We start from the raw sequence: 56,768 nt of genomic DNA, 5'->3' as shown, positions 1-56,768 counted from the left end.
TATCAGGCGATGTCTGCAGCAGTTCAAGCGCCTGATCAACGGTAAGGGTATGCCATACAGTTTCGGGTTCTCTGTTCATAGCTGACAGTATACCACCAATGCTTCACTTTTCAGCCGGATGATAGTACACTGCCGACCATGAGCAAATCAGCCGCTGTCCTGTTAATCTGTTTTATTATTGCCATCCTGGGGTTTTCCACCTGGCAACTGTTTCTTGGCAGGTTTGAGGCAGCCTTTTCCGCCCTGCCCTTTCTGGTAATCCTCTACCTGTTTGTCGCCCCCTGGAAAAAACAGACACCGCGCAGCCAACAACCCTGACCCGGAGTATCCGATGTCCGCATCCCGTCTCTTTGGCGCTATCACCCGCCATCCTCGCCTAGTGCTGGCCGTTGCCCTGCTGCTGGCCGCCTTGTCAATTGTGTACACCTCCCTGAAGCTGGAGTTCCTGACCGGGCGTGATGATCTGATGCCCCGCCATGCGGCGTTTCAAAAAGATTATCAGGCCTACCGCGCTGCCTTTGGTGATCAGGAAGAAATCGCCGTGGTGATCGAAGGTACTGATCCAGCCCTGGTCAGCCGCTTCAGCGACGCCCTCTACGCACGACTGTCCCAGGAAAAACGCCTGTTTCTGGAGGTACTGTACCCCGGCGGCATGCCCTACTTCCGCCAGAACGGCCTGCTGTTCATGTCACTTGATGAACTGAAGGCGATGGCTGGCACCCTTGAAATGGCCGGACCGGTGCTGAAGGATCTGGCAGCAGCCCCTTCGATCCAGACCCTGTTCAGCTCTCTGACAAGTCAGATTGACGACTACCTGAAAGCACCATCTCCCGATAAACTGCAACGCCTGACCTTCATGCTGGGCACCCTGGACAAAGGTTTTGCCGGGTTTGACGGTAAAAAGAGCGCCCTGTCCATGGATTCCTTCCTGTCCGGCGGCGCTGATGGCAAACCATCCGCCTTGGAAAACGCAGGCAGACAGCAGGTACTGGCCATCCGTCCCCTGAAGGAAACCGATAGCTTTGTACCGGCTGAAAAGGCGATCAAGAAGGTGCGGGAAGAGCTGAACATCCTGCGTCAGAAACCTGAATTCAAGGGTATTACCGCCGGGATCACCGGTGTGCCGGTGCTGGAGTACGAAGAGATGGCCACCAGCATGGATGATATGACCATCGCCTCGGTGCTGTCGTTGCTGCTGACTGTTATTCTGCTGCTGTTTGCCTTCCGGGGCGTGAAAAACACGGTTGCCGCCATGGTTGCGCTCTTAATCGCCATCAGCATCGCCTTTGGCCTGGCTACCCTCTTTGTCGGCCACTTGAACATCCTTTCCATGGCCTTTGCCGTGATGCTGCTGGGGCTGGGGGTGGAATACAGCATTCAGGTAGTGCTGCGTCACCAGGAACTGCTGCTGCATGACAGCTTTGAAACAGCACTGCAGGAGAGCCTCAGCTCCAACCTGCGCCCGGTCCTGCTGGCCTTTGCCACCACCGCCCTGGCCTTCCTGACCTTCCTGCTGACCGACTTCCGCGGCATTGCCGAGCTGGGCCTGATTGCAGCCATGGGGGTCTTTGTCTGCTTTGCAGCCACCTTTACCGTACTGCCTGCCGTACTGGTCCTGCTACACAAGAAGTCAGCCACTGAACGGCCCAAGCCGATCCCGCACAATACAACGCCGCCCCTGCAACGCCTGTTTGCCCGACCCGGCCTGATTGTGGCGGCAACCGCCCTGCTGGCCCTGACCGGCACAGCAGCCCTGACCCGCGTGCCGTTTGATTTTAATATGCTGAACCTGCAGGCCAAGGGGCTGGAATCGGTCACCTACGCCTACAAGCTGATGAAGAGCAAGGAAAACTCCGGCTACTTTGGGGTCTCCATGGCTAAAGACCGTGACGAGGCGATCAGACTGACCAAGCGCTTTGAGGCGCTGCCCAGTGTGGACCATGTGGTATCCCTGCCTGCCCTGGTGCCGGATCAGCAACCGGAAAAACTGGCTGAGCTGGAACGGATCAAGCAGATTATGGCAAAGGTGCAGCCGGTGGCCTATGAAGAAAATCTGCGGGTAATGGAACTGCCGGCCATTTTTGAGGGCTTTCGTGAGCGGGTTGAAAAACTGAAGAACAGCCTTGAGGCACAGAAGCTGCCTGAGGCACAACCGATAGCCGCCTTCCTGAAGACACTGGATAAATTCTTTGCCGGACTGGAAAAGGAAAAGGACGGCAATGCCCTGACCATGCTGCGGGAGATGCAGGAAGCCATGTTTGCGCCGCTGCCGGAGAAGCTGAAGCTGCTGAAGGAAAGCCTGCAGGCCCGTGCCGTGACCGAGGCCGATGTTCCCCAGGCGCTGAAGCAACGTTTTGTAGGCAAGGATGGCCGTCTATTGCTGCAGATCGCCCCGAAAAAAGAGATCTTCAACGAACAGCCGCTGGCGGAGTTTGTTACCCAGATCAAGACCGTTGATCCCCACGCCACCGGCGAACCGGTCAGCGTCTATGAATCATTCAAGATCCTCAAGCTCTCCTACCTGGAGGCATTCCTGTATGCCCTGGGGGGGGTGGTGCTGATCCTGCTAATCGCCTTCCGCAGCCTGCGTTCCACCCTGCTGGGGGTAACGCCGCTGGCAGCCGGACTACTGCTGATGGTGGGGGGGATGTGGTTGTTCGGCCTGAAGTTCAATGTGGCCAACATCATTGTCATGCCGCTCTTGCTGGGGGTGGGGATCGACTCGGCCATCTACATCATCAGCCGCCACCTGAAGGGGGAGGAATCCCCAGTGGAGGTGGCCACCAGCAGCGCCGGCAAGGGGGTCTTCCTGAACGCCCTGACCATCCTGTTCAGCTTCGGTGCCTTAATGGTGGCCCGTCACCAGGGAGTCTTCAGCATCGGCGCGGTCATGTCGCTGGGGATGACCGCCATTGTGCTGGCGTTTCTGGTGTTTTTACCAGCGCTGTTACTGTTGCTTGACCGTCATGGAAAGCCAGATGCCGGTTAGGACAAAGATCAGATTGGCCCCCCAGGCAGCAACAAAGGGGGGCAATACCCCGCTACGGCCATAGGACTGGACAGCGGCGTTGATGATGAAGTAGGCAAAACCAATTGCAACACCGGTCCCGACCCCCATGGCAACCCCGCTGGTACGACCGGTCTTGAGGGCAAAGGGAATCCCCAGCACCACCATCACAAAGGCGCCGAACGGCAGGGCCAGTTTGGCATGCATCATGGTGCGATAGCGCCCGGCAGGGTAACCGCCCCGCTCAAGGCTGATCGCATATTCCCGCAGTTTACGGAAGCTGAAGTTATCAGCATTATTATCCAGAATCCGCAGATCATCCACTTTCAGGGTTAACGGCACCGCCAACCGAGGCGCTGCCACCACCCCACCCCGCCCGGCAAAGCTGCGTGTTCGTACTTTGAGTAGCTCCCACCCGGCAGCACCATGTACCGCCTGTTCAGCATCCATACGTCTGATCGGCTGCATGTCGGGAGAAAGGTCCCAGACCGTTACCCCTTGCAAGGTCTGTGTTTTTGGATCAAACACCTTGGCCTGCAGGATCAGGTTATTGGAGCGGAACCAGATATTATTGAGCCGGAAGAAGGTGTTGACACTCTGTTTCCTGATCACCACTTTTTCAATATGCTCCATCTGCTGGTAACTTTTGGGCACTATAAATTCTGAGTTGACCAACAGAATCAGGCTGCAGAGCAGGCCAAGAGCCAGAATCGGTAGAACGATACGGGGAATACTGAGGCCACAGCTGCGTAAGGCGGTCAGTTCGCTGCTGCGAGAGAGCATGCCCAGTGCCAGCAGGGTTGCCATCAAGACCGCAAACGGCATGGTCTGTCCCAGCATCTCAGGGATCTTGAACAAAAAGAACTGCAGGATGGCACTTAGCGAGGCCCCGGCTTTGCTGAAGCGACCCAGTTTCTCCATAAAATCAAGGATCAGATAGACCGCAAGAAATCCTCCCTGACAAAGCAGGAACAGACGCAGCCAGGTTGCTGCCAGATAGCGTCCCACAATACCAAACATCAGGCGGTCCTCCCGAATCGGAAGAGTCGCCCCAGGGCTGATCTGATCGTCATTTCCTGAGAGGCCAGACGCAGCAGGAACAATCCGATGGACAGGAAGATCAGGTTGGGCAGCCAGACCGCAAGAACCGGTGAAATCCCCCCTTTTTCAGCCAGGGTACGCAGAAATGAGAGCAGGACATAGTAGACCAACAGAATCAGGATGCTGATGGTAAAACCGGAGCCTTTACCTGTGCGACGATTGGAAAGCCCCAGCGGCAGCGCCAGAATGGCAAATACAAAGGTAGCAAAGGGAAAAGCAAAGCGGCTGTGCAGTTCAGTGGCCATCTTCAGGCGAGCCTGGGGGGACACTTTTAAAGAGCCGATGCCATTACGCAATTCACCTATCCCCAGATCCATTTCTGTCCTGACCAGCGGCGTGCTTCGCCCTGATTCAGCGGTCAGCAGGTACTCGCCAAAGGAGATCAGACGGTAATCCTCTTTTTGTTGGGTATGAATAGTGCCGTTTTTAAGCAGTATCCGCAGTACGCCAGTGCCATCATCAGAGGAGATCAGGCCGCTTTTGGCAAAGATGGTCAAGGGGCGCTCTTGATCACGGCTATCCTGGATCATGACCCGCTGCATGGTACGCTGGGCCTCATCGTACTGATCCACGTACAAGACTATACCGGGCAGATCATCCCTGAAGATCCGCTCACGGATGGCAGAGGCTGCATATTTACGGGCCACATCCATGGTCATCTGCTTGAAACCGGTATTACCCCAGGGTACGCCCCATGCACTGATAAAAAGGGTCAAGAGCGCAGCAGCAGTGGCGGTCAGCAGCACCGGCGGCAGCAAGGCACCAAGACTTAAGCCGCTGGCCTTCAAGACCGTAATTTCGTTATCACTGGAAAGACGGCCGAAGGCCAGCAGTACTGCCAGCAGGAAGGCCATGGGGATGGTCAAAACAAGGAATGATGGCAGCAGCAGGATAATCAGGCGCAGGACTTCTGCAAGGGGGACACCATTGGCCACCACCATCTCCATCAGCTTGACCATCCGCCCCATCAGCAGTACCAGCGTAAAGATAGTCAGACCAAGGAAGAAGATGCCGGTGATTTCGCGCATCAGGTAGCGGTTTATAATGCCGTGTTTCATGGGGTGGGATGATACATGATGTAACGGTGGGTGTAAAGAAAACGGGGACCCAAAGGCCCCCGTTTCGTTACATCAGCTAAAAAAGAACGACTGTTTATGCAGCCCAGTGGCCGTGCAAGGTACAGTATTCACGAGCGGTGACATTTTCTGCAGTTACGCAGAAAGTAGCCTCGGGTGCCTGACCCGGCTCTAGGAACTGACGATAGACTTTGCCGTCAGCAATCAGCTCAATCCATTCAATGTAGTGCTTTTCATCCATCGGGTGAGCAACAGCGCCAACCTTGACGGTAATGGTGCCATCCCCTTTTTCAATCACTGGCACATGCTTTTCTTTGGCAGCATCCACCGTATTTTCAGTCTGCAGCTGCATATTTTCACCACAGCAGACAATGTTGGCACCGCCACCGTGCATAACTTCAATAATGTTCCCACAATGTTGACACTTGTAAACTTCAAGACGCTTAGGCATTGGAATTTCCTCCTCATGGGTAGTCAGGCTGTGAGCCTTGTTTGTTGATGCAATACTACCGCATTTTTTTTTGATTGCAAGACAAAAAGATAATTTTAGTCCTTTATCTGGATATGAAAAAAGGGGAGCGTCGTCCTCCCCCTTTGCAGTCAAAACGAAAAACGTAATGAGGAAGGCAAGATCCAAGGCGCACGGAACGCAACAACCGAGACATACCAGAAGAGGTAGGCGAGGAAGTGAGTACCGCGCAACGCAGGAGATTGCCTCCGCAGCAGTTTTTACACGTTGAAGCGGAAGTGCATGACGTCTCCGTCCTTAACGACATACTCCTTGCCTTCCAACCGCATCAAGCCCTTTTCCTTTGCACCTGATTCGCCGTTGCAGGCGATATAATCGTCATAGCCGATTACCTCTGCCCGGATAAAGCCCTTCTCAAAATCGGTATGGATCACCCCGGCCGCCTGGGGAGCTTTCGTGCCTTTCGTAATGGTCCAGGCCCGTACCTCTTTTACCCCGGCGGTAAAATAGGTGATCAGTCCCAGCAGGTCATAACCGGCACGGATCAGACGATCCAGGCCGGATTCCTGCAGCCCCATCTCCTCAAGAAATGCCTGCTTTTCATCACCATCCAGCTCAGAGATTTCAGCCTCAATCTTGCCGCAGATCACCACCACGCCGGCACCTTCTGCAGCAGCTATCTCACGCACCTGAGCCACAAAGGGATGCTTCCCCTCCAGATCGTCTTCAGCCACGTTAGCCACATACAGTACCGGCTTGGCAGTCAGCAGGTGCAGATCCCGCAACCAGATCCGCTCATCCTCGTTTTCAGCACAGTCCTTGATTTTCTTGCACTGTTCCAGCAGCCCTCTGATCCGCTCATACAGGGCAACCTCTTCCTTGGCCTTTTTATCACCACTGCGGGCCAGCTTTTCAGAACGCAGGAGCTTCTTTTCAAGGGTATCCAGGTCTGAAAGCGCCAGTTCAGTGTTAATGATCTCAATATCGTCAGCAGGCGAGACCTTGCCGGCCACATGCACCACATTGTCATCATCAAAACAGCGCACCACATGGACAACCGCATCAACGGAACGGATATGTCCCAGAAACTGGTTGCCCAATCCTTCGCCAGCACTTGCCCCTTTAACCAGTCCTGCAATATCGACAAATTCAATGGTGGTGAACTGACATTTCTGTGGTTTGACAATCACAGAAAGCTGGTCAATCCGGGGATCAGGAACCTGGACAATGCCGACATTGGGATCAATGGTGCAGAAGGGATAGTTAGCCGATTCAGCACCGGCTGAAGTGATGGCGTTGAAGATAGTGGACTTACCCACGTTAGGCAGACCGACAATACCACAATTGAAACCCATAACCGTTATCCTTCCAGGTATGACTTATTATTAAAAAGACTCATCGCCTTGGGAACCCCTTCATCAAGGGCTGTTTCCAGCATATCCAGAGCGCCGTCCAGCACTCGTGCGAAAACATCCATCTCAGTGGGGGTGAAAATACCCAGGACATGGTTGGTCACCTCGCCATGCAGTGGTCGCCCGATGCCGAGGCGTAGACGGGTAAAATCACCCTTACCCAGCTGTTGCATAATGGAGCGCAGACCGTTTTGGCCACCGTGGCCGCCCCCATGTTTCAAACGGGCAGTCCCCAACGGCAGATCAATTTCATCATGCACAACGATTAACTGTTCGGCTTTAAGTTTATAGAACTGCAGGGCAGGCATAACCGACTGACCGGAAAGGTTCATAAAGGTTTGCGGCTTGAGTAACACCAGCCGTTTTCCTTTGCGTTCCCATTCAGCAGTCAGTCCACCAAACTGTTTACGGACTATCGACAGCCCTTCAAGCTGGGCAATCCTGTCCAGAAACAGAAAACCCGCATTGTGGCGGGTCCATTGATACTTTGAGCCGGGATTCCCCAGCCCTGCAATAACGATCGTATCCATAGTATGAGACAGAAACAGGCCGTAGAGAGGAACATCTCCACGGCCTGTTCACAGGTCGTATCAGGCCTCTGCTGCAGCCTCTTCCTTAACCTTGCCCAGCACACCAACAACCGGTGTCTTAGGATTGTCAACGCACTTTACGCCGGCAGGAAAGCTGATCTCACTGACGTGGATGGCATGGCCGATCTTGAGGTCAGCGATGTTGATCTCAATATGCTCAGGAATTTGAGCAGGCAGACACTCAATATGCAGGGTATGGTGGGCAAAATCCAGCATACCGCCTTCTTTGACACCAGTTGCAGTGCCAACCAGGCTAACCGGCACGATGATCCGTACTTTCTCATTCATGTTAACCCGGTGCAGGTCTACATGCTCAGGAGTCCGCTTGAGAACATCACGCTGAATCTCAGCCACAATGACGACAACCTTATCCAGATCACCGCCACCTTCAAGGGTGATCAGGTTGTTAAGGCCACCTTCACCAGCAATGGCAGCGTTCAGAGCCTTGGGCTCAAGGCTGACAGCCACCGGCTCTACACCACGGCCATACACAATACCGGGAATACGTCCGGCAGCACGCAGCCTGCGGCTGATACCTTTGCCGGTACTTGTACGGGTTTCAATCTTCATTTGGGTCTGTTGCATGGTCTTCCTCCGAACCTAAAAGCGGCCTGTCTGACCGCAAATTTTTTCCTGCTTATGTAAATAGTGAACTTACTGACTCATCTTCGTGAATACGACGGATCGCTTCAGCTAACAGCGGGGCAACTGACAGCACCTTGATCTTGGAGGTACGATCTGCCCTTTCTCCCAATGGGATAGTATCAGTCAACAACACCTCTTCAATCACCGAACCGTTGATACGGTCAATGGCCGGACCGGACAGGACGCCGTGGCTCGCTGCAGCATAAATCATGGCAGCACCATTCTGCTTCAAAGCACCGGCAGCCTGGGTCAGGGTACCGGCAGTGTCGATCATGTCATCCAGAATAATGGCGATCTTGCCCTTGACATCACCGATCAGGTGCATCACCTCGGCCACGTTGGGTCCGGTACGACGCTTGTCAATCAGTGCCATCGGACATTCAAGGCGCTTTGCAAAGCCGCGCGCACGCTCAGTACCACCCGCATCAGGGGTTACCATAACAATATCCTGACCGGCAAAACGTTCCTTCAGGTGATTCAGAATAACCGGCGCAGCGTACAGGTTATCCACCGGGATATTGAAGAAGCCCTGAATCTGGGCGGCATGCAGATCAATGGTGACCACGCGGTCAACCCCTGCGGTGGTCACCAGATCAGCCACCAGCTTGGCAGAGATAGGGGTGCGGGGGGCAGCCTTACGGTCCTGACGGGCATAACCGTAGTAGGGAATTACTGCTGTAATGGTAGCAGCTGAGGCCCGCTTCAGGGCATCGGTCATTACCAGCAGCTCCATCAGATTATTGTTGGTAGGCGCACAGGTTGACTGTACCACATAGACGTCACGACCACGGACGTTCTCACCGATCTCAACCATGACCTCGCCATCAGAAAAGGTCTTAACCCCGGCATTCCCCAACGGGACACCAAGCGCATCACAGATTTTCTGAGCCAGATGAAGATTGGAATTGCCTGAGAACACTCTGATCTTGTCGTACATGGAACGCGCTCTACCTTTCAGACAGAAGAATACAGCCTAAACCGTTTCAACCACGGCAACAAACCAGTCACGATTGGTACGCAATGCGTCACCAGCCTTGCGGGCTGTCGCCTCACTATCAAACAAACCAAACACGGTCGGGCCGCTACCGGACATTAACGAGCAGCATGCCCCCTGGGCTATCAGCTCACGTTTTATCTCGGAAATAACCGGAAATGCTGGGATAGTTACCGCTTCAAGATCATTTGCCAGGACACCACAGATTGCTGCAACGTCCTCAAACGAGTCGGGAATTGTAGCCAGACGCTCCCGTTGTGTCAACTGCAAATTTTTATAGACCCATGCGGTTGAGACCGGCAGGTTGGGATTAACCAGCACCACCCAGGCAGGAGGAAGCCCGTTCAGCGGGCTTAGCTTCTCACCAATCCCCTCAGCAAGGGATGTCTGTTGAAAAACAAAAAAAGGCACATCAGCCCCCAGCTTGACACCAATCTCCATTAATTGCTCACGGGAAAGCCCCAGCCCCAGCAGTTCATTCAGCCCCAACAGTACCGCCGCACAATCACTGCTGCCCCCCCCCAGACCGGCAGCCACCGGAATATTTTTCTGAATGGCGATCTCTACACCGGACGGTTGGCCTGCCAGATCCAGCAAGGCCTTGGCTGCCTTCCAGGCGATATTGCCCTCGCCATCCGGCACTCCTTCCCGCCCGCACCTGACCCTGATACCCGGCTCACTGCTCAACGAGATCGTCACCTCATCACACAGATTGATCCGCTGCATGATCATACGCAGTTCATGGTACCCGTCAGGGCGCCGTACGATTACATCTAGACGATAGTTAACCTTGGCTGGCGCCTGCAGGACAATACTCTGAAGCATAAAAAACTCCATCCGGGTAAAATAATAGGTGAGAAGATAATTTTTCTAAACCAAACCGGACAGCAAGGCAAGGGCAAAGAAACTTGCAGGCCACGCTGTTCACCGTTATACTCGCCGTTCATCTGCCAGGACATAATTGGCAACATATGAAAGAACGAAAGGAAGCTGCTGCTCCATGAAGATTCGATTACCTGCTGAATGGGAACCACAGGACGGCGTCCTGCTGGCATGGCCCCACCCTGACACTGATTGGGCAGACCGGTTACCAGAGGTCTGCAACACCTATACCGAGCTGATCCGCCAGATTGTCCGTTTTGAGAAGGTCCTGCTGGTTGCACCGGACCCTGAAGCGGTACTCAAGCATCTTTCCGAAGCCGGGGTTGATCTGACCCGCATTACTATCTGCCCGATTGCCACCAACGACACCTGGACCAGAGATTTTGGTCCGATTACGGTGGAGGTGAATGACCAGCCGACCCTGCTTGATTTTGGCTTCAACGGCTGGGGGCTGAAGTTTGCCGCCAACCTTGATAATCAGGTCACCCAACAACTGAAGCAGCAGGGAACACTGCTGCCCCGGGCCAATATCATCGGCCTGGTGTTTGAAGGTGGCAGTATTGAGAGCAACGGCTGTGGCACGGTCATGACCACCAGCCAATGCCTGCTCTCCCCCAACCGCAACCCGCAACTGACCCGCCAGGAGCTGGAAGGAGCGATGCAATCCCTGTTCGGTGCACAGCAGGTGCTCTGGCTTGAGCATGGCCATCTGGAAGGGGATGACACTGACGCCCATATTGATACCCTGGCCCGGCTCTGCCCCAATGATACCATCGTCTATGTGGCCTGTGATAATCCAGCTGACAGTCACTATGATGCCTTGCAGAAAATGGAGCAGGAACTGAAGCAGCTGACCACCCCGGCTGGTTCCCCCTATCGGTTACTGGCCCTACCCTGGCCAGAAGCCAAGTATGATACTGACGGCAACCGGTTACCAGCCAGCTATGCCAACTATCTGGTGATTAACGATGCTGTGCTGGTCCCCACCTACCGCGATCCGGTGGATAACGGTGCCCTGGCCATGATCGCCCTGGCCTTCCCCGGCCGTGAGATCATCGGTATTGACTGCCTTCCACTGATTGAACAGCATGGTTCCCTGCACTGCGTCACCATGCAACTGCCACAAGGGGTATTGACATGAAACAGTTGAAGGTGGCCCTGATTCAGCAAAGCTGTTCTGACAACCAGACCGAGACCTTTGCAAAAAACGGAGACATGGTCCGCCAAGCAGCTGCAGGCGGCGCAAAGCTGGTGGTACTGCAGGAGCTTCACAACGGCAGCTACTTTTGTCAGACCGAGGCAACTGAACAGTTTGACCGGGCTGAGCCGATTCCCGGCCCAGCCACAGAACGGCTTGGCGCACTGGCAAAAGAGCTGGAGATCGTGCTGGTCACCTCGCTATTTGAACGTCGTGCCCCTGGACTGTATCACAATACTGCGGTGGTATTTGAGCAGGATGGCTCCATTGCCGGTACCTATCGCAAGATGCATATCCCAGATGACCCCGGTTTTTATGAAAAATTTTACTTTACCCCTGGAGATCTGGGGTTTACCCCAATTTGCACCTCGGTTGGCACCCTGGGGGTCTTGGTCTGCTGGGATCAATGGTACCCAGAGGCTGCCCGCCTGATGGCCCTGGCTGGTGCTGATCTGTTGATCTACCCCACTGCCATTGGCTGGGACCCGACTGACACCCCGGAAGAGCAGGGACGCCAGCAGGATGCCTGGGTAACAATCCAGCGCGGCCATGCGGTTGCCAACGGTCTGCCGGTTCTCTCGGTTAATCGGGTCGGCTTTGAAACATCACCTGATCCCCAGGCAGCAGGCATCAGATTCTGGGGCACCAGCTTTATTGCCGGACCGCAAGGGGAGCTGCTTGCCAAAGCTAGCACTGATACAGAAGAGATCATTACGCTGGAACTGGATCTTGAACGTAGTGAAACAGTACGCCGCATCTGGCCTTTCCTACGGGACCGCCGCATTGATGCCTACGGAGACCTGACCCGGCGTTTCCGGGACTAGGAGCAGCGGATGGAAACGGTTGCACTTCTTGATCACCACTATCTGAGAGAGAACTACCATCAGGCCGGGTTCAGCTATCTGCTGCCTGAAATTCTGGAACTGTTCCGTGATCAGGCGACCCTCCATCTTGAAACGATTGAACAGCACCTTATGCAGGGCAACCTGCATGAGGTGGCTCAGGAGGCCCATACCCTGAAAGGGGCAGCCGGTTCAGTCGGTGCTGCGGCCCTGGCACAGCTAGCCCATCACCTTGAAGAGTCTGCACCTGTTAGCCAGATTGCCGAGGTTTCACAGCAGGTACGTGCGCTACGCGAGCTAATAGCCCAGACAGATACCGCCATTACTACGGAACTTGTACGTCTGGGCACTGGCGCAGATGATGATCTGGACCAATTCTGACTCTGCTTGTTACCTGCTAACGCAAAAGGGCCACCTGATACACAGGCGGCCCTTTTGCGTTAGCAGATTCTGGTGCTATTTCTTCAACCCTACCTCGGCAGCAAGCCGCTCCCAGGCTGGCAGACTGCGTTCAATCATTCCTGCATCAACACAATAGGCGATCCTGAAATAACCGGGCGCACCAAAACCAGATCCAGGCACCAGCAGAATATGATGTTTCTGAGCCAGCTTGACGAACTCCACGTCATCAGCAAGGGGTGATTTGGGGAACAGATAAAAGGCGCCATCAGGCTTGACCATGCTGAAACCCAGACCGGTCAGGCTGGTGTAGAATAGATCACGCTTTGCCTGATAGGCCCCGCTATCCACCGACGCATCCTGTAACCCGGCCACCAGACGCTGCATCAAGGCCGGTGCATTCACAAATCCCAGAGTACGGTTACAGAAAACCGCTCCTTCCATAAACTGCAGAGCCGTTGCCATACGGGGATTGACCGCCAGATACCCGATCCGCTCACCCGGCAAGGCCAGGTCTTTACTGTGGGAGGTCACCATCACGCTGGATTCGATCAGCGGAAAGATGTTGGGAACCTTCACACCGTCATAGGACAGACGGGCATAGGGTTCGTCGGAGATCACGTAGACCTGATGACCGGTGCGGCTCTGGGCATTTTTTACCAGCGCACCCAGTGCTGCAAGCTCTTCAGCCGTGTAGATCACCCCGGTAGGGTTGTTGGGAGAGTTAACAATAATGGCACGAGTCTTGGTGGTGATCGCGGCCTCAATGGCGGCCAGATCAAGCCGGAAGGTATCCCGGTTGGTCCAGACCTCCACCGGCACCCCGCCGTGGTTATCGATGTAGAATTTATACTCCACAAAGTAGGGAGCCAGGATGATGACCTCTTCGCCGGGATTCAGAATGGTCTTCAGCACCACGTTCAAGGCACCACCGGCACCACAGGTCATGATGACATGCTCTGCAGTCACCGCCAGACCGGAGTCTGTAGCCAGCTTGGCTGCCACAGCGGCACGGGTCTCAGGATAACCGGCATTATTCATATAGCGGTGCATGCCAGGCAACGGATTGTCTGCCAGCTGCTTCAGGGCTGCGTGAAATGCCTCTGGTGGTTCAACATCCGGGTTGCCCAGGGTAAAGTCATAGACATGCTCTGCTCCGAACTCCTGACGCAAACGCTCACCTTCTTCAAACATCTTACGGATCCAGGATGAACGGGAAATATATCCGGCAATCTTGTTTGCTATGGCCATATCAGTTATTTCTCCAACACTCAGATTATTTTTTCAGTTGTTCTACGATTGCAGGCAAGGCCCGCTTAAAGGCCGAGGCAAAGGCCTTCTGCAGGACATCCTGATGTAGTTTTTCTCGATCCTTGACTGCAAAATCTGAGAAACGGGATTCAAAGCTCAGGGTATTTGTCTTGGCCCCCTTGACCCAGATTTCAACGGAAAAACTGACCCGACAATCAGCTTCAACCTTGATCAGCGAGCGGGTTTCATCAAGCTGCAGCGCACTGGCTGCCAGGACCAGACCATATTCAGCATCTTTCGGCACTGTCTTAGCGACCTGCACCGTATAGCCTGCCCGCAACAGCTCCTGCTGGAGCGCATCGCGAAGCAGTGCCGTTGGAGCGGTGGGGCTGGTGACGTTCCCCTTTACCTTGCCGTCAGTATCCTTGACCTCACCCAGAATCCACTGAATCCGCTCACCCACACCGGGAACGGTTCCTTCCAATGACGAAGCAAGCACCAGCGAGCCACCAGGGCCTTTGGCGGCACCAACCGGCTGATAGCTGGGCTTCAGTTGCAGATCTGATGTGGCACAACCGGCAAGCAGTGCCACCAGCAGCAACATGACGGTCAGGTAGCTTGACCTAAAGAGAGGTACGAGAGGCATGGCAACTCCTCCTTGGATGTTGAGTTTAGATACAGGTGGGACAGTATACCGGGAATGGGGGCAAACGCAAGGGGCAGCTAACTACGGGGCAGGTTCAGCAATCGGTTTGTCGCGACCGGAGACCGCCAATGCAGCCTGTTTCACCAATGCCTCCGCAACCTTACGCCGGGCCTCGGAAAGCAGACGCTGCACGGTGCCACGGGAAACCCCCATGCAATCACCAGCCTCGGCCTGGGTCATCCCCTGGCCATCACAGAGATGCAACGTCTCCAGTTCATCATGGAACAGGGTAATGCATTCAAGCTGCCCCAGCGGGGTTCCGGCAGGTTTGTAGACCGCCTTGAGGGCAAGGCGGTCCGGGCAGCTACAGGTGTAGGGTTTACGTGGTCTAGGCATAGAGTGTAACCTTAAGAGTACTAATTTATTCTGGTTCGCAGATTTCGCCTTTAGCTATTGCCTGAATGGTTTTAACAATCAGAAGCACCACAAGAGATGTCAAAAAGACCAACAGGAATGTAACCAGGGTGGCAAAAAAGACACCGCCAATTTTTTCAAGCATGATGGTTGAAGCGATAGTAATTGCAGCAGTTGGAAATGAATAGGCCCACCAGGGAAGCGCAAATTTAACCTTTACAAACTGCTTCCACTGAAAAAACAACAACAGCGTCGTAAAAAGAGCAGCATAGTACAAAATTCTGCCCGGATCATCCAGGACGCCTTTATGAAGCCGCATCCATGCAACGAAACCGACAGCAGGGGGAGCTATTAAAATAAATAAGGTAGGCAACAACTTTGTTGGCACAGGGTTATGAAAGAAGAAGCGGTTCATAAGGATGCTCAGCAGGACAATCCAAAACAGGATTCCTATGCTGAAAAAGAACCAGGATATTTCCATGTAGCCAAGCGGGACACCTGCGACAGGCACCAGAATGTTACCAACAATCGGAATGAACCAGGCCGGATTGCTATGATGTATCTGAAATTTTTCATGGTGGATCCATGCTGACAAAACAATCAGGGTAAATATAAGCTGCACAGAGCTACCCAAAAACCATAAAGATTGCAGCATAACATGCGGCACAAGACCTTCGGCAGCTATGACGAGCAATAGCAAACCAATAGAAATGGTTGGAAAGAAGCTAAGCCGGATTGGATGCCTAAACTCATCAACCACATGGTGCGAATGACGCGTCAACTTGGTTAGATACGTAAAAGCAATAACCAGGTAAACTGCTGCCGCAAAGGCACACAGCACCGGACTTACCAATGTTTGCCAGTGCCAGACCTGTTCAACTTTTTTATAGGCAATAGTGAGACCAGCCAGACCCATGACTACTGAAAAAAATGAGATCGGAAAATATTCAAGACGCCCATGAGCGGCTGGTGTTGTGGTTTCCATTATATAAACTCCCTGACCTTACGGTGTTAATGTTACAGCGAAGCCTGAATCGCCTGCTCAATCTCATCATAGGTACTGCCAACCGAGCTTGCAAACTCGGCATCCTGCACCAACGCCTCAATCATCTGCTGGTTAAAGCGCAGAAACCGTACCTGAGTACGGCCTTCAGAGCTGAATACCGTGACAAATTTGGGCATCAAGGCAGCCCGTTCCGGGTTCTTCTGTAGACTGCCGGCAGCCTTTTCCGGCTTGCAGATCTGGATCATATGCAGATCAAACCCCTCACCAACCTGCACCCCGTGGGAACCAAAGGTGTGGGACATCTCCATCTTATCTTCATTGTGGATCAAAAAACCTGACCGCAAACCAGCCTCTTTAAGATCTGCAACAAATTGCCAGACCGGCTTGATTGACTCACCTCGATACAACTGCGCCCAATTACTCATAGTTGTTCTCCTTCAGCAGGTTTCGGGTCTCTGCCTGTCATATCCACTTCAAAATCAATCGGCGGTGCCTCACCGGTAATGGTGCTGGTATACTGGGCAATGGCAGCATGCACTGCCGAGGCGATCAGGTTGGAGCAATGTTCCTTATCATCGGGCAGCCCCCCCAGAGCGGCTGTCACAGTGGCATCAGTTACCAGCAACGCCTCATTCAGGCTTTTGCCCTTAACCAGCTCACTTCCCATTGAGGCTGTGGCAATCGCTGCACCGCAACCCTTGATCAGAAAACTGACCTTGGCCACACAGCCATCATCAATCCGCATAAATAAGAGTAGTGTATCGCCACAATCCGGGTCCCCCACCTGCACCACGACGTTGGCATCATCCATGCCTCCAACATTACGGGGATTCCGGGCATGGTCCAGAACCGTCTCGGTATATTGGTTATAGCCGTCGCTCAATGGCAGCACCCTCCTCCATCAGTGGCGTGGCTATGGCCGCCACAGACACTGCCTGGCGCAAACTCCTGAAGCCCGGCACCAGCAAGAGCGGCAATATTTTCGCGGATTGAAGCCCCCTGCGCCTGAAAGACCCTGTAGCCGGCTCGGTTCAGAGAGATCAGCGCACCACGCCCGATCCCGCCCACGACAATACCGTCAATATCCAGACCTGCGACAGCCTTGGCGGGATTGCAGGCGCCATGCTCATGCACCTTGTCACTGTTGTCCACCAGACTGGTCTGGCCGGTTGCAGCATCAACAACGATAAAGCGGGGGGCAGAACCAAAATGTCCGTAAACCTCACTATCCAGGCCCTGATCCTGTACTACCGGAAAACAAAGTTTCATAAGGTACTCCTTCACAGCGTTATTTGCATATGCACACATTAAAAGCATCCAATCTTTTTATTGTCAAGTTTTTCGTTCATATACACAAAATATATTTCTGCTTGCCTTTAGGACATAACTATAGTAAAGGCATACTCCTTTAAGGCGGACACATGTTCGCTACTCCTTGCTCCGGCCAGACCGGGGCTACCTAATCCATGAGGAGGATTACACATGAGGAAGTACGAAACCATCTTCATCCTCCAGCCGGACCTTTCAGAGGACGACATCAAGTCAGTTACTGACAAGGTTCAAGACGTGGTTGCATCCCTAAAGGGTGATTTCCACCGGCTGGACGACTGGGGAACACGCAAACTGGCCTATGCAATCCGGAAGTTCCCCCGCGGGCGTTACTACTACCTGCGTTTTGACGGCGGAGCACAACTGGTGGCTGAACTGGAGCGTCGTCTCCGGCTTGACGAGAAAGTGTTGCGCTACTTAAGCGTTAACATCACTGACGAGCCCGAGAAGAAGGTAGCTGAGCGCAAGCCGGTTACCGAAGCTGCTGAAGCCCCTGAAGCTGCTGAAGCTGCGGCTGAATAACGTTCCGGAGGACAACACCAATGAGCGAAGCAACAACATCGACACCTAGCACCTACACCCCACGCCCCGGCGGTCGCCCAAGTGGTCCCGGTGGACGTCCCAGTGGCCCCGGTGGCCCACGCAAGAAGCGTCCTTTTCAGCGCCGCAAGGTATGCCGTTTCTGTGCTGAAAAAGACACCACCATTGATTACAAAGATCCACGCACCCTGCGCTACTTCATCACTGAGCGTGGCAAGATCGTACCCCGTCGTATCTCCGGCAACTGCTCCAAGCATCAGCGCGAGATTACCGAGGCGATCAAGCGGGCACGCAACCTGGCACTTCTGCCACTTGCAGCCGGCCACGCACTTCCGTAGTCCGGCAATTTGTGGAGCAGCTTGAATCTCAATCAAACGGCGGCCAAAAGCTGGCCGCCGTCTTGATCGGCACCCTGGGCTCAGGCCTGCTCTTCAGCGCCAGCCTTGCGGTACCCGTCATAGGTTTTGTTTCGGCTTTTCTTGCCCCGGCTCCGCTGGGGCTTGCCCGTATCAAGGGTGGCAGTGCAGTTGCCGGTTTTAGTGCGCTACTGGCCACTTTGTTGCTGGCAATACTGTTTTCCCCACCGATTGGTGCATGGTATGTGGTCCAATGTGGCTTGATCGGACTACTGGTCCCGGAATTGGCACTAAAAGGTTTCAGGCCATCACGCACCATCATCTGGACAACAGCTGCCGGTCTAACCCTGACAGCGCTGATTGTTGCAGCGTTTGTCATCAGCAACGGCATAAATCTTCAGCTCTTTATACAAAAAGAAATTTCCGATGGTATCAATCAGGCAACCAAGCTCTACGAGCAGCACTCAGGCTTGCCTGCTCAGGATCTTGAGGTTCTCAAACAGGGTATGCAAACCGTAGGACAGATCATGTCCCGGACCTACCCTGCCCTGACCACCATCAACCTGGGATTGATCAGTGCAATCACTCTGCTGCTGTTTATGCGTACGGCGACCAAACGTGCCGTAGCAGTTAACGGCTCTCCCTTCAAGGAGTTCAAAACTCCTGAGCCACTGATCTGGCTACTGATTGTGGCAGGCTTTGCCATGCTGGCACCATCGCCACTGCTTACCACACCAGCCTTGAACATTCTGAGCGTGCTGGGGATACTGTACTTTATGCAGGGACTGGCCGTGCTGATTACCATCAGCGAGCGGTCCAGTTTTGCAAACACCTTGAAAGTGCTGCTTGGCATTATCCTCTTGACCCAGCCGTACCTGGTTGTTGTGGTAACCGTACTTGGTATCTTTGATTATTGGGGTGACTTCCGCACCCCGCGTATAACCCAGGAAGAAAACCTGTAAAACAGGCTCGAAAGGAGAAGGAAACATGAAACTAATTCTGCAAGAAAACATTGAGCATCTGGGCCAGATCGGCGACATCGTCAAGGTTGCCCCCGGCTATGGCCGCAACTACCTGCTGCCTAAAGGTCTTGCCATTGAGGCCACCGAAAAGAATGCCAAGGCACTTGACCACGCCAAGCGTCAGCTGGCTTATAAGAAGAATAAGGCTCTTGAGGCTGCCAAGAATCTGGTGGCCAAGATTGAGGCTCTGACCATCGAACTGACCCACCAGGCTGGCGAAGAAGGCAAGCTGTTTGGTTCCGTTACCAACATGGAAATCGCTGCTTTCCTGAAAGAGAACGGGTTTGATATCGACCGCAAGAAGATCGTACTGGCTGAGCCGATCAAGCAGCTGGGCGAATACACCGTACCGGTCAAGATCCACCCTGAAATCGCTGCAACCCTGAAGGTAAAGGTTTCTGCTGTCGCTTAATAGCGTTTTACCGTAGAAATGCCCCCCAAAGCCCGCCCATTGGCGGGCTTTTTTTGTTACAAGCCGACAAACAGCCCCTCAGTCGGTTGACATTCACGCTATTCCAGAGGAGAATAGCTGCGCTATGGATACTGTAACCCTTGAACTAATTGTCATCCTCTTATTGATTGGCCTGAACGGTTTTTTCTCCATGGCGGAATTTGCCATTATCTCAATCCGCAAAGGCAGGATTGCTCAGTTGGTTGCTGATGGCGACGAACGGGCAGAAATCGTCGAGCAGTTTCAAAAAGACCCACACCCCTTGCTGGCAGTTATCCAGATCGGCGTTACCGTTGCCGGATCAGCCGCGTCAACCGTTGGCGGTATTGTTGCCATTGAACACCTACGCCCAGCCCTGTTGCTGCAACCATGGCCGGTACTGCAAAAAGTTGCCGAACCTTTGGCTGCATTAACTGTCGTCATCATCGTTTCATACGTCTCCTTGATTATTGGAGAGCTGGTGCCAAAAGCGATCGGCCTGCAGTACGCCGACAAAGTTGCCCTGAGCCTTGCACGACCGATGCAGATCATTGCCAGATTAACCGCCCCAGTCGTCCTGATACTCACCTCATCGAGCAAGGCAGTACAGCATCTGATCGGACTGAAGGGTGAACAGGACGCATTCATTACCCGCGAAGAGGTACAGCATATGGTTTCAGAAGGACATGAAACCGGCGTCTTCAGCGAAACAGAGCATGAGTATATTCGCAATGTCTTTGAATTTACCCATACCTACGTTCGTGAAGTAATGGTCCCCCGCACCCGGATGGTGGCCCTTGAGCTGCAAATGAGCAGGGAGGAGCTGGTCAAGATCATTCTCGAAGCCCAATACTCACGCTATCCGGTTTATCATAATGACATTGAAGAGATTGTTGGTGTACTGCACGATAAAGACATCATGGGGGCACTGGTCAAAGGCGAAGACCTCCACCTTGAACAGGTTATGCGCCAACCGGTCTTTGTGCCGGAAGGTAAAAAGGTAAACGAACTTCTGAAAGAGATGCAGCGTACCCGCAACCATATGGCGCTGGTGGTCGATGAATATGGCGGTATCTCAGGCCTGGTTACCACAGAAGACCTGCTGGAAGAACTGGTGGGGGAAATAGAGGATGAACACGACGCCGGTGAGCCTGCCAAACTGGTACAACAGGCTGACGGCAGCTGGCTGGCAGATGGACTGGCCTCCATCTTTGACCTGCAGGAACCTTTGGGCATTAAGCTGGAAGAAGCGCCGCTGTATGAAACCGTTGCCGGTCTGGTCCTGAACGAACTGGGACACCTGCCAATCCAGGGGGAAAGCCTGGAATGGAACGGCTTCAGGCTGATCTGCGAACAGGTAACCCGCACCGCTGTCCTGCAGGTGCGGATTATTGTGCCCCAGCCTGATAGCTCTCTCCCGCAAGCGGGAACAGACGAAGCGTAAGCCGTACGCATCTCTATGCAGATCATGCCCCGACCAAAATTCATCAAACTGCTGATCCTGTTGCTGATACTCGCCGGCACCTTTTCACTGGGGCTGTCGATCCTGCTGCCCCGCCTGCTTGATCTGAACAACTATCAAACCCAGCTGATATCCCTGTTACAAAAGCAGTTAAACCGTCAGGTCCGCCTGGGAGACAGCCAGTTTTCCTGGATGTTTGGACCTGAATTTGCTTTCAAAGACCTCTATGTTCAAGAGCGGAACAGCACTCAAGAGTTCCTCTCTGCCAACCGGATTACCTTCCGTCTGGCCCTGCTGCCACTGCTCCAAAAGAAAATTGAACTACGTGAGATTGTCATAGATGGCGCCCGACTGACCCTTAGCCGCGACGAACAGGGCACCCTGAATATTGATGACCTGCTCAAACCATCAGCAGACAGCTACGACCTAAGGGCCCGAGGTGTACGGGTGCGTAACGGCACCCTGTTCTGGCATGATCAGGCAACGGATGAAACCTGTACCAACCTGACGATCTCCGGCATCAACCTGAGCCTGGATAAACTGATCCGTGGCAGAAAATGCAGTTTCAAGCTGGGGGCCACCCTTGAAGGCAGCAGCCCCGGCACCATACAGACCTCTGGCTCTGTCAAGCTGCCCAAGACAGGAGAGCTGCTCCATCAGTCAGATGTTAATGCCAAAATCGAGCTGAACCAGCTTGAATACGGACGTTTCTGGCCGTATGTCGGGGAGTATGTACCGTTTCCTTCCCCCGGTGGCACACTTAGCCTGAACCTTACGTTAAAAGGGCGTTGGCAAAACCTGCAGGCCAAAGGGTTGCTGAAGGCCCGTAATCCTGTCGTGAACTGGCCCAAGATATTTCATGGCAACGTCGCTCCCAAACAGCTGCAACTTTCGGTTGATATGAAGTGGACACCAACCCTGCTTGATATGTCAGCGGTTCAGCTCAGCGTGGATGGTTTTGATATCAAGGGCGTGGTAAAACTTAGCGATTTGAACGGCAATGATCCTCTCATCACCGTGAAGGCAGCTTCAGAATCCTTTGACTATACCCGTGTCAAAAGTTACATCCCGTTTGGGATCATTGCCGATGACACAGCCGACTTTATTGAACACAAGATCAGAGGTGGTATCTTTAAACTGACCACCGGGACCCTGAACGGACGGATCTCGCAACTGGCCCGGTTTGGTATTGGTGATAATGCCAATACACTCTATATCAGTGGCACTGCAGATAAAGCCTCTATTCAGTATGGCGAAAAGACACCAACCTTTAAACAGATCAAGGGCACCCTTGAGATGAAGGGGCGCAACTTCAACCTGATCGGTATGAGTGGCAGTTTTGGTGGTTCCCCTTTTACGCTGGATGGCACGATCACGGAATATGCAACCGAAGGAGTCCCCTCCTTTTACCCCTTTACCATGGCGATCACCCCTAAGCCTGCGGAAGTTGCCTGGCTGGCAGCACATGCCGGTGCCGAGCTCTTGCATTTTGAGGGGAATAACACCACCATGAAGTTACAGGGGGACGGCCCCAGCACGGCCTATCGCCTGGCTGGCGAATGGCTTCTGTCCAGTGCTGCATACCAGTACCCGGCACTGGTCAAAAAACCGGCCGGCATGGCAAACTCACTTACCTTCAGTGCTGTACTGGGCAAAGACGCAACCAGATTCACCTCTTTTTCCTACCTGCTATCGCCGCTAAAACTATCCGGCAACGGTCTGTTACGTTACAGCGGCACTGTTCCGAACCTTTCTTTTGCCATTGAAACCAACCAATTCCAACTGGATCAGCATCTGCCGATACTGACTGACTGGCCGCAGTATCAGCTAAAAGGGGGTGTCCAGGCACATCTGGGCGGTGCAGGAGACCCACGCAGTATCAGCTCCATGCTGTTTTCAGGCACGGTTAAACTGACTGCTTTTTCACTCAAGCCTCACCCCAAATACGCCCCGGTTAGTGACGTCTCCACCCAGATCACCTTCAAGGGCAACTCCCTTGAGACCTCGCATATGGCCATCCGCTACGGCAGCACGCCTCTTCATATCAAAGGCAGGATTGTCAGTCTGAAAAATCCCGAGGCAGAACTGTTTGCCTCATCACCAGAACTGAACCCGGTTGATTTTGGACTACCAGCCTCTGAAAAGCCGCAAAAAATCAGACAGTTCAGCACCCACCTGGCGCTCCGTGACGGACTACTGACAATCCGCAATATCACCGGAAAACTTCCCAAAACCATCTTCAGTGCATCAGGTACTATTCGGACAACAGGTGTACCTGATGCAAACCTTCGGATTGCTGCCACCTATCTGGATCTGGAAGAGGTGATTCCACTGATAGCACCGGCTCGTACTGCTCAGCCGGGGGCACAACAGAAAACAGCAACACCGTTCAAACTACAGGCGCACCTGACCGCCGAGGCTGGCAACTACCGTTCCAGCAGTTTCAGCAAACTATCTGCTTTCCTTAAAAATGAAGATGGACTGTTAAAACTACAGGGATTAAGCGCCGGTATTTTCGGAGGCAAAATCTCACTAAACGGACAACTGGCACGGACAGAAGGGCAGGCCCCCAAATGGGATCTCTCGTTCCTGCTTGAACAGGCCAAGGCCGGAGAACTGCTGCAAATCCTTGGTATCGGCAAGGAAGTACGGGGGTTGACAACCGTAAAAGGGCGACTGAGTGCCAACGGCGACCAGCTTGATGAGATCAAAAAAACTGCCAGTGGAGCTATCACCCTGAAGGTGGAACGTGGCACCTTGAAACGCTTCAACTCCCTTTCCAAGGTAATCTCAATCCTGAATGTCTCGCAACTGCTCAGTTTCAGCCTGCCTGACATGGCCCGCGATGGCATGCCGTTTAACCAGATCACCGCCAGCATCGGCATCAAAAATGGCATCCTGACCACCCAGGACTTTTTCATCGACAGCAACGTCATGCATGTCACCACCGTTGGCACCATCGACATTGTCAAAGAGACACTGGATATGCTGATCGGGGTACAGCCGCTGCAGACCGTTGACCGGATTGTCAGCCGGATTCCGGTGGTGGGCTGGATATTAAGCGGTGGCGACGGCAGCCTGATCACCACTTACTTTGAAGCCAAAGGGAGCTGGGAAAACCCGGAGGTTACGGCCATCCCGGTCAAGACCATGGCAAAAGGCACACTGGATATCTTCAGACGGGTCTTTGAACTGCCGGTACGACTCTTCACCGACAGTGGCGAGGTTATTTTAGGTAATCAGAAAGAACGGCCCAAGGCCGGAGAAGTGCAAAATCAGTAAATCTGATAGTTGGCAGGATCAGAGAAGAGTTGTTTCAAAAGCAGGTTATTCAGGTGATGGCCGGTCTTGTGGGCCTCCACCTTACCCAGAATCCGGTAACCACTGGTATAGAGATCACCGATCAGATCCAGAATCTTGTGGTTGACCAGCTCTTTACGATACCGCAGCCCTTGCGGATTCAGCACCTCATCCTCACCCACCACCACCGCATTATCCAGTGAACCACCCTTGGCCAGCCCCATTTTCTTGATCGCCTCAATCTCTTCCAACATGGTAAAGGTGCGGGAGTTGAGAATCGAAAAGGCGTTTTCCACATCTGAAACCCGGCGGCGCTGCAGGCCCACCGGTTGGCGGAATTCAATCGTCATGGTGATATCCAGGGTATTCAGCGGCTTGATCCGCACCCAGGCATCGCCGTGACTTGCTTCCACATTTTTAAGCACCTTCAGATAGATCTGCTCTTCAGGAAATTCATAGACCCCGGCCTTCCACATCCCCTGATAGAACTCCCAGGCAGAACCATCCAGAATCGGCACTTCCGGCCCATCAATATAGACCAGACAATTGGTAACACCGGCGTAGTAAAAGGCTGCCATCAGGTGCTCAATGGTGGAAACAGCAGCACCATCCCTGGCGATCAGGGTTGAAAGGCGGGTATCGGCAACCTGATCAAAGCGGGCCGGAATCTGCACGCCGTTCAACACAAAGACAATCCCCTGTTCGCGGCGGGGCAGGAATTCCAGATTGACCGGATGGCCAGAATGCAGGCCGATGCCGGAAAGCTTGAAGATACGGTTGATGGTGGTCTGTCGTTTGATCATGGCTGGGTTATCTCATGATTTAGGGGTTGCGTCAACCAGCTGTTTTCTCAGCGCTTCATGTTCTTTCTGCAGACTGTCGTACTTCTGTTCCAGCCCCTTTAGCTGATCAAACAGACAGGCGATGGCCGTGGCTGATGGGTCAGGCATCTTGCCATGCTCAAGATCAGGTCGTCCTTCCTTTGCCGCTTCAGGCGCCAGGACGATTTTGCCGGGAATCCCCACCACCGTTGCGTTGGGGGGCACCTCTTTTACCACCACCGAATTAGAACCGATCCTGGCACCCCGCCCCACCGTAAACGGCCCCAGCACCTTGGCCCCGGAACCGATCACTACCTTATCTTCCAGGGTCGGGTGGCGCTTGACCTTATCCCAGGTAACGCCACCCAGCGTCACCCCATGATAGATCGTGACATCATCACCGATCTCGGCTGTCTCGCCGATTACCACCCCCATGCCGTGGTCAATGAAAAACCGTTTGCCGATCTTTGCGCCGGGGTGAATCTCAATCCCGGTCACAAAGCGGGAAAACTGGGAGACAAAACGTCCCAGAAAAAACAGTTCCTGCCTCCAGAACCAGTGGGCAATCCGGTGCAGCCAGACCGCATGCAGACCAGGATAGCAGACCAGCACCTCAAGGGTACTACGGGCTGCCGGATCGCGGTCAAAGACCGAGTTGATGTCATCACGCATCTGATTGAACATAAAACCCCCTTATTCGGCACAGGTACAGTTTTCAGGCTACCATACAGGACTATTTGAGTCAACTTTGATACTGACAACTTAGCACTCGACAAAAACCGCTGTTTTGCATACTATGCCGAAGATTTTGTATACACTATCGGACATTGTTCCGAACCTTCTATCGAAAGGAGTTTTACGCATGTCAACCAAACCGTTCGTGTATCAGGAGCCGTTCCCACTTGGCAAGGATGAGACCAACTACTACAAGATTGAGGGTTCGGAGAAGTATGTCTCCGTTGCAGAATTTGACGGCAAGCCGGTGGTCAAGGTTGATCCTGAGGCACTGACCGTGCTGGCTAACCAGGCCATGAAGGACCTCTCCTTCCTGCTACGCCCCAGCCACAATGAGCAGGTTGCCAAGATTCTGGCTGATCCTGAGGCATCCCAGAACGATAAAGGGGTTGCGCTGGCCTTCCTGCGTAACGCCATGGTTTCTGCCAAGTTTGAACTGCCCCTCTGCCAGGATACCGGCACCGCAACCGTGGTTGCCAAGAAAGGCCAGCAGATCTGGACCGGTGGCAATGACGAAGAGTTTATCTCCAAAGGGGTCTACAAGACCTATACCGAAGAGAACCTACGCTACTCCCAGACCGTTGCCCTGAATATGTATGACGAAGTCAACACCGGCACCAACCTGCCAGCCCAGATCGATATCATGGCCACCAGCGGTGATTATTACAAGTTCCTGTTCATGGCCAAAGGTGGCGGTTCTGCCAACAAGACCATGCTGTATCAGGAGACCAAGGCGCTCTTGACCCCTGACAAGCTGGAGAAGTACCTGATTGAGAAGATGAAATACCTGGGCACCGCTGCCTGCCCTCCCTACCATATCGCCTTTGTGATCGGCGGCACCTCTGCTGATGCCTGCATGAAGACCGTCAAGCTGGCCACTGCCCGTGATATTGATGGACTGCCCACCGAAGGCAATGCCCACGGCCAGGCCTTCCGCGACGTAGAACTGGAAGCAAAACTGCTGACCGCTGCCCAGAAGCTGGGGATCGGCGCACAGTTCGGCGGCAAGTACTTTGCCCATGATGTCCGCGTAATCCGCCTGCCCCGCCACGGTGCTTCCTGCCCGGTTGGCATGGCTGTTTCCTGCTCCGCAGACCGTAACCTGAAGGCAAAAATCACCAAGGACGGCCTGTTCATTGAGCAGCTGGACCGCGATCCAGGTCGTCTGCTGCCAGAGCAGTACCGGATGGCCAAGCATGAGCATGGCCATAAGATTGACCTGTCCAAGCCTCTGGCTGAGACCCTGAAGGAGCTATCCGGCCTTAAGGTTGGTGATGCACTGCTGCTGAACGGCACCATCGTGGTTGGTCGTGACATCGCCCACGCCAAGTTCAAAGAGATCCTGGACTCCGGCAAGCCGCTGCCTGACTACCTCAAAAACTACCCGATCTACTACGCTGGCCCGGCCAAGACCCCGGCAGGCAAGCCCTCTGGCTCCTTCGGCCCCACCACTGCCGGTCGGATGGACTCCTACGTTGACCTGCTGCAGGCCAACGGCGGCTCCATGATCATGATCGCCAAAGGTAACCGTAGCCAGCAGGTCACCGACGCCTGTCAGAAGCACGGCGGCTTCTACCTGGGCTCCATCGGCGGCCCGGCGGCCATCCTGGCTGACGAAAACATCAAGAAGGTTGAGTGCATTGACTTCCCTGAACTGGGGATGGAAGCGGTCTGGAAGATTGAAGTGGAGAACTTCCCTGCCTTTATTCTGGTTGATGATAAAGGGAATGACTTCTTCAAGCAGTTAGGCCTGTAGGATCAAGTTGTATATAGGTAACACCGAGCCCCCGGTGATGAACCGGGGGCTCTTTTATATCAATCAAAAGTGAGATGATTATGTTTAACCTGAAACCTGAAGTAGTTGCCCGCCTGGAGCGGGTCTTGAGTTCCGTTGAGATGCTGCTGCCCCGCGCTGTTGCGCCGATTGACTGGTCTACCTGCTACGCTGCCAACTGGCGCCGCCACTCCTTTTCAGGCTACCTGGAGGCGGTGCGGGTGACCGACACCACCACCATGGAAGAACTGCTGGGGGTGGATGAGCAGAAAGCAACCATGATGCACAATACCCGCCAGTTCCTGCTGGGACTGCCTGCCAACAACGCCCTGTTGTGGGGTTCGCGGGGTACCGGCAAATCATCACTGGTCAAGGCGCTGATGAACAAATTTGCCCCGGAAGGGTTGCGGGTCATTCAGATTGAAAAAGAAGATCTGATCTATCTGTCCGAGATCTTCAGCGCCGTAGAAAATCAGCCCTACCGCTTCATCCTGCTCTGCGATGACCTGACCTTTGAGGTGGGGGAACTCAGCTACAAGATGCTCAAGAGCGCCCTGGATGGCTCGGTCTACTCACCGCCGGAAAACGTGCTGATCTACGTCACCTCCAACCGTCGCCACCTGCTGCCTGAGTATGAGTCTGATCATATTGGCGGTAAGTTTGTACGTGGCGAGCTGCAGCAGAGCGAGGCGATGGAGGAAAAGGTCTCCCTGTCTGACCGCTTTGGCCTCTGGGTCGCTTTCTACGCCTTTTCACAGGATCGCTACATTGATGCAGTCCGGCTCAGCATCAGCCGCGAGGCCCGTGACCGCAAGGTAGAGATCCCCTGGACCAAGGAACTGGAGCGGGAGGCGATCCAGTGGTCACAAGAAAAGAGCAAACGCTGCGGACGCACCGCCTATCAGTTTTCCAAGAACTACGTGGGTAAATTCCTGCTGCCTGCCTGAGAAACAGAAAAGCCCGCGAAAGCGGGCTTTATCGTTAATGGGCAAAGTGGTGTGACTTCTCCAGGTAGTATTCGTAATTCCCTTCATAGGGCCGCATCTCGCCGTGATCCACCTCAATCACCCGATCCACCAGACAGCGCAGGAAGTGGCGGTCGTGGCTGACCAGCATCACGGTGCCGGTAAAGTTCTGCAGGGCATTCAGCAGCATCTCCCGTGAGCGGATATCCAGGTGGTTGGTCGGTTCGTCAAGGATCAGAAAGTTGATCGGCCTAGCCAGCAGGGTTGCCAGCACCACCCGGCTCTTCTCACCACCGGAGAGGTTTTCAATCTTTTTATCAACGGCATCGCCGGAGAACAGGAAGGCCCCCAGCAGGTTCATGATTACCCCACGGTTGGCCAGCGGGAGCGTATCCTGCACCGTCTCAAAGATGCTCTTTTTCGGGTCAAGAACCTCCATGGCATGCTGACTGAAATAGCCCAGCTCCACATTGGCACCCAAAGCTACCGTACCACCCGTGGGCTCAGTCTGACCGGCCAGCACCTTCAGGAAGGTGGATTTACCGGCGCCGTTCACCCCCACCACCGCAATCTTGCTCTGGCGCTTGATAATACCGCTGACCCCGGAAAAGACCGGCTTAACACCGCCATCGGGCAGAGGCCATTCTTTTGCCAGATTGTCCATCACCACCACATCATCGCCGCTGCGGGGCGGTTCGGCAAAATCAAAACGGACAGTCCGTTCTTCAGCAGGAATCTCGATCCGCTCGATCTTATCAATCTTCTTGACCCGTGACTGCACCTGGGCTGCGTGGGAGGCCCGGGCTGCAAAGCGGGCTATGAACTCCTCTTCCTTGGCCAGCATATCCTGTTGCCGCTTGTGGCTGGCCAGCAGCTGTTCATGCCTGATCTCACGCTCTTTCTCGTAGAAATCATAATTGCCGCCATAGGTGGTGACGGTCTTGTTGGCCACCTCTACGATGCGGGTCACGATCCGGTTCATAAAGTCCCGATCGTGGCTGGTCATCAGCAGGGCACCATCAAAGGTGTCAGCCAGCCATTCCTCCAGCCAGACGATCGACTCCACATCCAGGTGGTTGGTGGGCTCGTCCAGCAGCAGCACATCCGGCTTCAAAGTCAGGATCTTGGCCAGGGCGATCCGCATCTTCCAACCACCGGAGAAGGACTCCACCGGATGATTGAAACGGTCCGGCCCGACGCCTAAGCCGGTCAGCACGGTCTGGGCGCGGGTGTCCAGATCATAGCCACCACGGTGTTCAAACTCTTCCTGTGCCACACCGTAACGATCCAGCAGGGAGGCCAACTCATCATCAGACTGGGGCTCACACATGGCTGCCTCCATCTCCTTCAGCTCACCAGCCAGACGCATGGTCTCGGCTGATCCGGCCATCACCTCTTCCAGCGCGCTTCTGCCGGACATATCCCCCACATCCTGGGAAAAATAGCCGATGGTGGTCCGCTTGGCGCAGGTCATATCGCCGCTATCAGCCTCTTCTTCACCGGTAATAATCCGGAAGATAGTGGTCTTGCCAGCGCCATTGGGGCCGACCAGACCGGTACGGGAACCGGGCAGGATCTGGAATGAGGCATCGCGGAACAGGACCTGCGAGCCATGCTGTTTGGTGATGTTTGACAGGTGAACCATTTAGCAAACTCCAATAGAAGATTAACGTGGACGTGATGACCGCTGCGGATGCCGTACTCCACCTGCTGGCGCAGCAGGCTTTGACCCGGCTGGTTTATGCCCTGCAGCGGCTGGTGCTGTACCCTGCCCTGCTGCCGGCTTGGGCGCTGGTTTCTTTGCCTTGGGCTGGTTCCGTGGCGGACGCGGTGGCCGGGCAAACTCGTCATCCTTGCGGGGGGCAGGTACGGCGTAATCAAACCCCTCCACAGTGCGGCGTTCAATGGCAGCCCCCAGGGTGCGCTCAATCGCCTTGACCATGGCAGTATCCTCATCGGTTATCATGGTAAAGGCATCACCGTTTCTGGCGGCCCGGCCGGTGCGGCCGATCCGGTGGATATAGGCCTCGCTGGTGTCCGGGATATCATAGTTGATCACGTGGGACACCTGTGACACATCAATCCCCCGGGCAGCGATGTCGGTTGCCACCAGGATCTGGTAGGTGCCGTTACGGAAGCCGTCCATGGCCGCCTGACGCCGGTTTTGTGAAAGGTTACCCTGCAGTGAGGCTGCGGTGTAGCCTGCCTTTTCCAGCTGCTCCCCTACCCGCTTGGCGCGGTGCTTGGTGCGGGTAAAGATCAGCACTGAATTGGTATCGGTATGCTTCAGCAACTGCATCAGCAGCCCTGTCTTTAGGTGCTGGGCCACGGGATACAACGCGTGACTGACCGTGGCTGCCGGAGCAACATGATCCACCTGCACTGTGGCCGGATCGCGCAGGATCTCACGGGCCAGGCCGCGAATCTCGGTCGGCATGGTGGCTGAGAACAACATGGTTTGACGCTGTGATGGCAGATGCTTCAAAATGCGGCGGATATCGGGCAGAAAACCCATATCAAACATCTGGTCTGCCTCATCCAGCACCAGCAGCTCCAGGTTAGTCAGGTCTATCGTGCCCTGGTTAATATGATCCAGCAGACGGCCAGGGCAGGCCACCACAATCTCCACCCCGTTTTTGAGCTTCTCAATCTGCGGATTAACGTTGACGCCACCGTAGACAGTGATGCTTTTCAGGCGGGTCTGCTGGCCAAGTTCCAATATGGCGTCATTGATCTGCTCTGCCAGCTCGCGGGTAGGGGCGATCACCAGGGCGCGTACCTGCTTGCGCGGCCCCTGCATCAGACGGTGCAGGATCGGCAGGGCAAAGGCAGCGGTTTTGCCGGTGCCGGTCTGGGCCAACCCCATCAGGTCATGGCCTGCCATGATCTTTGGTATTGCCTGAGCTTGAATAGGTGTGGGGGTGGTGTAGCCAAGGGCGGTGATTCCTGCAACCACCTTGGGGTGAAAACTAAACTGTTGAAACGGCATGAACGTCCTTCTTTCTGTGGTGCTCAAGAAAAAAGCCCCGAAATTGTCCGGGGCTACAAGTGCTATGAAACTCGTGATCTTCCTGAAACAGTTTGTAATGGTAGAGAGAGTACCAGTTAGACAGGTAGGCTGTCAAACAGAAAGCCGGTTACAGCAGCATCCTTTGTTGCCTTACGGAAGAAGCCTGCAGTATACTTTGCCAAACATCCGCTCACCCACTATTCTTGTTCAAGGATCACCAGACCACTCACCATGAAACGATTCCTGCTCCCACACCTGATCTGCCCTGCCTGTCTGCCCAAAGAATATCCGCTAAACCTGAAAACAGATCGTGAAGCAGATGGAGATATCATCAGCGGCACCCTGACCTGTACAACGTGCAAGCGACGTTTCCCCATCAAGGAAGGAATTGCCCACCTGCTGCCTGATCCTGACAGCAGCCCTGCTGGCGCACAATGGCGTTATGAAGAAAAGGGGATGACTGACCGCTACCTCTGGAGTCACTATGGTGATCTGCTGGGGGATACCGTACATGAAGGGCTTGCTATCCCGTGGGCAGACTGCCTGTCCAAGGCTGCTGCAGCAGGCTTTGATGCAGGCTGTTCAGTGGGCAGGATTACCTTTGAGATGGCCAGCCGCTGCAATCTGGCCGTGGGATGTGACCTTTCCCACGGTTTTATCAAGACCGCCCGTACTCTTGCATTAAAGCGGAAGTTGGATTTCACTCTGCCCCTGGAAGGAAATCTGACTGAGACATTCCACCTGTCTCTGCCTGAATCATGGCGCACTGACAATGTTGAGTTTGTAATTGCTGATGCGTTGCGGCTGCCGTTTAGCGCCAACTGCTTTGATCAGATCGCCTCACTGAACCTGCTGGACCGTGTCAGCTATCCACTTGCCCATCTGTTTGAGATGAACCGGGTAGCAGCGCCCCAAAACGCCTCATTCCTGTTTGCAGACCCGTTTTCATGGTCCACAACTGCGGCAGCTGAAGAACGCTGGCTGGGCGGCACCACAACCGGACCTTACAAAGGAAGAGGGAAAGATAATGTGCGCGGATTGCTGGAGGGGAAAGACGGGATTCTTGTACCAGCCTGGACCATTGCCCAGACTGGTACACATGCCTGGAAGATGCGCACCCATTGCAACCATTATGAGGTTATTACCAGCGAGTATCTGGTTGCTGAACGATAAACCGCTGCCTACAACGCCCCCAGCACCTTCAGCAGGTGCGGTACCATCTGCTTCTTGCGGGACATGACCCCTTTCAGTTCATACAGGTGTGGTTCAACCTGGGGGTAGCCCATCAGGTGGGCCAGCTCGTTCTTGCCCTCTGCCAGAAACAGGGTAGTTTCGCTATAGATGTCAGTTACCATCAAACCAGCCAAATCAAGCTTGTCAGCCTGTTTTACCTGACGTAATACGTCCCAAAGCTGATCCTTCAATTCATAAAATTCATCAAAGCCGACCACCTCAACCTGACCGACTCCGAACAGGGTATCACCGGCAGTAAACTCTTTAAAGTCGGCCCGCACCGCTTTTTCAAGGGTGGCATGGGCAGAAAAGCCACTGCAGGAGGCAAAGATATCCTTGCCAAAGGCAGCATGCTCAAGCCCGGCAATCGGCTCCAGCCAGGCCACCAGTTCACGATCGCGAGACGTGGTGGTGGGAGATTTAAGGATAACCGTATCAGACATGATCCCTGCCAGCAGCAGGGCTGCGATCGGCTGTTCCGGCTCCATCCCCCGTTCACGGTAGAGTGAGGCCACAATTGAGCAGGTACTGCCCACCGGGGCTGCCATAAAGGTGATCGGCTGATTAGTGGGAGGGTTACCCAGTTTGTGGTGGTCAATTACCGCCAGGATCTCCACCGATTCTGCACCGGGCACCGCCTGGGTCAGTTCATTATGGTCCACCAGGATCAGGGCATAGGGCAGCGGAGTCAACAGGGATGATTTGGTGGCCACCCCAGCGATGCTGCCATCCTCTTCCACCGCAACCACGGCCGGTTCGCCGGAATGCAGCAGCTTCAGGCGCAGATGCTCCACCGACTCCATCACCCCGATCCGCTCAAACTTCTGATCCACAAAACAGGCCAGTGGTGTGGAGAGCCGGGCCAGCGAGGCTGCTGTGGCGGTATCATGGGGGGTTGAGAAGACGGTAACGCCACGTTCTTTTGCCACAAGCAACAGGTCATCACGCACCGGCAGGCCGCCGGTGATCACCAGCAGCCGCACACCGGATTCAATGGCCGATTGCTGGATCGAGGGACGGTCGCCGGTCATGATCAGCAGGCTGGCCGGGTCGTAGCCTTCAATCCGTTTGCTGAACGACTCTTCCGTCATGGCGCCGATAAACAGGTGCAGGTGCTCCATCTGATCAGCAGGCGCACCGCACAGTACCGTGGCCTCCAGACAACGTGCCAGGGCTGCCAGACTGCTATCCACCCCCCGCCGCCGGTCAGTACCGGCCACCAGATATTTTTCAGACAGCTTGAGCAGGGAAACCACCCCTTGGGGCTTGCGCTCCTGATCAACCACCGGCAGCACCCGGATGGCATGGCGGTGGAACAGCTCAAGGGCATCCTTCAGTGGCAGGTCAGTAGGGGCAGTCACCGGGCTGCGGCTGATCACATCCCGCACCTTGGGGTGGACATCAGCCAGAGAGGTGGGTGGATCAATCCCCAGCCGTTTCAGGATATAGCTGGTCTGCGGGTTGGGTTGCCCGGCCATGGCGGCAACAACATTGTTGTGTCCGAGACTGCGCCGAAAGGCGGCGTAGGCGATGGCAGAGGCGATGGAGTCGGTATCCGGGTTACGGTGGCCGATAACGTAGATTTTTTCATGCATAGCTGATTCTCCCAAGGTTGTGTCAAACCGCATGATATGACAGAATGCAATTCTGTGCATCAGGAAATCAGCTTCAAGCGAGGTTGTTATGCCAACTCTGAAGGTAAACCATGCCGACTGCACCTGTTGCGGCGAATGCGCCGCCACCTGCCCGCTACGGATCATCCGTCTGCCGGACGGCAGTTTTCCCCGTTTTTGCGATGATGGGGCTGAGCGCTGCATCATCTGCGGCCACTGCGAAGCGGTCTGCCCCACTGCAGCCATAACCGTAGAGGACCCACGGCTTGATCCAACAACCTACCCTGCCCTGCATGCCCCTATCCCCAAGAAGCAATTTGCCCACCACCTGCGGATGCGACGTTCCATCAGACGCTTCAGCCCTGAACCGGTTGAACGGGAAACGCTGCAGGAACTGTTGGACCTGATGCGCTACGCCCCCACCGGCATGAACTGCCAGGAACTGCAATGGCTGGTAATCTACGATACGGATGAACTGCGTCGTCTGTCAGGATTAGTGGTGGACTGGATGCGGCACCTGGCAAGTCAGATATCTCCTGCGGGGCTTAACGTCAATTTTGAGGGGATGATCAAGTCATGGGACAAAGGCAATGACCCGATCAGTCGTAAGGCGCCGCATCTGGTGCTGACCCATACCCATAAGGATTTTTCCATAGGCACGGTAGATGGCTTGATCGCCCTGTCCTATCTGGACCTGGCGGCCCCTGCCTATGGGATTGGAACCTGCTGGGCCGGTTACTTCCAGTATGCCTGCGAAAGCTGGCAACCGTTACGGGATGCCCTGGCGCTGCCGGAAGGGCACCAACCGAGCTATGCCATGCTGCTGGGCAAACCGGCGGTTCGCTACCAGCGACCTCCCAAGCGGAATTTTGGCAACGTCGTCTGGCGTTGACAGGTTAAAGATGGAGAGTCATCCCATGAAAGAACTGCTTGATTCAGTACAGGAACGCCAGGATTGTTTCGACCACCTGATCACTGCCTGGAGCTCCGAATACCGCCAGCGTGGCGGCAGTATCCACTGCGGCAAAGGCTGCAGCGGCTGCTGTTCACTGGTGGTTAACTGCACCTTCCCTGAGGCGCTGCTGGTGGCAGCTGCGCTTGATAAGGAACAGCACGAACGGTTGAAAGCACAGATCGCAGGGATAAAGCATGCTGCCGACAGCTCTGCCAGTCTCAAGGAATGGCTGCACGCCTACCGTTTCAAGGCTGGCCCCTGCCCCTTCCTTGATCAGACCGGTGCCTGCGGCGTCTATGCCTCACGCCCCCTTTCCTGCCGTTCGCTGCTTGCCACCAAAGAACCTGCGTGGTGCGTAACCGATTTCGCCAGCCTTGACAGCAATGAGAAGCAGGCCTTTATGGAATCACTGGATCGATCCGCAGTGGCTTTTCCAACCCATTATGCGGCAACACCGCAGGAGATCGGACAGGAGCTTGAGGAAGCCACCCTGAAGCAGATGGAAACAGTTTACGTATTTTCATTACTAGGGTCATTGCCCTGGTTGGTCTGGCTTGAGCTTGAACATCAGCTGAGCAGACGTTTGGCTGATGGACCTGATGCAGTGCAGGAGTATCTGACAGCAGAAGGGTTGGCTAACCCGTTTCTGATTGTGCTTGGCTAAGCTGATTGAGGATTGCCTCAACCATGGTAAACGGCTCTTCAGTTGCATCCAGGACGATTAGCAGCCCTTCATCTGCAGTTGGCGGCTCAGCAGACTTCATCTGCTGCAGAAAGACCTGCCAGGTACCGTCGGAAGCCGAGTCCCCCCTGGCCTGCCGTTGTTCCAGACGCTGCCTGACCAGCTCATCAGGACAGGACAGTTGGAGAATAACCACCCTGGCACCGGACTCCGCAGCCAACCGGACAAAACGCTCCCGGCCACGTCGCTGGAGAAACGTGGCATCCAGAATAACACTGGCCTGTGCTGCCAGACACTGTCTGGCCAGTTCAAACAGGCGGTCATAGGTCGCCTGATTCCAGGCTGGGGTATAGATGTCAGCATTCCGCTCGGTAGCCGCCACACCGGCCAACCACTTCCGTTCCAGATCCGAAGAAAAATGCGCCATCCCCAGCTGAAAAGCCAGCTCATCGGCCAGGGCGGTCTTGCCGCAACCGGTTGGCCCACAGGTAAGAAACAGGATTTTGGGTAGCTGTTCACGCAACAGATAGCCTCTGGCAAGCCGGAAGAACCGCTGCGCCCGGACAGCAGCAGCTGTTTTCTGTTCCTGTGCAATCAGCGGGTCATCTAGACGAAAGCTCTCCACCTTGCCCCGCACAAAGGCCCGGTTAGCCAGATACAGCGGTAGAACCTGCCGCAGACCAGTATCCCCGCTGTAAAACCGGTAACGCTCAACAAATCGCTCCGCCAGATCACGGCGGCCATGATTCTCCAGATCCATTGCCAGAAACGCCACATCAGCGGCAGTATCGCTGTAACGAAACTTTTCATTAAACTCAATACAGTCAAAGATATGTACCTGACCATCCAAACAGATATTCTCAGTATGCAGATCACCATCGCATTCGCGGATATACCCTTGCTGCAGGCGCCGTTGAAACAGTGATGAGTCCTGTTCCAAACGCCGCAATGCCAGTTCCGCAATCATGGCATGGTCCTGCTCCGACAAGGTTCGGCCACAATAGGGCGCAGCCTGCCGCAGGTTTTCCAGCCAGTTGCTCCTGATCGCCTCCACCGTGCCAAACAGGGCAATGCCGTTACTCCGCTCAGACTCTGCATGAAAGCGGGCCACCTTCTTTGCTATGGCATCAATATCCGCTTCTGTTACCCCACCCTGCTCCAGCAGGCAGGACATCATCCGTTCCTGGGGCATCCTGAGCATCTTGACCGCATACTCCACTACCGGCCCATCAGCCTGAAAACTCAGCATGCCATCAGCATCCAGATACAGCGCAACCAGATCGAGGTAGATATCAGGAGAGAGCCGCCGGTTCAGACGCAACTCTTCATGGCAATAAAAGCGGCGCTTCTCAAGGGAGGTAAAATCAAGAAAACCAAAATCAACCGGTTTCTTGATCTTGTAGACATACCGGTCAGTCAGAAAAAGGTGAGAGATATGGGTCTGCAGATGCTGCACTGCGGTGGTGGGGTCAGGGTAAATGCCTGGATTCAGCAGTTGATCAATCATGGGACGATCCATAGCATTCTCCTTGTGTGTAGAGACTTTAACCCATAAAAAGCAGTTGCACGCGGAGGCACGGAGACGCGAAGAGTAAAGTCATTTGGCTACGCCATGTTATTGTTTCACCTGTAGGGTTGTTCCTTATTTTAGGCACCTACTTGATTTTATCCGCGAGCTCGCGGCCCCGCGTGAGTAACTGCCGTTTTCAAAATTAACTCTACACCTGAAAAAGTGGCAGTCAAACAAAAGAAGCCCCGAACAGAGCGGGGCTTCTTTTGTGACTATCTACAGCATCTGTTAGGCGCGACCCTTTTCAATGGCATCCCAGTTACGGGGAGCGCGAACCTGAGGTGCCTCAAAACCGAGGAACACCTTGAAGCCCAGTGAAAACTCTGCCCAGAACTCTTGCCAGCGGGAAGGTTCTGCTTCTCCAGCAGCAACTTTCTTCTTGTCAGCCAGGAAGACACTCAGAGCAGCACCGCAGAGCAGCAATACACCGGCAGCGATAAAGGCATTCGTATTGCCGTTCGGCATCGCCTTGATCTTGTCAGCAGCCTGCACCAGCACAAACCCGCCAAGACCCCAGGCAGTAAACAGGGCGCCGTAGTTGAGGCCGTAGTTTTTAAGCCCCCAGTAATCCTTGGCAAATGAAGGGAACAGGGCCAGGTTTGAACCATAGTTAAAGGCCATAAAGGTGGCAAGCAACACCAGCGTAACAGGGTTGGGTTTTGCGGTAATAGGAATGGCAGCAAACATCAGACATGCCTGGAAAGCCAGCATGATAAACAGGGTGGCACGACGGCCGATCCGGTCTGACAGCACCCCGGCAACGATCCGACCAGCGGCGTTACCCAGGGCAGCCACTGCAACTGCCACAAAGGCCATCTCGCCCATACTTTTCTTGGCCATACCAGCCACACTGCCGATCACCATCAGACCAGCACCGGCACCGATAAAGAAACAGATCCAGAGCACATAGAATTTAGGTGAACGCAGCACCTCGCTGACGGTGGCGTTGGCCTCTTCCTTTTTCTTCTTCTCGGCATCCAGCGCAGGATAGTAGCCGCGCAGCACTTCACGGGGTACATAGCCTTTGGGCGGGTTTACCAGCAGGAAGGAAAGACCGCAGACAACCACCAGGAAGCCGATGCCCAAAATCAGCATGGAGTTCTGGATGCCATAGGCATGCAGCAGGGTCTTGGCCAGCGGCGCAATATAGACCGGGGCCAGACCAAAACCGGCCACCACGATACCAGCCACCAGACCTGTCTTGGCTGATGAAAACCACTTAACCGCCGGAGGCGTTGCTGCAGAATAGCCAAATCCGAAACCGGCACCAGCCAGAACGCCGAAACCCAGCACCCAACCAGCAAAGCTGGTGGTAAAACCAAGCAACACAAATCCGGCCCCCACCAGTAGACCACCAATCAGGGCGGTCTTGGCCGGACCGATCTTATCCTGGGCCTTACCAGCGATAATCATGGCAAAGGAGAATGTGAGACAACAAACCGCATAGGGGGTACCAACCGAGGTCATTTCCCATTGAAAGGCACCGGGACCACCAGCTTTGATAGAGCTGACAATGGCTTCCTTAAAGATACTCCAGGCGTACAGCACGCCCAGGGCCAGGTTAATACCGGTACCTGCAATAACCACCTGCCAGCCCTTGCTCTTGTGTGGATTCTGATCAGACATGAACACCCTCCTCGTGGATGAATATAGTTGCAGGAAAACTCGTTGCTTGGGTAACGCAACTGACGTGCCAAACCGACACATCTCATAAAAATGATTTTTTACGTTTATTTTCAGCAACTTAAAACAAAACATCCAAACATAGCGTCTCCATGACAAAAATAGGCTTTGCAGCAATGCAAACAGCGTTTCAAACAAGATAGACAGATAACCACCTGGAGACATTACATTTGCCATTTTGCAAAAGCCTGTTTTTGCTTTACATTGATATCGCATTTATGCAACAAACAAAAATATCAAACGTCATGTATACACTGACAGGATGCGACACCGGATGAACGTACTTCAAAACAATGAGCACCGCAGCATCTGTGCCCGCTGTGGTGGCCAGTGCTGCCGCACCAGACCAGGTATTGAGGCCCCGGATCGCTTCCTGGCACAATCGGATCCCGCAGCAGCCCTGGCCGAACTGCTTATACGGCGCGAATGGGTTTTAGAGACACATTATGGTGTGCCCTACACCCCGGGCGTTACCGCGCCTGATCCAGGCCGGATCATCCAGTACCCCAGGCCAGCGACCGTTCGTGAACAGAAAACAGATGATTACGATCAATCCCGCGCTGATGACTGCATCTACCTGACACCAACCGGCTGCAGCCTCGCCTTTGACTCCCGCCCCCGCATGTGCAGGGAGCTGGTACCGGACAGCTGTTTTGAGTGTGAGACCCCCTGGGGGCGCCGGGAAGCAGCCCTGGCATGGCTGCACCATCAGGATATAGTTCAGGCGGCAACGGCCGCTCTGCCACCACAGGAAGGATTCCACCCATGAGCAGCCCACTTGTTCTGCTGGTATCCCGCAGCGCAAGCCGTACCCAGGTGTACCGGGAAGCGCTCGACGCACGTGGTATCTCATGTCTGGCGATTGCAGAGCTGAAAGAGGTGGCAATCCTGGCATCAGGCACCCCGCTGAGTGGCGTTCTGCTGGATATGCCGGTGTTGATCAAAGCCTCCCCCGCAGACAAAACAGCCACAGAGGACATTCTGAAGGCACTCCCCAGTGCTTACCTGAATATTGCTCCAGCGACCGATAGCATCAAACTGCTGACTGCCGACGCCACCCAAGGGATTGCCAAATCTATTGATGAGTTTGCGGAACTGTGCAAGGGGTTTACTCCGCGCCTGGTCCGCCCCAAGGATCGCTATCCATTGCATCTGCAGGCGCTGTTAACAACAGTTCCTGAACAGGATAGCCCGGAACGGACCGTCACCCTGAACATCTCACCCAAAGGCTGTTTTCTGTTTACAAGCAACACAGAGCTGCAGCTTGAACAACAGGTGAGCATTCAGTTTATCGGCCTTAACGACACAACCCCGATTACCGCCACCATCTGCTGGTTACGCCTTTGGGGAACGGGTAGACATCATATCCCCGGTATCGGCGTCAACTTCACGACGCTTTCCGAATCACAACAGGCACAGATCATCCGCCTGCTTGAACCGTTACAACCACACTAACGCCCCAGCCCGGTCATCACAAACCGGGTAAGACAGGTAGCTATGCTGACAAAGGCACTACATCATATGAAGTTACGCAGCAAACTACTGCTGCTGGTACTGCCGCTGGTAATCACGCCGATTATTGTGGTGGCGCTGGTAACCGGTTTTATTGCCAACCAGAAGGCCTATCTGGGCATTACCCAGACCAGTAAGGATGACCTGCAGCATATGGCAGAGTTCACCATTGACCTGCTGCGTTCCTACGACAAACAGTATCAGGATTATCGTGAACAGATCTCCGGCAGCCTGGAAAACGAACTGGCTTCCCAGGCCTTTGCAGCCCTGAAGGAAAAAATAAAAAACAAGCGGGTCGGCAAAACCGGCTACATCTACTGTATTGACCGCAGCGGCACCCTGAAGATCCACCCGGAGGCTGAAGGGCGCAACATCATTGATGCCAAGGATTCCAACGGTAACCCGTTTATCCGAGAGATGGTCGAAAACAAAAGCGGCTGGATACGTTACCCTTGGAAAAATGTGGGGGATCAGAAGCCACGGATGAAAATCGTGCGCTATGAGTATTTTCCAACCTGGGACTGGATAGTGGCGGTCGGTTCCTATGAAGATGAATTCTACAAAGAAGCAAACTCCATAAAGCACCATATTTTTGTGAGCACGCTGATTCTGATCAGCATTGTCGGCTTTTTAGCAACGCTGCTGGTTTTCTACGCCTCATCCATTGCAACCAACCCGATCACCCACATGATTGAGACCATCCGCAAGGTAAAAAGGGGCGATATGCAGGCGCGGATGGAGGTGGTTGGCAGCGATGAACTGGCTGAGATGGCCACCGCCTTCAACCATATGACCAACATTATCCAGCGCAATCAAGAGATGGAAAGCGCCCTGGCGCAACAGGGCAAGATGGCCTCGCTGGGGGTTCTTTCGTCGGGTGTTGCCCACGAGATCAACAACCCGCTGGGGGTAATCCTGGGCTATGCCGCCTATCTGGAGGGAAAACTTTCCCCTGAAGACCCCCATTACAAATACATCCACGAAATCAAGCGTGAAAGCAAACGCTGCAAGAAGATTGTACAGGATCTGCTTTCCTATGCCCGCACCCCGCGCCCCACGCTGGAGATGACCGACCTGAACGAACTCCTGAAAGAGATAGTTGAGTTTGCCGCCAACCACACCGACATGCGGGGGGTCACCATCCAGTCCAGCTTTGAGGCCAACCTGCCCAGAGTTCTTTTGGATGGCGATCAACTGCGTCAGGTGGCCATCAACCTGATTCTGAACGCCGGGGGAGCCATGCCGGAGGGGGGGACTCTGCAGGTCAGAACCGAAGCAGGACCGGATCGGACCATTACCATCAGCTTCCAGGACACTGGCTGCGGTATCCCCCAGGAAAGCCTGGAAAAGATCTTTGAGCCGTTCTACACCACCAAGGCCCGCGGTACCGGCCTGGGGCTGGCCATCACCCGCCAGATTGTAGAGATGCACCACGGCGATATCACCATTACAAGTGAAGCCGGTAAAGGAACCACCGTAACCGTGATTTTACCCATAGACCATGAGGAACTGGTATGACTGACAAACAGCGTATTCTGCTGATCGATAATGAAGAGGGACTGTGCCGGATGATGGAGCAGGTGCTACTTGACAGCGGCTATCTGGTACGCGCCTACACCAACCCGGTCAAGGCGGTGGAGGAATTTTCGCCCGGCGCCTGGGATCTGGTGATTACCGATATCAAGATGCCCGGTATGACCGGACTTGAGGTCCTACAGCGGGTTAAGGAAAAGTGCCGCGATATTCCGGTGATCATCATCACCGCCTATGCCACGGTGGAGATGTCGATTCAGGCCCTGCGCAAAGGTGCCTATGACATGCTGACCAAGCCGTTTGAGCCTGATGAACTGGTCTTCCGGGTCAAAAACGCCCTGCAGCAGGCCCAGCTGACTGAAGAAAATCGTGAACTGCGGCGGGAGATTGAAGAGAAGCTGCAGTTTGACAACATCATCGGCTCATCAGGGGCCTTACGGAATGTGCTGGACAAGGTTGCCAAGGTGGCAGGACGGGACACCTCAATCCTGATTACCGGTGAATCAGGCACCGGCAAAGAGCTGATCGCCCAGGCAGTGCATACCCACTCCAACCGCAAAGACAGTAAATTTATGGCAGTTAACTGCGGCGGTCTGCCGGAGAGCATCCTGGAAAGCGAACTGTTCGGCTATCGCAAAGGGGCCTTTACCGGTGCCATGGAAAACCGGCAGGGCCTGTTGGAGGCGGCCGACGGCGGCACTCTGTTTCTGGACGAGGTGGGCAACCTGCCGATGAACGTCCAGAAAACCCTGCTTCGTTTTCTGCAGGAAAAAGAGTTTCGTCGGGTGGGTGACACCAACTCCACCAGGGTGGATGTGCGGATCATCTCCGCCACCAACGCCGACCTGAAGGAAGGGGTCAGAACCGGCACATTCCGGGAAGATCTCTACTACCGCCTGAATGTCGTCAACCTGCACCTGCCGCCGCTACGGGAAAGGATTGAGGATATTCCGCTGCTGGCTGCCCACTTCATCCACCTGCAAAACCAGAAATTCGGCACCGCAGTCAAGGCGTTTGAGCGGGATGCGATGCAGATCCTCTGCACCTTTGAATGGCCCGGCAACATCCGCCAGTTGCGTAACGTGATTGAGGCCTGCATGGCCATGGAAGCCAGCGACTATATCAGCCTGGATACCCTGGGACAGGTAATTGATCTGCCGGAAGGCCGGATCATACCGGCAACGGTCCAGGCCGGGCCGGTCCTGTCCGATGACATGCCCTTTACCGAGGCGCTGGAACGGTTTGAACGGGATCTGCTACGTGACCTGCTACGCAAACATGGCGGTGCCGTGGATAGCGCCGCCAAAGAAGCCGGTATGAACGTGGCAACGCTGTACCGCAAGATCAAGCGATATGGACTGAGGAAGGAAGAGTACGCTGACTGATCCTGCAGGTTTTAGTTGCGGTTCAAACAAAAAACAGATACAAGACAAAAAAGATCCCATTAACAAAAAGGCAGTACTTAATGCCATCTGCGTCCCCCGAAACCACCCATCTGCTAGAACGAGTCTGGCGACGTCTGCGGCCAATCATCGCTGCCTGCTTGTTCTTGACCATCGCTGGAGCCGGGATATCCAGCAGTTCAACAAACCAACCACCAGCCACACCAGCACCATCCTCAGTCAGCATCCCACTCAGCTCTGCAGAAAAACAGTATCTTGCACAGCTCGGTCCGATTACGGTCTGTCCTGATCCAGACTGGCTCCCCTATGAACAGATGGATGCCCATGGCAACTTCACCGGCATCGCAGCCGATCTTTTAAACCTTATTTCCCAACGGCTGGGGATCAAATTTACCTATGTGCAGGTTAAGGATTGGGATCAGGCGGTTGCCCTTTCCCAGGCAGGCAAGGTGCTGCTGCTCCCCTTTCTGAACCAGACACCAAAGCGCGACCAATGGCTTACCTTTACCGAGCCACTGTTCAGCGATCCCAACGTCTTCATCACCCGTGAAGAGCACCCCTTTATCACCAACGCATCCCTGTTGAAGGACAAGACCATTGCGGTTCCCAGCGGCACCTCCATTGAAGAAAAGGTCCGCCGCGACTATCCCAACCTGAAGATCCTGAACACCGGCAACTCAGAGGCCGAGGTGTTTAAGGCGGTTGCTGAACGCCGTGCCGATCTGACCCTGCGTTCCTTAACGGTGTCGGCCTACACTATCCGCAAGGGGGGATGGTTCACCCTCAAGATCGCCGGACAGGCCCCTGATGAATATATCAACCGCCTGCGGATCGGGGTGATCAAGTCAGAACCGATGCTGCGGGATATCCTCAACAAGGGGATCGCCACCATTACCCCCCAGGAGCGGGAAGAGATTACCAACCGTCATGTCAACATCACAGTGGTCAAGCCGATGGACTATGGCTTTATCCTGCGGATTGCCGCAGCCCTGGCCGCCCTGATCGGTCTCTCATTCTACTGGAACCTGCGTCTCAAAAGGATCAACGCCGCGTTGCAGGAAAGCGAGCGCAGTAAATCGGTGTTGTTGGCAAATCTGCCCGGCATGGCCTACCGCTGCCGATTTGATCGTGACTGGACCATGGAGTTTCTCTCTGACGGTTGTCTGCTGCTAACCGGCTACCACAGCGATGATCTGGTTCAGAACAAGCGCCTGGCCTTCAACGATCTGATTGTCCCAGAATATCGTGAGCAGCTCTGGAATTCCTGGCAGAAGGCGATACAGTCACGCCAGCCGGTGCGGCTTGAGTACCGGATCACAACCTCCGACAACAAAGAAAAATGGGTACTTGAGCAAGGGGTACCGATCTTTGACAGCAATGGACAGGTTCAGGCCCTTGAAGGGATTATTGTCGATATCAGCGAGCTGAAGCAGATTGAAGCCCAGATCCAGCATCTGGCCAGCTACGACAACCTGACCAACCTTCCCAACCGGGCACTCTTTAGCGACCGTATTGACCGGGCCTTATTATCAACACAGCGGCACAGCTCCAAGTTGGCGCTCTTTTTCGTCGACCTTGACCAGTTTAAACCGATCAATGATGAGCTGGGCCATGATGTTGGAGACTGGGTGCTGCAGGTGGCTGCACAACGGATGACAGAATCGGTACGGGAGTCTGACACCGTTGCCAGGATTGGCGGTGACGAGTTTGCCGTGTTGCTGCAGAGTATCACCACATGGCCGGATGCCCGTAATGTGGCTGAAAAGATACGTACAGCCCTCAACCGCCCCTTTATCACGCCAGCCGGTGTAACGCTGACTATTTCCTGCAGTATCGGCGTTGCCCTCTACCCTGATAATGGCAACACGCAACGGGACCTGCTCCATGCCGCAGACGAGGCGATGTATCGCGCAAAGAAAGGTGGACGCAACGCAGTTGAGCTGTGTCAACCGGATCTGTCTCAAACCGGACCGGTTGCCAGCCATTCAATCATCAGGCTGGTCTGGAAACCGGACTATTTGAGCGGTGAACCAAGTATCGACGCTGAGCACCAGGAGCTGCTCAGGATGGCCAATCAGCTGCTTGAGCTGATAGCCACACCACAGGGCGATCCAATACGTTTCAACACAGCCCTGGACGGTCTGCTGCAACATATTACCAGCCATTTTGAACACGAAGAAGCGCTGCTACACAGGATCGGTTATGCCGAACTGGACGAGCATGCGCGCCAGCATAAACAGCTTAAAGAACAGATCATCGCCCTGCGTCAGGTTGCTGAAAAGAAGGATATCTCAACAGCTGAACTGGTTGATTTCCTGGCAATCAGGGTGGTGCATGAACACCTGCTGGAGGCCGACCGGAAATATTATAAACTTCTGGCAGACCGTTCTTCCAATAGCAGCACAACACAAGGAGTCGATTGATGCGGACCGCCCTGATCGCCTGCCTGGTAACCGCACTTGTTTTCTGTTCAAACACCAATACCGTTCACGCCGCTGAGATAGATACGCAGCTGCTCAGACAGCTGCAGGAGACCATCCATCAGCAACAACAGCTACTGCAACAGCAGTCTGTACAGATTCAAAGTCAGGCTGATCAGCTGCAAAAGCTGCAGCTGCAGGTCAGCACCCTGTTGCAGAAAGCAGCTGCCCAACCATCTGTACAGTCGCCCCCCCTCAAACCAGAGCTGGCTCTCCAACAGCCTCTCCCTGCTGTTATTGCCTCGGGCAACGACAAGATCAAGCTGGCCCTTTCCGGGCAGATCAACCGGGCCATCAACGTTGTGTCAGACGGTGCCGGAACCACGATCTACCATGTTGACAACAATGTCTCCAACTCTCGTTTCAGGCTGGTGGGTACTGCAGCGATCAGCCCGGACCTGACCCTGGGCACCAGACTGGAAATGGCCTTTACGGCAGATGAATCCTCAAAGGTTTCCCAGGACAACCAGGCGCCTGGCACCTACCTGAACTCACGCTGGGCTGATATTTCGCTGGCCAGCAAACGCTATGGCAAACTTTCTTTGGGTAAGGGCTATACCGCTTCCTACTTCACCGCCGGTTCTGACCTCTCCAAAACCGATATTGTGCTCTACTCTTCAGTGGCAGACATCGCTGGCGGTCTAAAGTTTCGTAAAAAAGACGGTCAACTGACCAGCACCAGCCTGGCCGATGTCTTTACTGATTATGACGGCCTGAATGTCAAATCCAGGCTGCGCTATGACAGCCCTACCCTGTACGGTTTTCATCTGGCCGGATCGCTCGTCTCTGGTCAGCGCTCAGATCTGGGGTTGTTTTGGGGGGGAGAAGGGTATGGTTTTGAAGGGGCGGCCAGTTTTGGCCTGGCAAATCCACGGCTTGAGGGCAGCGGTCTGCAGTATGATGGTTCCTTCTCGCTGCTCCATACGGCAAGCGGACTGAACCTGACCCTTTCCAGCGGTATGTTGGAGAAAAAGGGCGAGCGGAATGCCTTCAGCTATTATGCAAAACTGGGCTGGCTGGCCAACCTGACCAGCCAGGGCAGCACCGCCTTTGGTGTTGACCTGTCCCGTTCAGAAAACGGGTCTGCACCGGGGGACAAGGGCAGTTCAGTCGGTGCGGCGGTGGTGCAGGAGTTTAAAAAGATAGCCACAGAACTATACCTGCAGTACCGGATCTATACCCTTCAGATGGGGGATCGCACGCCGGTCTACGACATCAACGTCGGCACACTGGGGGTCAGAGTCAAATTCTGATCGCTATTGTAACAGCTTTAACCAGATTTAATTCTGGTCTCCGCTACCACCGCCAAAGATTGCTAACCACTGTTCCTGCGGCGTACGGCTGTCACCATACTGCACAACCACGCCATCCTCACGCTGGTATGAGCAAGACCAGCCGGGCCGGTCAGCCTTGTAAAAGGTGGGATACTCATGGGGGTGCTCCCGAGGGTAATACGGTTCTGAATAGTTTGACCAGTCCGTAGGCCTCGGGCAGCGTTCATCTCCACGATAATCACCATCTGCCCAGGCCTGAGCTGTTAGAATCACCAGTAACAGTGCCAGTATGATTGTTTTCATCGGTTCCTCCTATCCCTGAAACGCCAGCTGCACATTCCGACTGCGCGGTCCATCAAACTCACAGAAGTAGATCCCTTGCCAGGTTCCCAGCCAAAGTATACCACCACGCACAATTATCTGCACCGAAGAGCCGAACAGGCTGGCCTTGATATGGGCATCTGAATTACCCTCTGCATGGCGGAAGCCGGAGACGTTCGGTACCAACTGTTCCATGAACCAGGTCATGTCACGGGCCACATCCGGGTCTGCATTCTCATTGATGGTAATTCCGGCGGTGGTATGGGGTACAAAGACGGTTAACACACCATCCTGCCAGCTACGTTGCCTGATCAGATCATGCAGTTGACCAGTAATAGGATGCAACTCGGTTCGTTGCCTGGTCCGCAGCGTCAACTCTGCAGTCTCCATAGGACTCCCTCCAAAAGAAACGGGGCAAAAACCAGATGGTTAATGCCCCGCGCAGTGTATTCAACCAACCATACGGTTAGCCTGCGTCAACAATCCTGATCCAGCCAAAGCGATCAGCCTGCTTGCCGGTCTGGATATCAGTCAAGGCATCATACAGTTTTTGGGTAAGGGCACCAACCCCACCATCACCGACCTGCAGCGCCTCATCCTTGTAGCCAAGCTTGCCCACCGGGGTCACCACCGCAGCGGTGCCACTGCCAAAGGCCTCGGTCACCTTGCCGTTGCGCAGATCGTCAAACAGCTCATCCACATCAATCAGCCGTTCTTCAACCGTACAACCAAGCTCAACAGCCAACCGCAGCACTGATTCGCGGGTAATACCGGACAGGATCGAACCGGTCAGTGGGGCGGTGACAATGTGGTTGCCATAGGCGAAGAACATGTTCATGGCACCCACTTCCTCAATATAGCGCCGCTCCTTGCCATCCAGCCAGAGCACCTGATCGTACCCTTTCTGCTTGGCCTCCAGACCGGCCTTCAGAGAAGAGGCATAGTTGCCGCCGGTCTTGGCATCACCGGTGCCGCCTGCCACAGAACGAACGTATTTGTCTTCCACCAGGATGCTGACCGGGTTGAAACCGGCTGCATAGTAGGCTCCCACCGGAGAAAGGATCACAAAGAAGTAATAGTGGTCGCCAGGCTTGACCCCAAGATAGGGATCAACCGCTATCATGGCTGGACGGATATACAGCGCAGTGCCGGGGGCGGAAGGAATCCAGTCCTTTTCCAGCTCAACCAGTTTGTCGATACCGTCCAGAAACAGTTCTTCAGGAACTTCCGGCATGCACATCCGGCTGGCTGATTGATTGAAACGCCGGGCGTTCATCTCAGGACGGAACAGCGCTATCCGGCCATCCTCCCATTTGTAGGCCTTCAGCCCTTCAAAAATCTCCTGGGCATAGTGCAATACCGTTGTGGCCGGGTCGAGAACAAACGGTTCGTACGGCTTGATCCGGGCATTGTGCCAGCCTTTGTCGGTAGTCCATTCGACCAGCAACATCCGGTCAGTAAACAGCTTGCCAAAGCCAAGTTGTGTCTCATCAGCCACCTTCTGTTTCATCTTTTCAGGGGCTAAGGGAAGTACTTCAATCTGCATCTGACACCTCCTGCAAAAATATCTGAAAAAAGAGGCGGCCCATGGCCGCCGTTGCCTTTCATACTTACTGCCAGCCTGAAACAGTGTCAACTATTTCTTGGCCTGACAGGGCTGCAGCACCAAACAAGACTGGCAGCCAACAGACCAATCCGATTTTTTAAGGTTATTTACAAAAAAAATGGGTTGACCGCTTGCAGACCGGAAAACTGGTGCTATCATCTTACTTCAAGCAGTAACCGGTGCAGGAGACGTCCTGTACTGTAACCAATCCAAGGGGGTACCCAGATGAAGAAGGCAGATCTCGTAGCAAAGATGGCAACCGATGCAGGCATCACCAAGGCACAGGCAGAGAAGGCACTGGCAGCTTTTATGGTAGCTACCGAAACAGCGTTGAAAGCTGGCGACAAGGTAACACTGGTAGGCTTCGGCACTTTCAGCACCATCTCCCGTAAAGCCCGTACCGGCCGCAACCCCCAGACCGGCAAGGAAATCAAGATCGCTGCCAAGACCTCGGCAAAGTTCTCTCCCGGCAAAGGCCTGAAAGATCTAAAGATCAAGGCAGCCAAGAAGAAATAAGCCTGTTTAGATGTCGTAAAAAAAGCCCCGTTTTTCGGGGCTTTTTCTTTTTCTGCAGTTTTTACAGGCGAAACCCTGGCTACCCCAACACCCGCCTGACCACCGAAAGCAGTTGTTCCGGCATAAACGGCTTGACAATCCAGCCGGTGGCGCCGGCAGCCTTACCCTCCTGCTTGCGTGCATCCTGTGACTCGGTGGTGAGCATGACAATCGGCAAAAAACGGCGCGTTGCATCACTTCGCACCGCCCGGATCAAGCCGATTCCATCGAGATTGGGCATGTTCAGGTCAGTAATGATCATATCCGGCTTTGCCCCATTCAGCTTGGAGAGCGCCTCCCTGCCATCACCGGCCTCAATCACGTCATACCCCCCCTGCTTAAGCGTGAAGACCACCATCTGCCTGATACTTGCTGAATCATCAACCGTCATAATTGTCTTTGCCATGACCATGCTCCTTTCTGTCAAACAGCGTAGCGACACTGCTCATCAAACCCTGATTGCCCGCACTCCCTGACCAGACACCAGTGCAACGATTCTGTCTGGTATTGCGGACAAGCTGACAATCTCATCCACCCCACCCCGAATAATCGCCTCCTTGGGCATCCCGAACACAACACAGCTTTCCTCATCCTGCGCCAGGGTGTGGGCACCAGCCTGCTTCATCTCCAGCATACCTGTTGCACCGTCATCTCCCATGCCGGTCAGGATCACTCCAATGGCGTTTTTACCGGCACAGTTGGCAGCAGAACGAAAAAGGACATCAACTGAAGGGCGATGGCGGCAGACCGGAGGACCGTCAGCCAACCTGGTGATATAGTTGGCACCAGAGCGATCCAGCAGAAGGTGGCGGTCACCCGGCGCAATGTAGGCATGGCCGGGCAGGACCCGTTCACCATCCAGTGCCTCCTTAACGGCAATGCGACAGAGGCCGTCAAGCCGGCGGGCAAAGGCACTGGTAAAGGCAGCAGGCATATGTTGGGTAATCAGGATACCGGGGGCATCGGCGGGCATCGAGATCAGAACGTCTTTGATCGCCTCTGTCCCCCCGGTGGAGGCACCAACAATAACCACCTTCTCGGTGGTCTGCAGCCGATTACTGATAGAAGGCAGCACCACGTCAGCGGTAAGTTTCTTTTCAACCTGCAGCTGAGCAGGCCTACGAACCAGACTCTTTAGTCGTGCTCCAGACGCTGCCCTTATTTTTTCAACAATTTCCTGACCACTTTCATGGATACCGTTAATGATGTCTATTTTGGGCTTGCTCACATAGTCCACCGCGCCAAGTTCCAGCGCCCGCAGCGTTGTCTCTGAACTGCGCTCGGTCAGAGATGAAACCATCACCACCGGCATCGGACGCAGTCGCATCAGTTTTTCCAGAAAGGACAGCCCGTCCATGCGCGGCATCTCCACATCCAGAGTCAACACATCCGGGTTAAGCGCCTTGATCCGCTCTCTGGCGATATAGGGATCAGCAGCGGTCCCCACCACTGTCATGTCCGGCTGGGCATCAATCAAGGTGCTCAGCAGGTTCCTGATCAGGGCTGAGTCATCAATAATCAACACCTTACAGGGCATAACAGCCCTCCTGATACGACATTTGAAGCGGGCAGACATTCAGAAACTGTTTATAAATTTCTGAGAAGACCGGTTTTAGTTCGCTAAAAGCCATCAGTACCGCAGGGTCAAAATGCTGCGGCATGGTACGACCATCTCCTGACTCAATGATCCGGCAGGTGGTACTATGATCAAAAGCCGGTTTGTAACTGCGCTTGTTTCTCAAGGCGTCATAGGTATCGGCCAGCGCAACAATGCGGGCCTCGATTGGAATAGCCTCTCCCGCAAGTCCATAGGGGTAGCCGCTGCCATCCCAATGTTCATGATGATACAAGGCCATCTTGTAGGCCATTTCCAGACGGGGGTGGGGACCGATGATACTTGCACCATAGATGGTGTGCTTGCGGATTATTTCCATCTCTTCCGGGGTAAAGCGTGTCGGTTTTCTCAACAGGGCTGAAGGCACGTAAATCTTGCCCACGTCATGGAGTTGGCTTTTTAATGCCAGTGAGCGTGCTTTTTCAGCGTTGAAACCCATACTCCGCGCAAGCACGGCACAGTATTCCCCGACTCTGACAATATGATTGCCGGTATCTTCATCATTTGCTTCAGCAGCACGGGCCAGGGCGTTGATGGTGTAGGCAAAGGCGCTTTCGGCCTGAAACCACTGGTTGGCAAGATTTTCAATAAAGAGCGTCTGAACAGCCAGACCTTTCACCACGGTGGCATCATGGGCAGTGACACGACGGGGATAGTTAAGCGCACAGACAACAAAGGCACCATTGCGATACCAGACAAGATTTTTATACCGCTCACCCCGCTTGGCGAAATGCTCTGTAAACGCCTTTAGTTGCGTGTCTTCCGGCAGTTCATCACCGCAATTCACAAAATAGAGTGAATGCTCACTGGTAGTATCCTGCGGTGCCAGCTTGGGAGAATCAAGATAGTGATACTTGCCAAAAGAACCGCAGGGAGATGATTCATACCAGTACCATTCGGCCTGACCTGCATCAGGCCTGTTGACAGTCAGTATCACAATAGACGGACCTGGCAGTTCATCGTGATATTCACTACTTAACAGAGCGTTTACCATGGTATCCAGGCTGGTGGTACCGCCCAATTCAGCAACACCCGGCTCGGTAGACTTTTCTCCAAAATCAATCAGAGAATTAATCGTGCGGTAGGCATCAGCAATACGGTTATGATGTTCAGTAACCCGCTTCTTGCTGCGAATAGTATCGGCACAGGTCATAATTGCCTGATGCAGTTTGGTATGCTCAATCGGCTTCAGCACATAGTGGCTGACTCCCAGATTAAGCGACTCAAGCAGGTAATCAGCATCATTATAGGCTGTGGTGATGATGATACGGGCATCATGATCCTCTGCAAGGATATTTCTTGCCATGGAAATGCCATCCATTACCGGCATCATGATATCGGTGATCACAATGTCAGGAGCGGTTTGCTGATAGAGGTCAAGGCCATCGCTGCCGTTTTTGGCAAGCCACACCTGTTCAAAGCGCTTTTTCAGAAAACACTCAACACCACTACGCACGTTGTCATCATCTTCAACATAGAGAAGCGATAGATCCCTTGCCCGTTCTCGCATGGCCGACTCCTATCCCGCTGCGGCAAGCTCTACGGTAAACAGTGCACCGCCCTGCAGGTTGTTGGCGTACAGACACCCTTTCATACTGTTTTCAATAATCAGCTTGGCCATGTACAGCCCCACACCGCTTCCTTTTCCCTGATCTTTGGTACTGAAATAGGGGTCAAAGATCCGGTCCACAATCTCTGCCGGAATACCACCGCCATTATCTGATACAGCAATAACCACGCGTCCAGCCGAACCGGTAATCTCTATCAAGATCTTGCCACGGGGGATTAGTTCCCCCTGATCACGGCGTTCCAGGATGGCGTCATAGGCATTCTTCAACAGGTTAAAGATCGCCTGCTTAAACTCATTCCGGCAGCCCATGATCGTAGCCTGATGCTCTGCATCCGGCTTACAGGCAAAGACAACATCAATTGAGTGGGTAGCAAACAGGCCAGATAACAGGATAAGAACATCGTTAATCGCCCTGGCTGCATCAAATGCCGCATGGGGCATGCCGGACCGCTGAAAATTTCCAAAATCATCTATGGTTTTAGACATCGTATGAATCTGCTGCATGGATCTATGAACCATATCTTCAAGAAAGCCCTGATCCAGTTCCCCAAACTCATAGGCCTCCTGAATATTCTGAATCATAACTGCCAGCGCATTTAGCGGTTGCCGCCACTGGTGGGCAATAACCCCGATCATTTCTCCCATGGCAGCCATACGGGACTGCTGAATCAGCAGACGTTCCTGAAGCAGCCGCTTTTCAGTCTCCTGCTCTACCTGCCTCACAAGGGTCTGATTCAGATGACGCAATCGGTTATCTGCAATCTCCGCAGGCACTTTCCGACGAATTGAGCTTCTCATGCCGAACACTCCCTGAAACATTGGGTACCCCTGACAGATTGCGCCTCTGTTACCCGCGGACGGTACACGGTATTTCCGCAGGATTGAAACAGATCAGCGGCATAGTTTAGATTTTCGGAATGACCGGTAAAGAAGAGGCCGTCCGGTTTCAGATGACGCAGACATTTGTTCAACACCTTCTGTTGGGTTGGCCGGTCAAAATAGATCATTACGTTACGGCAAAAGATAGCGTCATACTGTTCCTTCATCGGCCAGACAGGACTCAGCAGATTCAGCTGCTGAAACCTGATCATCTGCTGCAGCTCTGGCCTGATCCGTACAAAACCGGTATGCTCACCGCTCCCCTTCAGGAAGTACTTTTTAACTGTTTTTTCCGGCAGATCACGCACCCGGTCAAAGGGATAGACCCCTTCAGAGGCCATTTCCAGTACACCGGTGTCCACATCGGTTGCCAGAATACGGACCGGTGGATGAAAAGACTCAAAATGCTCAGCCACGGCAATGGCCATGGTATACGGTTCTTCGCCGGTGGAGGTGGCACAGCTCCAGAGCAACGCCTTGCCGCCACGGGCCCGGGCAGCCACATGTTCAACCATGATCGGAAAATGGTGCGACTCCCGGTAAAAAGAGGTCAGGTGGGTGGTCAGCGAACCGACAAAAATAGTCCACTCTGCCTCATTACCCTGTTCCAGCAGTTGTAGGTATTCGGCAAAGCTAGCCAGTCCAAGTGCGCGCAGACGCCGCGAAAGCCGGCTGTAGACCATTGAGGTCTTTGTGTCTGAGAGCCTGATGCCTGCTCGTTCATAGATCAGCCTGCAAATCTGCCTGAAATCAGCCAGGGTGAACTTGAACTCATGGGTATCAGACACCCTGTCAGATGTAATTCTGCTATCAGAGGTCATTGGCTTACCCTCCTGCCTGGCAAGCACTCTGCCGTTCAAAGTGCCTAAAACTCGTTCCAATCCGCATCATGGCCAACCGCCTTACTCATCGTAGAAGCCGAAGTTACCTCGCTTGCCGGAGCTTTATGGTAGCCATTGGCCTTTTCAGGCTTGTGATAGCCGTTGGCCTGCCTGGTCTGCTCCCGTTGCGCAAACTGCTTCGGCAGTACCGCTACATGTGACAGTTGTTCCTGCGCCCTTACTCTGGGTGACTCCTCCAACCTGAAGCGATTAACCGCCTCAACCAGCATCTGGGCCTGCTCCTGCAATGCTGCGGCAGCAGAGGCAGCCTGCTGTACAACAGATGAGTTCTGCTGGGTGATCTCATCCATCTGGCTGATGGCAGTGTTAACCTGTTCAATCCCGCTACTCTGTTCCACTGAAGCAGCAGATATTTCGGCCATGATATCGGTTACCCGCTTGATACTGGTAACAATTTCCTGCATGGTCTGGCCTGCCTCACCCACCAGTTTACTGCCGTCATTGACCTTATCCACTGAATCACTGATCAGCGCCTTGATCTCCTTGGCAGCGGCAGCGCTACGTTGCGCAAGGTTACGCACCTCACCGGCCACCACGGCAAATCCCCTGCCCTGTTCACCGGCACGGGCCGCCTCAACCGCTGCATTCAAGGCCAGGATATTGGTCTGGAAGGCGATGCCGTCGATCACACCGATGATGTCAGCAATCTTTTTAGAGCTGTCAGTGATGGAATCCATGGTGGTGACCACCTTATTGATCACCGACCCGCCCTTGACCGCCACCTGACTGGCATCAATAGCCAGCTGGTTCGCCTGCTGGGCATTTTCAGCATTCTGCTTCACCGTAGAGGTCATCTCTTCCATACTGGAAGCGGTCTCTTCCAGCGACGATGCCTGTTCTTCGGTCCGTTGGGCCATATTGGCATTGCCGGTGGCGATCTGCTGGGAAGCGGTGGCAATGGCATCGGAGCCGGAGCTGACATTGCCCACAATCTCACGCAGGTTGGTAACCATGGTTGCAAAGGCGTTACCCATAACATCCCGCTCTGAGGCCGGTTTGACGGTCACGGTCAGATCACCTGCAGCTATCTGCTCGGCGCTGCGGGCCAGCTCTTTCAACTGGATCACCATATTCTTCAGGGCCAGCATCAGCTGATCCTGCTCAGAACGGGGCGTCAACTCCACAGCAAGATCACCCAAAGCAACCTGCCTGGCGCTGGAGGTAATGGCGTTAAGAGCGTCTATGTTCTGATTGATTGCACAATTGATCTTTTCAAAATTCCGGGCAATGCCTTGGGTATCTTCGTCACTTGCAGCAACAGCCGTATCAACGGAAAGATTGCCAAGCGCCATTTTTTCAAGATTAACCAGCAGCTTACCAACCTCTTCCGTCTGGAATTGAGCCTGTTTATCGGCAATTCTGGCTGCTTTTTTTATTGCGGTCTGGTCAGTCACCACCTCAAAAGCCCCAATTACCATACCCTGACGGTCTTTGATCGGCACACCGGTATAGCTGATGTCAAGATCAAGGCCAGCCATAGGATGGGCAGAGGTCTCACTGCTACTAGCCTGTCCAGAGCTGATTGCACGGTTGCAGGCGCAGCGTTCAGTACGGCAATCAGATGTCTTGAAATGGTCATAGCACTTGATGCCAAGGCATTGCTGCTGCGTCTTACCACCCACCTTGGCGCCCATTTCATTCATGTACAGAATTGAGAAATCCTTATCGATGATCATGGCCGGGGCTGCCATATTATCCAGCAACGC

55 protein-coding genes (2 of these 55 cut by a window edge) are annotated in these 56,768 nt (G+C 54.2%); 23 read left to right on the top strand and 32 right to left on the bottom strand.

What is annotated here, in order from left to right:
• Positions 1-79, bottom strand: the start of a protein-coding gene (locus B5D39_RS04110; RefSeq protein WP_078789129.1) for a cation-translocating P-type ATPase. 2,603 nt of this gene lie to the left of the window's left edge; only the first 79 of its 2,682 coding nucleotides appear in the window; it begins with the start codon at positions 77-79; the stop codon falls past the left edge of the window.
• 59 nt (positions 80-138) lie between these two features.
• Here B5D39_RS04110 and B5D39_RS04105 point away from each other — a divergent pair, with 59 nt between their 5' ends.
• The gene (locus B5D39_RS04105) at positions 139-318 is read left to right on the top strand and encodes a hypothetical protein (protein WP_078789128.1); all 180 of its coding nucleotides are present in this window, start codon (positions 139-141) and stop codon (positions 316-318) included.
• Positions 319-331: 13 nt separating this feature from the next.
• Entirely contained in the window at positions 332-2,989 is a 2,658-nt protein-coding gene (locus B5D39_RS04100; protein WP_078789127.1) for an MMPL family transporter, read from the top strand.
• Here B5D39_RS04100 and lptG read toward each other — a convergent pair.
• From lptG to ispE, 8 genes are all read right to left on the bottom strand, one after another.
• Complete coding sequence (gene lptG / locus B5D39_RS04095) at positions 2,948-4,027, bottom strand: LPS export ABC transporter permease LptG (RefSeq protein ID WP_078789126.1); 1,080 nt, start codon at positions 4,025-4,027, stop codon at positions 2,948-2,950. The two genes, B5D39_RS04100 and lptG, sit on opposite strands and share 42 nt — an antisense overlap.
• Positions 4,027-5,166 carry an LPS export ABC transporter permease LptF gene (gene lptF / locus B5D39_RS04090; RefSeq protein ID WP_078789125.1) on the bottom strand — a complete coding sequence of 380 codons (1,140 nt, stop codon included), beginning with the start codon at positions 5,164-5,166 and terminating at the stop codon, positions 4,027-4,029. Before lptF ends, lptG begins: the two co-directional genes overlap by 1 nt.
• A 94-nt stretch (positions 5,167-5,260) precedes the next feature.
• Complete coding sequence (locus B5D39_RS04085) at positions 5,261-5,635, bottom strand: desulfoferrodoxin (protein ID WP_078789124.1); 375 nt, start codon at positions 5,633-5,635, stop codon at positions 5,261-5,263.
• A 278-nt stretch (positions 5,636-5,913) separates the two neighbouring features.
• Complete coding sequence (gene ychF / locus B5D39_RS04080) at positions 5,914-7,008, bottom strand: redox-regulated ATPase YchF (RefSeq protein ID WP_078789123.1); 1,095 nt, start codon at positions 7,006-7,008, stop codon at positions 5,914-5,916.
• Between the two features lie 5 nt (positions 7,009-7,013).
• Positions 7,014-7,595 carry an aminoacyl-tRNA hydrolase gene (pth, locus tag B5D39_RS04075; protein ID WP_078789122.1) on the bottom strand — a complete coding sequence of 194 codons (582 nt, stop codon included), beginning with the start codon at positions 7,593-7,595 and terminating at the stop codon, positions 7,014-7,016.
• 60 nt (positions 7,596-7,655) lie between these two features.
• Positions 7,656-8,240, bottom strand: coding sequence for a 50S ribosomal protein L25 (locus B5D39_RS04070; RefSeq protein ID WP_078789121.1), 585 nt, complete (start codon positions 8,238-8,240; stop codon positions 7,656-7,658).
• Between the two features lie 52 nt (positions 8,241-8,292).
• A complete protein-coding gene (locus tag B5D39_RS04065) occupies positions 8,293-9,237 on the bottom strand; it encodes a ribose-phosphate pyrophosphokinase (RefSeq protein ID WP_078789120.1) in 945 nt (314 codons plus the stop codon).
• Positions 9,238-9,273: 36 nt separating this feature from the next.
• Positions 9,274-10,119 carry a 4-(cytidine 5'-diphospho)-2-C-methyl-D-erythritol kinase gene (gene ispE / locus B5D39_RS04060; RefSeq protein ID WP_078789119.1) on the bottom strand — a complete coding sequence of 282 codons (846 nt, stop codon included), beginning with the start codon at positions 10,117-10,119 and terminating at the stop codon, positions 9,274-9,276.
• A gap of 175 nt (positions 10,120-10,294) precedes the next feature.
• Here ispE and B5D39_RS04055 point away from each other — a divergent pair, with 175 nt between their 5' ends.
• From B5D39_RS04055 to B5D39_RS04045, 3 genes are read left to right on the top strand one after another with little or no spacing between them, the layout of a single operon-like run.
• Complete coding sequence (locus B5D39_RS04055; protein ID WP_078789118.1) at positions 10,295-11,317, top strand: agmatine deiminase family protein; 1,023 nt, start codon at positions 10,295-10,297, stop codon at positions 11,315-11,317.
• Positions 11,314-12,198 (top strand): carbon-nitrogen hydrolase, encoded by an 885-nt coding sequence (locus tag B5D39_RS04050; RefSeq protein ID WP_078789117.1) that lies wholly within the window; start codon positions 11,314-11,316, stop codon positions 12,196-12,198. The genes B5D39_RS04055 and B5D39_RS04050 overlap by 4 nt, the downstream gene beginning before the upstream one ends.
• Before the next feature lie 9 nt (positions 12,199-12,207).
• Positions 12,208-12,597 carry an Hpt domain-containing protein gene (locus tag B5D39_RS04045; RefSeq protein WP_078789116.1) on the top strand — a complete coding sequence of 130 codons (390 nt, stop codon included), beginning with the start codon at positions 12,208-12,210 and terminating at the stop codon, positions 12,595-12,597.
• Between the two features lie 75 nt (positions 12,598-12,672).
• On the opposite strand, the gene B5D39_RS04040 is transcribed toward B5D39_RS04045, so the two are convergent.
• From B5D39_RS04040 to B5D39_RS04010, 7 genes are all read right to left on the bottom strand, one after another.
• Positions 12,673-13,866 carry a pyridoxal phosphate-dependent aminotransferase gene (locus tag B5D39_RS04040; RefSeq protein WP_078789115.1) on the bottom strand — a complete coding sequence of 398 codons (1,194 nt, stop codon included), beginning with the start codon at positions 13,864-13,866 and terminating at the stop codon, positions 12,673-12,675.
• A gap of 25 nt (positions 13,867-13,891) precedes the next feature.
• The gene (locus B5D39_RS04035) at positions 13,892-14,512 is read right to left on the bottom strand and encodes a hypothetical protein (RefSeq protein WP_078789114.1); all 621 of its coding nucleotides are present in this window, start codon (positions 14,510-14,512) and stop codon (positions 13,892-13,894) included.
• 81 nt (positions 14,513-14,593) lie between these two features.
• The gene (locus tag B5D39_RS04030) at positions 14,594-14,908 is read right to left on the bottom strand and encodes a DUF134 domain-containing protein (protein WP_078789113.1); all 315 of its coding nucleotides are present in this window, start codon (positions 14,906-14,908) and stop codon (positions 14,594-14,596) included.
• A gap of 25 nt (positions 14,909-14,933) precedes the next feature.
• A complete protein-coding gene (locus tag B5D39_RS04025; RefSeq protein WP_078789112.1) occupies positions 14,934-15,911 on the bottom strand; it encodes an SLAC1 anion channel family protein in 978 nt (325 codons plus the stop codon).
• A 32-nt stretch (positions 15,912-15,943) separates the two neighbouring features.
• Entirely contained in the window at positions 15,944-16,357 is a 414-nt protein-coding gene (locus tag B5D39_RS04020; RefSeq protein ID WP_078789111.1) for a DUF302 domain-containing protein, read from the bottom strand.
• Complete coding sequence (locus B5D39_RS04015) at positions 16,354-16,815, bottom strand: iron-sulfur cluster assembly scaffold protein (RefSeq protein ID WP_078789110.1); 462 nt, start codon at positions 16,813-16,815, stop codon at positions 16,354-16,356. The genes B5D39_RS04020 and B5D39_RS04015 overlap by 4 nt, the downstream gene beginning before the upstream one ends.
• The gene (locus tag B5D39_RS04010) at positions 16,812-17,201 is read right to left on the bottom strand and encodes a NifB/NifX family molybdenum-iron cluster-binding protein (RefSeq protein WP_078789109.1); all 390 of its coding nucleotides are present in this window, start codon (positions 17,199-17,201) and stop codon (positions 16,812-16,814) included. Before B5D39_RS04010 ends, B5D39_RS04015 begins: the two co-directional genes overlap by 4 nt.
• Before the next feature lie 213 nt (positions 17,202-17,414).
• On the opposite strand from B5D39_RS04010, the gene rpsF reads away from it, so the two are divergent.
• From rpsF to B5D39_RS03980, 6 genes are all read left to right on the top strand, one after another.
• Complete coding sequence (rpsF, locus tag B5D39_RS04005; RefSeq protein ID WP_078789108.1) at positions 17,415-17,783, top strand: 30S ribosomal protein S6; 369 nt, start codon at positions 17,415-17,417, stop codon at positions 17,781-17,783.
• A 20-nt stretch (positions 17,784-17,803) separates the two neighbouring features.
• A complete protein-coding gene (gene rpsR / locus B5D39_RS04000; protein ID WP_078789107.1) occupies positions 17,804-18,139 on the top strand; it encodes a 30S ribosomal protein S18 in 336 nt (111 codons plus the stop codon).
• A gap of 11 nt (positions 18,140-18,150) precedes the next feature.
• Complete coding sequence (locus tag B5D39_RS03995; protein WP_161947416.1) at positions 18,151-19,119, top strand: YybS family protein; 969 nt, start codon at positions 18,151-18,153, stop codon at positions 19,117-19,119.
• A 25-nt stretch (positions 19,120-19,144) separates the two neighbouring features.
• Positions 19,145-19,591 carry a 50S ribosomal protein L9 gene (gene rplI / locus B5D39_RS03990; RefSeq protein ID WP_078789105.1) on the top strand — a complete coding sequence of 149 codons (447 nt, stop codon included), beginning with the start codon at positions 19,145-19,147 and terminating at the stop codon, positions 19,589-19,591.
• A gap of 124 nt (positions 19,592-19,715) precedes the next feature.
• Complete coding sequence (locus B5D39_RS03985; RefSeq protein ID WP_078789104.1) at positions 19,716-21,053, top strand: hemolysin family protein; 1,338 nt, start codon at positions 19,716-19,718, stop codon at positions 21,051-21,053.
• Between the two features lie 24 nt (positions 21,054-21,077).
• Positions 21,078-24,353 carry a DUF3971 domain-containing protein gene (locus B5D39_RS03980; RefSeq protein WP_161947415.1) on the top strand — a complete coding sequence of 1,092 codons (3,276 nt, stop codon included), beginning with the start codon at positions 21,078-21,080 and terminating at the stop codon, positions 24,351-24,353.
• Here B5D39_RS03980 and lpxC read toward each other — a convergent pair.
• Positions 24,347-25,174, bottom strand: coding sequence for a UDP-3-O-acyl-N-acetylglucosamine deacetylase (lpxC, locus tag B5D39_RS03975; RefSeq protein ID WP_078789102.1), 828 nt, complete (start codon positions 25,172-25,174; stop codon positions 24,347-24,349). The two genes, B5D39_RS03980 and lpxC, sit on opposite strands and share 7 nt — an antisense overlap.
• Before the next feature lie 12 nt (positions 25,175-25,186).
• On the bottom strand, positions 25,187-25,876 hold the full coding sequence (cysE, locus tag B5D39_RS03970; RefSeq protein WP_078789101.1) for a serine O-acetyltransferase: 690 nt from the start codon (positions 25,874-25,876) through the stop codon (positions 25,187-25,189).
• Positions 25,877-26,054: 178 nt separating this feature from the next.
• Between cysE and B5D39_RS03965 the strand changes: the two genes are divergently transcribed.
• Together B5D39_RS03965 and B5D39_RS03960 are read left to right on the top strand one after the other, a co-directional pair.
• Entirely contained in the window at positions 26,055-27,683 is a 1,629-nt protein-coding gene (locus B5D39_RS03965) for a fumarate hydratase (RefSeq protein WP_078789100.1), read from the top strand.
• 80 nt (positions 27,684-27,763) lie between these two features.
• Positions 27,764-28,648, top strand: a complete 885-nt coding sequence (locus tag B5D39_RS03960) for an ATP-binding protein (RefSeq protein ID WP_078789099.1) — start codon at positions 27,764-27,766, stop codon at positions 28,646-28,648.
• A 34-nt stretch (positions 28,649-28,682) separates the two neighbouring features.
• Here B5D39_RS03960 and B5D39_RS03955 read toward each other — a convergent pair whose 3' ends face one another.
• Together B5D39_RS03955 and B5D39_RS03950 are read right to left on the bottom strand one after the other, a co-directional pair.
• Positions 28,683-30,311, bottom strand: a complete 1,629-nt coding sequence (locus tag B5D39_RS03955) for an ABC-F family ATP-binding cassette domain-containing protein (protein WP_078789098.1) — start codon at positions 30,309-30,311, stop codon at positions 28,683-28,685.
• 21 nt (positions 30,312-30,332) lie between these two features.
• Positions 30,333-31,655: a DEAD/DEAH box helicase gene (locus B5D39_RS03950; protein ID WP_078789097.1), complete on the bottom strand. Its 1,323-nt coding sequence runs from the start codon at positions 31,653-31,655 to the stop codon at positions 30,333-30,335.
• Positions 31,656-31,907: 252 nt separating this feature from the next.
• On the opposite strand from B5D39_RS03950, the gene B5D39_RS03945 reads away from it, so the two are divergent.
• Positions 31,908-32,849, top strand: a complete 942-nt coding sequence (locus B5D39_RS03945) for a class I SAM-dependent methyltransferase (RefSeq protein WP_078789096.1) — start codon at positions 31,908-31,910, stop codon at positions 32,847-32,849.
• A gap of 8 nt (positions 32,850-32,857) precedes the next feature.
• On the opposite strand, the gene B5D39_RS03940 is transcribed toward B5D39_RS03945, so the two are convergent.
• Positions 32,858-34,504, bottom strand: coding sequence for a putative manganese-dependent inorganic diphosphatase (locus B5D39_RS03940; RefSeq protein WP_078789159.1), 1,647 nt, complete (start codon positions 34,502-34,504; stop codon positions 32,858-32,860).
• An 88-nt stretch (positions 34,505-34,592) separates the two neighbouring features.
• Here B5D39_RS03940 and B5D39_RS03935 point away from each other — a divergent pair, with 88 nt between their 5' ends.
• Both B5D39_RS03935 and B5D39_RS03930 read left to right on the top strand, forming a co-directional pair.
• Positions 34,593-35,414 (top strand): nitroreductase family protein, encoded by an 822-nt coding sequence (locus B5D39_RS03935; protein ID WP_078789095.1) that lies wholly within the window; start codon positions 34,593-34,595, stop codon positions 35,412-35,414.
• Between the two features lie 25 nt (positions 35,415-35,439).
• Positions 35,440-36,141, top strand: coding sequence for a YkgJ family cysteine cluster protein (locus tag B5D39_RS03930; RefSeq protein ID WP_161947414.1), 702 nt, complete (start codon positions 35,440-35,442; stop codon positions 36,139-36,141).
• On the opposite strand, the gene B5D39_RS03925 is transcribed toward B5D39_RS03930, so the two are convergent.
• Together B5D39_RS03925 and B5D39_RS03920 are read right to left on the bottom strand one after the other, a co-directional pair.
• Entirely contained in the window at positions 36,113-37,678 is a 1,566-nt protein-coding gene (locus B5D39_RS03925) for a bifunctional aminoglycoside phosphotransferase/ATP-binding protein (protein WP_078789093.1), read from the bottom strand. The two genes, B5D39_RS03930 and B5D39_RS03925, sit on opposite strands and share 29 nt — an antisense overlap.
• A 279-nt stretch (positions 37,679-37,957) precedes the next feature.
• Positions 37,958-39,355 carry an L-lactate MFS transporter gene (locus tag B5D39_RS03920; RefSeq protein WP_078789092.1) on the bottom strand — a complete coding sequence of 466 codons (1,398 nt, stop codon included), beginning with the start codon at positions 39,353-39,355 and terminating at the stop codon, positions 37,958-37,960.
• A 331-nt stretch (positions 39,356-39,686) separates the two neighbouring features.
• On the opposite strand from B5D39_RS03920, the gene B5D39_RS03915 reads away from it, so the two are divergent.
• The 6 genes from B5D39_RS03915 (at position 39,687) to B5D39_RS03890 (ending at position 47,593) form a co-directional block, all read left to right on the top strand.
• Positions 39,687-40,181 carry a hypothetical protein gene (locus B5D39_RS03915; protein WP_244161350.1) on the top strand — a complete coding sequence of 165 codons (495 nt, stop codon included), beginning with the start codon at positions 39,687-39,689 and terminating at the stop codon, positions 40,179-40,181.
• A complete protein-coding gene (locus B5D39_RS03910; protein WP_161947413.1) occupies positions 40,178-40,867 on the top strand; it encodes a PilZ domain-containing protein in 690 nt (229 codons plus the stop codon). The genes B5D39_RS03915 and B5D39_RS03910 overlap by 4 nt, the downstream gene beginning before the upstream one ends.
• A gap of 66 nt (positions 40,868-40,933) precedes the next feature.
• Complete coding sequence (locus tag B5D39_RS03905; protein WP_244161349.1) at positions 40,934-42,442, top strand: Cache 3/Cache 2 fusion domain-containing protein; 1,509 nt, start codon at positions 40,934-40,936, stop codon at positions 42,440-42,442.
• A complete protein-coding gene (locus B5D39_RS03900; RefSeq protein WP_078789088.1) occupies positions 42,439-43,842 on the top strand; it encodes a sigma-54-dependent transcriptional regulator in 1,404 nt (467 codons plus the stop codon). Before B5D39_RS03905 ends, B5D39_RS03900 begins: the two co-directional genes overlap by 4 nt.
• 80 nt (positions 43,843-43,922) lie before the next feature.
• The gene (locus B5D39_RS03895; RefSeq protein ID WP_078789087.1) at positions 43,923-46,283 is read left to right on the top strand and encodes a diguanylate cyclase domain-containing protein; all 2,361 of its coding nucleotides are present in this window, start codon (positions 43,923-43,925) and stop codon (positions 46,281-46,283) included.
• Positions 46,283-47,593 (top strand): porin family protein, encoded by a 1,311-nt coding sequence (locus B5D39_RS03890; protein WP_078789086.1) that lies wholly within the window; start codon positions 46,283-46,285, stop codon positions 47,591-47,593. Before B5D39_RS03895 ends, B5D39_RS03890 begins: the two co-directional genes overlap by 1 nt.
• Positions 47,594-47,620: 27 nt before the next feature.
• Here the strand turns inward: B5D39_RS03890 and B5D39_RS03885 are convergent, their stop codons facing one another.
• The 3 genes from B5D39_RS03885 to B5D39_RS03875 form a co-directional block, all read right to left on the bottom strand.
• Positions 47,621-47,917 (bottom strand): hypothetical protein, encoded by a 297-nt coding sequence (locus B5D39_RS03885; RefSeq protein WP_078789085.1) that lies wholly within the window; start codon positions 47,915-47,917, stop codon positions 47,621-47,623.
• 9 nt (positions 47,918-47,926) lie between these two features.
• On the bottom strand, positions 47,927-48,325 hold the full coding sequence (locus tag B5D39_RS03880) for a secondary thiamine-phosphate synthase enzyme YjbQ (protein WP_078789084.1): 399 nt from the start codon (positions 48,323-48,325) through the stop codon (positions 47,927-47,929).
• 76 nt (positions 48,326-48,401) lie between these two features.
• Positions 48,402-49,481, bottom strand: a complete 1,080-nt coding sequence (locus B5D39_RS03875; RefSeq protein WP_078789083.1) for a branched-chain amino acid aminotransferase — start codon at positions 49,479-49,481, stop codon at positions 48,402-48,404.
• Positions 49,482-49,766: 285 nt separating this feature from the next.
• Here B5D39_RS03875 and B5D39_RS03870 point away from each other — a divergent pair, with 285 nt between their 5' ends.
• A complete protein-coding gene (locus B5D39_RS03870; RefSeq protein ID WP_078789082.1) occupies positions 49,767-50,057 on the top strand; it encodes an HU family DNA-binding protein in 291 nt (96 codons plus the stop codon).
• 79 nt (positions 50,058-50,136) lie between these two features.
• Here the strand turns inward: B5D39_RS03870 and B5D39_RS03865 are convergent, their stop codons facing one another.
• The 6 genes in view from B5D39_RS03865 to B5D39_RS17200 are tightly spaced (at most 44 nt apart) and all read right to left on the bottom strand, a layout consistent with a single transcriptional unit that may run on beyond the window.
• Positions 50,137-50,502, bottom strand: coding sequence for a response regulator (locus B5D39_RS03865; protein ID WP_078789081.1), 366 nt, complete (start codon positions 50,500-50,502; stop codon positions 50,137-50,139).
• A gap of 42 nt (positions 50,503-50,544) precedes the next feature.
• A complete protein-coding gene (locus B5D39_RS03860; protein WP_078789080.1) occupies positions 50,545-51,633 on the bottom strand; it encodes a protein-glutamate methylesterase/protein-glutamine glutaminase in 1,089 nt (362 codons plus the stop codon).
• Positions 51,623-53,221, bottom strand: coding sequence for an HD domain-containing phosphohydrolase (locus tag B5D39_RS03855; protein ID WP_078789079.1), 1,599 nt, complete (start codon positions 53,219-53,221; stop codon positions 51,623-51,625). Before B5D39_RS03855 ends, B5D39_RS03860 begins: the two co-directional genes overlap by 11 nt.
• A 9-nt stretch (positions 53,222-53,230) precedes the next feature.
• Positions 53,231-54,079: a sensor histidine kinase gene (locus B5D39_RS03850; RefSeq protein WP_161947412.1), complete on the bottom strand. Its 849-nt coding sequence runs from the start codon at positions 54,077-54,079 to the stop codon at positions 53,231-53,233.
• Positions 54,076-54,981 carry a CheR family methyltransferase gene (locus B5D39_RS03845; protein ID WP_078789077.1) on the bottom strand — a complete coding sequence of 302 codons (906 nt, stop codon included), beginning with the start codon at positions 54,979-54,981 and terminating at the stop codon, positions 54,076-54,078. Before B5D39_RS03845 ends, B5D39_RS03850 begins: the two co-directional genes overlap by 4 nt.
• A gap of 44 nt (positions 54,982-55,025) precedes the next feature.
• On the bottom strand, positions 55,026-56,768 hold the 3' portion of the coding sequence (locus tag B5D39_RS17200) for a methyl-accepting chemotaxis protein (protein WP_078789076.1). 1,935 nt of this gene lie beyond the right edge of the window; the window shows 1,743 of its 3,678 coding nt (coding positions 1,936-3,678); the start codon falls outside the window, past its right edge; it ends in the stop codon at positions 55,026-55,028.

The sequence above is a fragment of the Trichlorobacter thiogenes genome (genome assembly GCF_900167465.1).
Taxonomy (GTDB): domain Bacteria; phylum Desulfobacterota; class Desulfuromonadia; order Geobacterales; family Pseudopelobacteraceae; genus Trichlorobacter; species Trichlorobacter thiogenes.
Note: the sequence above shows the minus strand (reverse complement) of the source record. Positions and strands in the feature narration are given on the sequence as shown.

What these genes read in the sequence shown, in the direction of transcription:
- B5D39_RS04105 (WP_078789128.1), top strand. Translation starts at nt 139, where the DNA reads ATGAGCAAATCAGCCGCTGTCCTGTTAATCTGTTTTATTATTGCCATC.
- B5D39_RS04100 (WP_078789127.1), top strand. Translation starts at nt 332, where the DNA reads ATGTCCGCATCCCGTCTCTTTGGCGCTATCACCCGCCATCCTCGCCTA.
- lptG (WP_078789126.1), bottom strand. Translation starts at nt 4,027, where the DNA reads ATGTTTGGTATTGTGGGACGCTATCTGGCAGCAACCTGGCTGCGTCTG.
- lptF (WP_078789125.1), bottom strand. Translation starts at nt 5,166, where the DNA reads ATGAAACACGGCATTATAAACCGCTACCTGATGCGCGAAATCACCGGC.
- B5D39_RS04085 (WP_078789124.1), bottom strand. Translation starts at nt 5,635, where the DNA reads ATGCCTAAGCGTCTTGAAGTTTACAAGTGTCAACATTGTGGGAACATT.
- ychF (WP_078789123.1), bottom strand. Translation starts at nt 7,008, where the DNA reads ATGGGTTTCAATTGTGGTATTGTCGGTCTGCCTAACGTGGGTAAGTCC.
- pth (WP_078789122.1), bottom strand. Translation starts at nt 7,595, where the DNA reads ATGGATACGATCGTTATTGCAGGGCTGGGGAATCCCGGCTCAAAGTAT.
- B5D39_RS04070 (WP_078789121.1), bottom strand. Translation starts at nt 8,240, where the DNA reads ATGCAACAGACCCAAATGAAGATTGAAACCCGTACAAGTACCGGCAAA.
- B5D39_RS04065 (WP_078789120.1), bottom strand. Translation starts at nt 9,237, where the DNA reads ATGTACGACAAGATCAGAGTGTTCTCAGGCAATTCCAATCTTCATCTG.
- ispE (WP_078789119.1), bottom strand. Translation starts at nt 10,119, where the DNA reads ATGCTTCAGAGTATTGTCCTGCAGGCGCCAGCCAAGGTTAACTATCGT.
- B5D39_RS04055 (WP_078789118.1), top strand. Translation starts at nt 10,295, where the DNA reads ATGAAGATTCGATTACCTGCTGAATGGGAACCACAGGACGGCGTCCTG.
- B5D39_RS04050 (WP_078789117.1), top strand. Translation starts at nt 11,314, where the DNA reads ATGAAACAGTTGAAGGTGGCCCTGATTCAGCAAAGCTGTTCTGACAAC.
- B5D39_RS04045 (WP_078789116.1), top strand. Translation starts at nt 12,208, where the DNA reads ATGGAAACGGTTGCACTTCTTGATCACCACTATCTGAGAGAGAACTAC.
- B5D39_RS04040 (WP_078789115.1), bottom strand. Translation starts at nt 13,866, where the DNA reads ATGGCCATAGCAAACAAGATTGCCGGATATATTTCCCGTTCATCCTGG.
- B5D39_RS04035 (WP_078789114.1), bottom strand. Translation starts at nt 14,512, where the DNA reads ATGCCTCTCGTACCTCTCTTTAGGTCAAGCTACCTGACCGTCATGTTG.
- B5D39_RS04030 (WP_078789113.1), bottom strand. Translation starts at nt 14,908, where the DNA reads ATGCCTAGACCACGTAAACCCTACACCTGTAGCTGCCCGGACCGCCTT.
- B5D39_RS04025 (WP_078789112.1), bottom strand. Translation starts at nt 15,911, where the DNA reads ATGGAAACCACAACACCAGCCGCTCATGGGCGTCTTGAATATTTTCCG.
- B5D39_RS04020 (WP_078789111.1), bottom strand. Translation starts at nt 16,357, where the DNA reads ATGAGTAATTGGGCGCAGTTGTATCGAGGTGAGTCAATCAAGCCGGTC.
- B5D39_RS04010 (WP_078789109.1), bottom strand. Translation starts at nt 17,201, where the DNA reads ATGAAACTTTGTTTTCCGGTAGTACAGGATCAGGGCCTGGATAGTGAG.
- rpsF (WP_078789108.1), top strand. Translation starts at nt 17,415, where the DNA reads ATGAGGAAGTACGAAACCATCTTCATCCTCCAGCCGGACCTTTCAGAG.
- rpsR (WP_078789107.1), top strand. Translation starts at nt 17,804, where the DNA reads ATGAGCGAAGCAACAACATCGACACCTAGCACCTACACCCCACGCCCC.
- rplI (WP_078789105.1), top strand. Translation starts at nt 19,145, where the DNA reads ATGAAACTAATTCTGCAAGAAAACATTGAGCATCTGGGCCAGATCGGC.
- B5D39_RS03985 (WP_078789104.1), top strand. Translation starts at nt 19,716, where the DNA reads ATGGATACTGTAACCCTTGAACTAATTGTCATCCTCTTATTGATTGGC.
- B5D39_RS03980 (WP_161947415.1), top strand. Translation starts at nt 21,078, where the DNA reads ATGCCCCGACCAAAATTCATCAAACTGCTGATCCTGTTGCTGATACTC.
- lpxC (WP_078789102.1), bottom strand. Translation starts at nt 25,174, where the DNA reads ATGATCAAACGACAGACCACCATCAACCGTATCTTCAAGCTTTCCGGC.
- cysE (WP_078789101.1), bottom strand. Translation starts at nt 25,876, where the DNA reads ATGTTCAATCAGATGCGTGATGACATCAACTCGGTCTTTGACCGCGAT.
- B5D39_RS03965 (WP_078789100.1), top strand. Translation starts at nt 26,055, where the DNA reads ATGTCAACCAAACCGTTCGTGTATCAGGAGCCGTTCCCACTTGGCAAG.
- B5D39_RS03960 (WP_078789099.1), top strand. Translation starts at nt 27,764, where the DNA reads ATGTTTAACCTGAAACCTGAAGTAGTTGCCCGCCTGGAGCGGGTCTTG.
- B5D39_RS03955 (WP_078789098.1), bottom strand. Translation starts at nt 30,311, where the DNA reads ATGGTTCACCTGTCAAACATCACCAAACAGCATGGCTCGCAGGTCCTG.
- B5D39_RS03950 (WP_078789097.1), bottom strand. Translation starts at nt 31,655, where the DNA reads ATGCCGTTTCAACAGTTTAGTTTTCACCCCAAGGTGGTTGCAGGAATC.
- B5D39_RS03945 (WP_078789096.1), top strand. Translation starts at nt 31,908, where the DNA reads ATGAAACGATTCCTGCTCCCACACCTGATCTGCCCTGCCTGTCTGCCC.
- B5D39_RS03940 (WP_078789159.1), bottom strand. Translation starts at nt 34,504, where the DNA reads ATGCATGAAAAAATCTACGTTATCGGCCACCGTAACCCGGATACCGAC.
- B5D39_RS03935 (WP_078789095.1), top strand. Translation starts at nt 34,593, where the DNA reads ATGCCAACTCTGAAGGTAAACCATGCCGACTGCACCTGTTGCGGCGAA.
- B5D39_RS03930 (WP_161947414.1), top strand. Translation starts at nt 35,440, where the DNA reads ATGAAAGAACTGCTTGATTCAGTACAGGAACGCCAGGATTGTTTCGAC.
- B5D39_RS03925 (WP_078789093.1), bottom strand. Translation starts at nt 37,678, where the DNA reads ATGGATCGTCCCATGATTGATCAACTGCTGAATCCAGGCATTTACCCT.
- B5D39_RS03920 (WP_078789092.1), bottom strand. Translation starts at nt 39,355, where the DNA reads ATGTCTGATCAGAATCCACACAAGAGCAAGGGCTGGCAGGTGGTTATT.
- B5D39_RS03915 (WP_244161350.1), top strand. Translation starts at nt 39,687, where the DNA reads ATGAACGTACTTCAAAACAATGAGCACCGCAGCATCTGTGCCCGCTGT.
- B5D39_RS03910 (WP_161947413.1), top strand. Translation starts at nt 40,178, where the DNA reads ATGAGCAGCCCACTTGTTCTGCTGGTATCCCGCAGCGCAAGCCGTACC.
- B5D39_RS03905 (WP_244161349.1), top strand. Translation starts at nt 40,934, where the DNA reads ATGAAGTTACGCAGCAAACTACTGCTGCTGGTACTGCCGCTGGTAATC.
- B5D39_RS03900 (WP_078789088.1), top strand. Translation starts at nt 42,439, where the DNA reads ATGACTGACAAACAGCGTATTCTGCTGATCGATAATGAAGAGGGACTG.
- B5D39_RS03895 (WP_078789087.1), top strand. Translation starts at nt 43,923, where the DNA reads ATGCCATCTGCGTCCCCCGAAACCACCCATCTGCTAGAACGAGTCTGG.
- B5D39_RS03890 (WP_078789086.1), top strand. Translation starts at nt 46,283, where the DNA reads ATGCGGACCGCCCTGATCGCCTGCCTGGTAACCGCACTTGTTTTCTGT.
- B5D39_RS03885 (WP_078789085.1), bottom strand. Translation starts at nt 47,917, where the DNA reads ATGAAAACAATCATACTGGCACTGTTACTGGTGATTCTAACAGCTCAG.
- B5D39_RS03880 (WP_078789084.1), bottom strand. Translation starts at nt 48,325, where the DNA reads ATGGAGACTGCAGAGTTGACGCTGCGGACCAGGCAACGAACCGAGTTG.
- B5D39_RS03875 (WP_078789083.1), bottom strand. Translation starts at nt 49,481, where the DNA reads ATGCAGATTGAAGTACTTCCCTTAGCCCCTGAAAAGATGAAACAGAAG.
- B5D39_RS03870 (WP_078789082.1), top strand. Translation starts at nt 49,767, where the DNA reads ATGAAGAAGGCAGATCTCGTAGCAAAGATGGCAACCGATGCAGGCATC.
- B5D39_RS03865 (WP_078789081.1), bottom strand. Translation starts at nt 50,502, where the DNA reads ATGGCAAAGACAATTATGACGGTTGATGATTCAGCAAGTATCAGGCAG.
- B5D39_RS03860 (WP_078789080.1), bottom strand. Translation starts at nt 51,633, where the DNA reads ATGCCCTGTAAGGTGTTGATTATTGATGACTCAGCCCTGATCAGGAAC.
- B5D39_RS03855 (WP_078789079.1), bottom strand. Translation starts at nt 53,221, where the DNA reads ATGCGAGAACGGGCAAGGGATCTATCGCTTCTCTATGTTGAAGATGAT.
- B5D39_RS03850 (WP_161947412.1), bottom strand. Translation starts at nt 54,079, where the DNA reads ATGAGAAGCTCAATTCGTCGGAAAGTGCCTGCGGAGATTGCAGATAAC.
- B5D39_RS03845 (WP_078789077.1), bottom strand. Translation starts at nt 54,981, where the DNA reads ATGACCTCTGATAGCAGAATTACATCTGACAGGGTGTCTGATACCCAT.